A 43,459-nucleotide genomic window follows, 5' to 3' on the forward strand; every position below is an offset into this window, starting at 1 on the left:
GGCGAGAAGGCCGCGGCCCCGCAGCCGCGGGCGCTCGTGAGCGACGTCGTGATCGTGGGCTGCGGCGTGGCCGGGCTCTACTCGGCGCTCAACCTGCCGCGCGGCCTGCGCGTGACCATGATCTGCAAGGAGGACCTGGAGAGCTGCGACTCCATGCTCGCGCAGGGCGGCATCTGCGTGATGCGCGACCCCGACGACTACGACTCTTGGTTCGACGACACCATGCGCGCCGGCCACGGCGAGTGCCGCGCGCAGAGCGTGGACACCATGATCTGGTCGAGCCGCGACGTGATCCGCGACCTGGTGCGCCTGGGTGTCGACTTTGACCGCACGCCTGAGGGCGGCTTCGACTACACCCGCGAGGGCGCCCACTCGCGCCCGCGCATCCTCCACCACGCTGACGTCACGGGCAAGGAAATCACCACCAAGCTGCTCGCGCAGGTGCGCCGCCTTGCCAACGTGGAGATCCACGAGCACGTGTGCATGGACGACCTTCTCGTCGAGGGAGGCTCCTGCGTTGGCATTGTGGCGCACGACTCGCGCGGCCGGCGCCTTGAGCTGCGCGCACGCGACGTCATTCTCGCCACGGGCGGCGTCGGCGGCCTCTACGAGCGCTCGACAAACTTCCCCTGCCTCACGGGCGACGGGTGCCGCGTGGCGGCGGCACACGGCGTGACGCTCGACCACATGGACTACGTGCAGATTCATCCTACGTCGCTCTATACCGAGAAGCCCGGCCGCGCTTTTCTCATCTCCGAGAGCTGCCGCGGCGAGGGCGCCATCTTGCTCAACGCCGCAGGCGAGCGCTTCTGCGACGAGCTCCAGCCTCGCGACGTGGTGTCGAAGGCCATCTACGACCAGATGGAGCGCGAGGGCTCGCGCTACGTGCGCCTCTCGTTCGAGCGCGTTCCCGAGGACGTGATCTGCGGGCACTTCGCTCACATTTGGCAGCGCTGCCTCGAGGAGGGCTACGACATCCGCCGCGAGCCCATCCCCGTGGTGCCCGCGCAGCACTACCTCATGGGCGGCATCCACGTGGGCGCAAACTCCCAGACCACCCTGCCGCATCTCTACGCGGCGGGCGAGACAAGCTGCAACGGCGTGCACGGCGCCAACCGCCTGGCGAGCAACTCGCTTCTCGAGAGCCTCGTCTTCTCTCGGCTTGCCGCGCGCGACATCGTACGAGAAAGGCATGCCGCATGAACTCGGTGACACTTAAGCTGCAGGCAGAGCCGCTGATCCTCTCGGCGCTGCGCGAGGACATCACCAGCGAGGACGTAACCACGGCGTCGGTGATTGGCGAGAAGGCCACGGGCGAGGTACGCCTCATTGCCAAGGAGGACGGCGTCATCTGCGGGCTGGACGTGTTCGCACACACCTTCGAGCTGCTTGACCCCACGGCCACCTGCGAGTTCTCGGTTGAGGAGGGGGCCGACGTCACCGCCGGCCAGGACCTTGGCTGCGTACGCGCCCACGTGCGGGCGCTTCTCTCGGGTGAGCGGGTCGCGCTCAACTACCTGCAGCGTATGAGCGGCATTGCCACGGCGGCGCGCCGCATGTCCGCGCTCTTTGCCGGCACGCGCACGCGCCTGGTGGACACGCGCAAGACCTGCCCCAACATGCGCGTCTTCGAGAAGGAGGCTGTCCGCGTGGGCGGCGCGGGCAACCACCGCTACAACCTCTCTGACGGCGTGCTGCTCAAGGACAACCACATCGACGCCGCCGGCGGTGTTGCCAAGGCCGTTGCCGCCGCGCGCGCCTACGCGCCTTTCGTGCGCAAGATCGAGGTTGAGGTCGAGACGATCGAGCAGGTCAAAGAGGCCGTCGACGCTGGCGCCGACATCATCATGCTCGACAACATGGACCTGGACGCCATGCGCGAGGCCATCCGCGTGATCGACGGCGCGGCAGAGGTGGAGGTCTCGGGCAACGTCACGATGGAGCGCGCCGCCCGTCTCGCCGACCTGGGCGTGGACTACGTCTCTTCAGGCGCAATCACCCACTCCGCGCCCATCCTCGACCTCTCGCTCAAGCACCTCACCGTGACTTCGAATCCATGCTAGGCTGAGGAGCATGAGCGGAGAAGATCGCAGGGCAAAAATCGTAGCGCTCCTCGGCGATGCCGGGGAGCCCATTTCTGGTGGCCAGCTGGCGCGCGAGCTTGGCGTGAGCCGGCAGGTCATTGTGCAGGACGTGGCGCTTCTCAGGCGCAGCGGCGTCGAGCTGGAGTCCACGCACCGCGGCTACGTTCTGCGCAGGCACAGCTCGCCGCGGCGCATCTTCAAGGTGTACCACACCGAGGAGCAGATAGAAGACGAGCTCAACCTCATCGTTGACCTGGGTGGCACCGTGGAGGACGTGGTGGTGAACCACCGCACGTACGGGGTCATTTCCGTGCCGCTCAACGTCTCAAGCCGGCGCGACGTGGCGCGCTACCTGGCCGACATTGCGTCGAGTAGGTCGACGCCCCTCTCGCGCGTGACCTCCGGGTACCACTTCCACCACGTGAGCGCACCTTCTGAGGAGGCGCTGGACGAGATTGGCGCGGCGCTCGCGGCGCGCGGGTATCTCGTGGACCGCCTGCCGTACGAGACCGTGGAGTGACGCCTGGCTCGGGCGGCGGCGCGCGTCTCAGCACGGCCCTTGGTTGTGCCGCGTATTCTCGCCATTTAGGATTTTTCCGAACGTTTAGGGCACCCTAAACGGCGAAATCCTGCGGCATCGTAGGAGGTGCCGCGGAATCCGAACGGTTAAGTCGTCCTAAACGGCGAAATCCTGCGGCATTGGTGTGCGCTCTCTACCTTGTCCACGTTCTTCTCGCCCTACCGTGTCGGTCCTTTGTTGGCTTTGTTACAAGCTCCGCAATGATTGCGACCAGCTGGTTTCAGCGTCCTAATCTGGTTGAACGCACGCTCGCACTTGCGCGCGATACGGATGAGAGGGGAATACCAATGGAGAAGAAGGACATCGACTGGGGTAGCCTCGGTTTTGCCTACATGCATACCGACTACAGCTACGTCTCGAACTACAAGGACGGCGCCTGGGACGAGGGCACGCTCACGCCCGACCACACCGTCACGCTCTCCGAGTGCGCAGGGCTTCTCCACTACTGCCAGGAGGTCTTCGAGGGCCTCAAGGCCTACACCACCAGGAATGGCGATATCGTTTGCTTCCGCCCGGATCAGAACGCTGAGCGCATGTACAACTCCGCGAAGCGCATCTGCATGCCGCCGTTCCCCAAGGATCGCTTCGTGAAGGCCGTCGAGGAGGTCGTCAAGGCGAACGCTGCCTACGTCCCGCCCTTCGGCTCTGGCGCTACTCTCTACATCCGCCCACTCATGTTCGCGACCGGTGACGTCATTGGCGTGAAGCCTGCCGACGAGTACCAGTTCCGCATCCTCGTGACGCCCGTTGGTCCGTACTACAAGGGCGGCGTCAAGCCCGTCAAGCTGCAGGTCTCCAAGTTCGACCGCGCGGCACCCCATGGCACCGGCAACATCAAGGCCGGCCTCAACTACGCCATGAGCCTCTATCCCAGCGTCGAGGCGCACAGCAAGGGCTACGCGGACAACATGTTCCTCGATCCCAAGACCCGTACCTACGTCGAGGAGTCCGGCGGCGCCAACATCCTCTTCGTCAAGGAGGATGGCACCCTCGTTGTGCCGCAGTCCTTCACCGACTCCATCCTGCCTTCCGTGACGCGCCGCTCGCTGGTCGACGTGGCCGAGAAGATGCTGGGCATGAAGGTCGAACAGCGCCCCGTCAAGTTCCAGGAGATCCTGGACAACGAGTTCGTCGAGGCCGGTATGTGCGGCACCGCCGCGGTCATCTCGCCCGTGGGTGAGGTCGACAACGACGACGTCCACTACGTCTTCAAGAGCGGCATGGAGAACGTTGGTCCCGTCATGAAGAAGCTGCGCGAGACGCTCACCGGCATCCAGTCCGGCGAGATCGAGGACCAGTTTGGGTGGGTCCACAAGATCTGCTAGTCACCAGGTACATTTAGGCCGAAGGCCGGTTTCCTACGAGAAGTGCGCTGCGCGGAACTTCTCTACGGAAACCGGCCTTCGGCGTATCTGTGAGACAAAGGGACAGTCCCTTTGTCTCATAGGTGACTATCGATGTATCCACTTTTCCGTGCATGGTTCCAACTTCCTAGGCACTGAGGGGCGCGATTTCGATAGATAACGGCGTCTCTAGGCGCGAAAATGTCGGATTTGTTCCCGTTAGCGCTTGCGGGATTGAGTTGCCCGGTAAATTGATCCCGCAGCACAAAAAGTCCCCCGGCGACGAGAGCCGCCGGGGGACACTGGGCCGCACTAACAGTCCAACTTACTTCTTGGCCTTGCCCTGGTTGGCAACGGCGTTGATCTTTGCCTCGATGGTGGCGGGGTCGCCGATGTAGTGCTTGTCGAGGATGTTCCAGTCCTTGTCGAAGGTGTAAGAGCAAGGAACGCCCGTGGGGATGTTGACCTTGAGGATCTCTTCGGGGGTGAGGTGCTCAAGCTGCATCACGAGGGCGCGCAGCGAGTTGCCGTGGGCGGCGATAAGAACGCGCTTGCCGCTCTCGAGCTGCGGCTTGATCTCCTGCTCGAAGTACGGCCACGCACGGGCGATGGTGTCCTTCAGGCACTCGGTGTAGGGGAGGTCCTCCTGCGGCACGTCGCGGAACATGGCCTGGACGTGCGGGTCGCGCTCGTCGCCGGGCGTGAGCGCGGGCGGCTGGACGTCGAAGGAGCGGCGCCAGATGAGGACCTGCTCCTCACCGTGCTCCTCGGCGGCCTTGGCCTTGTTGAGGCCCTGGAGCGCGCCGTAGTGACGCTCGTTGAGGCGCCAGGTCTTGTGGACGGGCAGCCACGCGCGGTCCATCTCGTCAAGGACGATGTTCAGCGTGTGGATGGCGCGCTTGAGCAGCGAGGTGTAGCAGACGTCAAAGTCGAAGCCCTGCTCCTTCAGTGCCTTGCCGCCGGCAGCCGCCTCCGCGCGGCCGGTGTCGGTGAGGTCGACATCGGTCCAACCGGTGAAGAGGTTGAGCTTGTTCCACTCGGACTCGCCGTGACGAATGATCACGAGGTGCATGTTCTGGTCGTCAGCCATGGGCTTCCCTTCTCTTGGGCTTTTTCGTGCGCTTCCGCACACCTGTAGATAGTATGACGCAAAAGGGTATAGTTGACATAGGTTAACTTGAAGCTTGCATGAGGGAGGCACTCATGAATCCCCTTGATATTGTCATTGTCCTTGCGGTGGCCGCGGTGGTGGCCCTGTGCGTGCGCTCGATTGCCCGCGGCGAGACAAGCGAGTGCAGCACCTGCGGCGATGCCGGCTGCACGGCGCGCTACACCGGCGGGCACTGCCGTGCCGCCGACGACATGCTCCGCCGTGCCAACGAGGCGCTCGACAAGCCGGCGCACCACAGCGCTGGATAGGCATCCCAACGCTGGATAGTTCGCCAAAATCGGGCGGCTGTGGTTGCCCGAACGTGTCTCCCACGTCATAATTCCCTCCGATGGGAAGGTGGAAACAGGCACGAAATACGGTTGTGGGAACGTAGGTGTGATTGAGCAGTACCTGCGCCTGTGCCGTCGGGAGGAGACCCATGAGCACCGAGAAGGACATAGATTTCGTTCTGCGCACCGTTGAGGAGCGCGACATTCGATTCGTTCGCCTGTGGTTCACAGACGTGCTTGGCACGCTGAAGTCGTTCGCGATCTCGCCGGAGGAGCTCGAGGAGGCCTTCGAGGAGGGCATTGGCTTTGACGGCTCGTCGATTGACGGCTTTGCTCGCCTCGAGGAGTCGGACATGCTCGCCTTCCCCGATGCTGAGACGTTCCAGCTTCTGCCTTGGCGCCCCACCGAGAGCGGCGTGGCGCGCGTGTTCTGCAACATCTGCACGCCTTCGCGTGAGCCGTTCGCCGGCGACCCGCGCGGATGCCTCGAGCGCGTCTTCGAGCGCGCCGATCGCGAGGGCTACGTGTTCAACGTGGGTCCCAAGATCGAGTACTTCTACTTCGACAACGATGTGGACCCCGTGCCGCTTGACACCGCTGGCTACTTTGACCTCACGCCGAGCGACGTGGCAAACGACCTGCGCCGCCAGACCACACTCACGCTCGAGAAGATGTCCGTTCCCGTGCAGTACTCCTTCCATGGCGGCGGCCCGTCCCAGAACGTCATCGAGCTGCGCTTCACCGAGGCTGTGAGCTGCGCCGACAACATCATGTCCTCTCGCCTGGTCATCAAGCAGGAGGCCGCGGCCGAGGGGCTCTTCGCGTCGTTTATGCCCAAGCCTCTCTCGGATGCGCCGGGCTCCGCCATGTTCCTGTACCTCTCGCTCTTCGACCACGACGGCGAGAACCTCTTCTGGGCGCCCAAGACCGAGCACCCCGCGCACCTCTCCGAGCTGGCGCAGCACTTTGTAGCGGGCCTTCTCCGCTACGCGCCCGAGTTCACGCTGGTCACCAATCCCACGGTGAACTCGTACAAGCGCTTCATCACCTCCGGCGAGGTCCCCAACTACGCTACGTGGGGCCGCAAGAACCGTTCCGCGCTGGTACGCGTTCCTACGCACAAGCCCGGCAAGCACGTGGCAACGCGCGTCGAGCTGCGCAGCGCCGACAACACCGCCAACCCGTACCTTGCACTGGCCGTTACGCTGGCGGCGGGCCTCAAGGGCATCGAGGACGAGCTTGTGCTTCCCGAGGAGGCCACGGTCGACACCTTCTCGCAGAGCGAGCGCGAGCTTGCTGCCAAGGGCATCGAGCGCCTGCCGCGCACGCTGGGCGAGGCGGTCGATCGCTTCGAGGAATCCGAGCTCATGCGCGAGACGCTGGGCGAGCACATCTTCAACTACCTCGTAGAGAGCAAGCGTCGCGAGTGGGAGGAGTTCTGCACCACCGTCACCGACTGGGAGCGCGTCCACTACTACGGCGGCGTGTAGGCTGCGGCCTTCTCGTCGAGAGCTGTGTTGGATGCTGGGGCGTCCGCCGGAAAACCCGGTGGGCGCCTTTCTCATGAGACAAAGGGAGTTTCCCTTTGTCTCATTTTTGGCGCCGCGTTCTTGATCGCGGGCAGGCTTCTGCAGCTGGATCTTACGAGAAGGGCAATTCGGCTTCCCGGTATACCGCCGGGAGCTTCGACCCGTCCTCTCAGGACTTGGGCTTCCCTCCCTTCTCTCCTCCGTCGACGTCTTTGCCGTGGATTATTGCGCGTTATTCCTGAGAACTAATTGCTCAACTGGCCATATGCCACTACGGCGAGAAATAACGCGCAATAAATTCGGAGGATGGGGCGGGTTGCGTGGGTAGAGCGACAGTGCTGGCGGTGCGAGATGCGCCAGCTCTTGGGTCCTCTAATCACCTTCGTTCGGAGATTAGCTCCCTTTCTTAAAACGGCTTCGCGGCAACTGGGCAAACATCGGAGTCGTTTAAGAAATAGAGCTAAACTCTGCGGGCATGCGGCGCAAGTTTGAGGGCGGTGGCTGCCGGCGCCGGTCAGTAGGTGAGAGGGACGCGGCCACGCCTCACCCCGCACTTCCGGTTGGCAGCAGTTTTGGTTGAAACCCTTATGTGGCATTGCCAAGGCCGCACTTCGCTGACGTGCTGTTTATCAATACTCGAACTACTCGATACTCGGGGGTACCTCGAAAAACCGTATCCCAATCGTCAATGTCTGCCAACTCGACCACGCAGGACAAGTGGAGACTCGTCGCACCTGCCGCCCCACACGCCTGCCCAAAGACTCCACCTTATGCGCTTTGCTGCATAGGAATTCAATGACTCATACAGATAGTGCTCAAAATATTCCATAAACTGGCATAAAAATAGACAATGATGCATAAATTGTCGAAAAACAGCAGCTCACTCTTTGTCAATCTTGTTAAGAAACCGCGTTGCGCCGCCGTTCGCAGAGCCGTTGAGCCAAACTACTTGACCAACGGAGGGGTGGTATCAAGGCCGTAATGTTCCCCTCACGTCAGAGAGAAGAGCATCTCATGAAGCAGCTCGCGTCACTCACGCGCCGCGACTTTCTCGCGTGCGCAATGGCAGCCATGGGTACGGCGGCACTCGCCGGATGTGGCTCCGCGTCGTCCTCAACGGGCACCTCTAGCACCTCTACCAGCGCATCAACAATATCAGCCTCGCAGGACACCTACACCCTGGTGAAGGACGGGCAGCTCACCATTGCCTCCGACCTCGCCAATCCGCCGCTTGACTATACCGATACCTCGACAAACGAGCCCGCGGGCTTCGAGGTCGAGCTCATGCAGGCCATTGGCGAGAAGCTCGGCCTTACGAGCGTGTACCTCTCGCCCGTGAAGTTTGACACCATCATCCCCACCATCAAGCAGGGCGGCACGGCTGACGTGGGCGTCTCCAACTTCACCATCACCGATGAGCGCAAGCAGGAGATCGACTTCACCGACCCCTACCTTGACTCCAACCAGGGCCTTGTGACCGCAAAGACTGCCACCAAGACCACGCAGGACGACCTCAACTCTGCAGATGTCAAGGTGGCCGTGCAGGCCGGCACCACCGGCGAGTCCTGGGTCGAGGAGAACCTCCCCAACGCCACGCTGGTCTCGCTCGACGACCCGGTCGTGGCGCTCACGGGCGTCCAGTCCGGCCTCTACGACGCGGCCGTGGCTGATCTCCCCGTGGTCCAGTACCTCGTGAACAACTCCTTCACAGACTGCCAGGTCTCCATCGAGATTCCCACGGGCGAGCAGTACGGCATCGTCGTCTCTAAGGATAACCCCGCGCTCACGAGCGCGATTAACGACGCGCTGGCCCAGCTCGACGAGGACGGCACGCTAAAGGACCTCAAGACCAAGTGGTTTGGCTCAGACCTGTAACGGTCCGTGTCCACCGCCTGTAACGTAGTGCGGTAACAATGGGGGACAAGCACTGCCCGTCATCAGACGGGAGGGGAAGGAAGAAGGGAACACCATGAAGAATTCCATGAGCAGGCGTCAGTTCATCCTCGCCGCAGGCGCCCTTGCGGGCAGCGCGGTGCTCGCGGGTTGCGGTGGCAGCTCCACGAGCAGCTCAAGCACGTCTACCAGCACGGACTCGTCCTCGAGCAGCGCGTCCGCAAGCGACGACTCCTACACGCTCGTGAAGGACGGCACCCTGACCGTCGTGGCCGAGCTGGGCTTTGCCCCGTTCGAGTACATGAACGACCAGACTGGCGACCCCGAGGGCTTCGACGTCGACGTCATCAACGCCGTCGCAGAGAAGATGGGCCTCCAGTGCGAGTACCTGCCTAACCAGAAGTTCGATACCCTGGTGCCTCTCATCAAGCAGGGCGGAAAGGCCGACGTCTCCATCGCCGCCATCACGATTACCGACGTGCGCGAGGAGTCCGTCGACTTCTCCGAGCCTTACCTCGACTCCAACCAGGCTATCGTTGCCATCAAGGGTTCCACCGAGACCGAGGCGACCCTGAACGACGCCTCCAAGCAGGTTGTCTGCCAGGGTGGCACCACCGGTAACGATTGGATCACCGAGAACCTCCCCAACGCCACGTGCGTGCCCGTCGACGACGTCACGGCCGCCCTCACCGGCGTCCAGACCGGCCTCTACAACGCCATGGTCGTCGACCTCCCCGTTGCCAAGTACATGCTCACCAACTCCTTCTCCGACCTGGACATCATCGAGGAGATCGCCACGGGCGAGCAGTATGGCATCGCGATCTCTAAGGACAACCCCAACCTCACGAAGGCCGTCAACAAGGCGCTCGAGGACATGAAGAGCGACGGCACGATGGACTCCATCGAGACTAAGTGGTTCGGCTCGACCATCTAGCAGGCATCATCAGGCACGGAAACGACGGCGGGGCCACACGGCCCCGCTTTCCAGTCAGGAGCAATTACCTTGTCACACATGCATGAGAACGCCATGACGAGAGGGGAGAGCCACCACACGCGGTGCGTGCCCGCGCTTGCCCTCGCGCTTTCGGTTGCGCTCGTCCTTGTTGCCACCTTGGCGCTTCTCCCCGTGAGTGCGCTTGCCATGACCACCAACAAGGCCACGGCGCGCCCCAACGAGGACGGCGGCTCCGGCGTCATTGGCGCCATGGACACGCGTCTTACCTGGGAGGGAACGGTCGGCGACGACGAGGAGGTCTCCTCGATCACGCTGAGTCTCCCCGAGGGCGCGACCTTTGACCACGCGAGCACCCGCATCACCGTGCTCGATGGCCTCAACCGCACGAGCATCGACGGTACCGCCACCTCGTCGGGCAACTCGGTGGATGTGCAGTTCTCGGAGGGCATTCCCGCGGGCTCGCTCGTGCGCCTTGAGATTACGAACATGCAGTTCCCCGCCGACGGCGGCGACTACGTGGTCTCGGGCGGCTACACCACCGCGGACGGCCAGTCGCACGTGCTTGACGATTCCGCCGCCATCACGGTGATTGCCAACACGCCGCTCCAGGCGGCCGTGAGCTGGCTCGACGCGCAGCCCTGGGTTGCGGCGTGGAACTCCAACCCGTTCCTCGGCATGTTTTTCAAGCCCCAGCTGCTCCTGACCTCGTTTGCGTCGCTCTTCCCCGGCTGGCTCGTCTGCCTGGGCATCGTTCTTGCCTGCTACCCGTTTGCCATCGTGCTTGGCCTGGCCTTCGCTATGCTCAAGACCAGCCGCCACAAGGTGCTGCGCGCCATCGCCATCTGCTACATCAACCTTTTGCGCGGCACGCCGCTCTTCCTGCAGATCTACATCATGTTCTTTGGCCTGCCCATGGTTGGCATCAATATCGACAACAACGTCTTGGGCGTCATTGTGATGGCCGTGAACTCCTCGGCGTACCTGGCCGAGATCTTCCGCGCGGGCATCCAGTCCATCCCGCAGGGCCAGTACGAGGCAGCGGCCTCCCTGGGCATGAACGGCTTCCAGACCATGACCTCCATCATCCTGCCGCAGACCGTGCGCCGCGTCATCCCCACGGTTACCAGCGACTTCATCACGTCCTACAAGGACACGTCGCTGCTCTCCTCGGTGGGTGTCATGGAGCTCATGATGTTCTCGAAGAACCTCACCACCACGACGGGCAACATCACGCCGTACATGGCTGCGGCTATCTACTACCTCATCGTGACGCTGCCGCTCATCAAGGTTGTTGGCATCATCGAGAACAACATCGCCCGTTCCGAGCGCGGTGGCGGCCCCAGGCCCAAGCGCCGTGCCGTGGCCGGCGCATCTCAGCAGGCCTCTAAGGCCGAGGAGGAGCTTACCGCCTCTGCCGAGGTCTCCCACGTCGAGGCGGCTAAGCCTGCCGCCGACGTCTTTGCGGCCCTCTCGGCGCCGTTTGTCTCGCATCCCACCGTCGACCTTGGAGGTGTCGCAGATGGCGAGTAAGCACCGTCATTCGCATGGGGACGTGCCCGTCGTCCCCGATGCCCTCTCTGCCGAGGAGGCAGCAAACCTCGCCTTTGCCTCGGACCAGACCCTCACCAAGCACCACTTCACCGAGGGCGAGCACCCCATCGTGCGCATCGAGCACCTCAACAAGTCCTTCGACGAGACGAAGGTCCTGCGCGACGTCAACCTGGACGTGTGGCCGGGCGAGGTCGTCGTGGTGCTGGGACCGTCTGGCTCGGGCAAGTCGACGATGTTGCGCTGCATCAACCTGCTGGAGACGCCCACGGCCGGCCACATCCTGATCGAGGACCAGGAGATCACGGGGCAGAGCAAGACCGACGTCAACAAGCTGCGCCGCGAGGTTGGCATGGTTTTCCAGTCGTTCAACCTCTTCCCGCACCTCACCGCCAAGCAGAATGTGATGATCGGCCAGACCAAGGTCCTCAAGCGCTCCAAGGAGGACGCCGAGGCCGAGGCCATGAAGCAGCTCACGGCCGTTGGCCTGGCGGACCGCGCGGACTTCAAGCCGCCCCAGCTCTCCGGCGGCCAGCAGCAGCGCGTGGCCATCGCTCGCGCCGTGGCCATGCACCCCAACGTGCTGCTTTTCGACGAGCCCACGAGCGCCTTGGACCCGGAGTTGGTCCGTGGTGTCCTCGACGTCATCCGTGACCTTGCCGAGAACTCCGGCATGACCATGATCGTGGTCACGCACGAGATGGACTTTGCCCGCGAGGTCGCCGATCGCGTGGTCTTCATGGAGGACGGCGTGGTGGTCGAGCAGGGCGTGCCCGAGAAGGTCTTCGACCATCCCGAGAATGCGCGCACGGCCGAGTTTTTGGGTTCCATCGGCTAGCTGGTCGTGCGCGGAGGCTGTGCGGCCGCGTTCTTGCTTGTGTTTGAGGGACAAACTAGCCTCAAGCTGTCCCAAAGATATGTGCACAGTTTGTGAGTTGGGGGCGTCGCATCGGCTGCAGCCGCGTGCGGCGCCCCCTTCTAGCTGCGTCTCGTTTGGATTTTGTTGAGGCTCGCTAGCCACGTGCGCGGCTGTGCTACTCTGTTTTCTGGACTATGAACAAGCTGCAATAGCTTTGACCAACCGGCAGGGGGCTAGAGTGCATCACAAGAACATCCTGCTCATATCTGGTACCACGCGCCTGCACGACCGCATGCGCGAGCTTTCCCACGCTATCGACGTCTCCATTGCCCTTGCAAACGAGGAGACCTTCTCGCAGGCAGTTTCTTCTGGGCACGAGTTTGACCTCGTCATTCTCGACGCGGACGGCATGTCTCAGGACACCCTCAACGCCGTGGATTCCTTTGTCGCTGAGAATGGCTTTATTCCCATGCTGCTGGTGCAGGACCCGGACAAGCTCTCCACCATGCGCATGCCCACGCAGGGCAAGAACGACTTCATCCTCTCCACGGCCGGCGTCGACGAGCTTGAGGTTCGCTGCTCGCTTCTTCTGTGGCCGGGCGAGGAGAGCGCTCCCGCGGACATCGTGACCGTGGACAACATGACCATCAACCTGGCCACCTACCAGGTCTACATTGACGAGAAGCCCGTTGACCTTACACTCATGGAGTACTCGCTCCTGTCGTTTCTGGCCACGCACCCGTCGCGCGCCTACTCGCGCGAGACGCTGCTGCACCGCGTGTGGGGCTTCGAGTACTGCGGCGGCACGCGTACCGTCGACGTGCACATTCGTCGCGTGCGCTCCAAGGTTGGCCCGCAGGTCGCGGCGCACATCGTTACCATCCGCGGCGTGGGGTACCTCTTCCGCGTGTAGGCGTGGTTGCCTGGGGATAGATTGAGTTGCCAGGGGCTGCCAAAGGGCGGCCCCTTTTTTGTGCGAGCCCGCGTCCCACGGCGAGCCCGCGACTCGCTGAGCAGTAGCTTGTCTCGTCTCGAGTTATTGCGCGATTTTTCTAGTTAGAATTGCATTTAACCAGTTGACACTCTGTTCATAAAGAAATTTCGTGCAATAAATTGCCGAGAGGACCTACTGTCTGATGGGGGAACCTCGCAATTTGCCGAGAAGACCTGCCAGCTGGCGGGACCCGACACCTCGAGATGACGCTGCGAGGAGAGCCGGATTGCTCACCCCGCCTACCCCCAGCCGTTCTTTCTGCCCCCAGCTGTTCTTTAGCGGTATTTGAGAACCGGACTCGACATTTCCGCAGGTCGCTAGAATTGCCGTTCTCAAATACCGCTAAAGAATGCAAGGGGGGATGCCACAAGAAGGCAGAGAGACAAAGTTCCTTGCCACGAGGGACTTTCAGGAACACAAAAGACTTGTTGCGCAGGCGTGGCGATGCCGCGCCCCGCGCGGCACCCTTGTCGTATCGGGGTACATTCACAGACGTAAGCAGGACGGCCCGGTGGGCCGCCACAGATGAAGGGTGGGACGTTTCCATGGCAGACTATTCCACGGGCGAGCCTGGTGAGGGCATGGCCGGCGCCGGCTCGACCCCTCAGCAGAACCAGGGTGCCGAGCCAACGCAGGCCCAGCCCACGCAGAGCTACGACTACGCAAACTATGGTGGCAAGGGTGCAGCGTACTCGCCAAGCGCCGGCTACGTCAACGCTAGCCAGCAGGCTGGGTCGCAGCCGGGGCAGACGACGCAGCAGCCCCAGCCCGTGCAGCCCGCAGCGGGCGGCAACGGCGGCTCGGGCAACGGCGGAGATAAGCCGAGCAAGGACAAGAAGGGCGGCGTGAGCAAGCCCATCGTTGCGGGTGCCATTTCCGGCGTCGTGGCGACGCTCGTCGTGGTGCTCGTGCTAAGTCTCACGGGCTTCTTTGGCAAGTCCACCACAGCCACGGGCTCCAGCTCCTCCTCGGGCAGCTCTAGCTCCAGCAACGGCACCATCAACATCACGTCGAGCGATACCGACGCGTCGACGGCCGAGGCTGTGGCAGCAAAGGCCATGCCCTCCGTTGTTTCGGTGAACGTCACCACCGACAGCGGCGAGGGCCTTGGCTCCGGCGTCATCCTCGACACCGACGGCGACATTATCACGAACTACCACGTGATTGACGGTGCCACCTCCATCAGCGTGACCATCGACGGCAAGAGCTACGAGGCCAGCGTGGTTGGCTCCGATTCCTCCTCCGACCTCGCGGTCATCAAGGCCGACCTCAACGGCGACTCCGTGACGCCCATTGAGGTGGGCGACTCCTCCCAGCTCAACGTTGGTTCCTGGGTCATGACCATCGGCAGTCCGTTTGGCCTTGACCAGTCCGTCTCCGAGGGCATCGTCTCTGCGCTGTACCGCAACGAGCTCCTGCAGTCCAGCTCGGGCGACACCATCTACACCAACCTTATCCAGGTTGACGCTGCTATCAACCCCGGCAACTCCGGTGGCGCGCTCGTGAACGACCAGGGCCAGCTCGTGGGCATCTCCACGCTCTACTCGTCCTCGACTGAGTCCTTCGCGGGCATCGGCTTTGCCATTCCCGGCAACTACGCTGTCGAGATCGCCAACAAGATCATCAGCGGCGAGGAAGTCACGCATGCCTACATTGGTCTCTCGATGCAGACCGTGAACGCACAGAACGCTCGCTCCAACGGTCTCGCTGTGAACCAGGGCGCCTACGTGGCCGAGGTAGTCTCCGGCGGTCCTGCAGACCAGGCCGGTATCCAGAAGGGCGACATCATCGTTGCCATGGACGGCGAGGAGATTACCTCCGCCGACGGCATGGTCCTAGCGGTGCGCTCGCATGACATTGGCGACACCGTCACCGTAACCGTTGTGCGCGGCACCGAGACCAAGGACCTCACGGTGACGCTTGGCTCCGACGAGGCGCTGCAGGCCCAGCGCGAGCAGGAGAACTCCTCCTCTAACAGCACCACCGGGAACGGCATTGGCCTGAATGGCGATGGCACCGGCCTGAATGGCGACGGCACCGGCAACGGCACCACGCAGGACGAGCTCGAGCAGTGGATCGAGGAGCGCATGCAGCAGCGCCAGAACTCCACCGGCTCCTATACCACTGGCAGTGGGGCGAGCTACTCGACCGACGCCGAGACAACTACTCTTTCGGCGGAGGGTTGGGCAGCGTAGGTCGGCACCAACACAATGCAACGCCACACGCGGCGAGGGCCCTGGGTTCCCGCCGCGTTTTCCTGTCTCGCTTTGTGCGGTAGTACGGAGTCCCTTGAGGCTGCCATTGCAACCGTTGTTACCGGGCCGTAGGGAGAAATCCTTGGGTCCTGCGGAAACTTCTCCGCCAGTCCATGGGCCGGTAATAAGGGATGGCCAGGTGCCCCCGTTGTTGCCGGCCCGTTGAGCAGCGAGGGCATTTTGCCAGTTGGCGAGAGAAGCTTGCCACGCGCCGGTAACAAGAAACAAACCCCTTCCGCTCGTTGTTGCCGGCCCGTTGAGCAGCGCGAGCATTTGGCCAGTTGGTGCGCGCAAAGGAGAACGTGCCGGCAACAAGCTGCGGATCCTGCCATGCTGCTTTGTCTCGCTAAATAATGTCGCGCGGGCCGTGTACCCTTTATGCAGGAACATCGCCAAAGGAGGTCCCATGGCCGAGATAAAGTGTCCCAACTGCGGGAAGGTCTTCCAGGTGGACGAGGCGGGCTACGCGCAGATTCTGCAGCAGGTGCGTGACGCCGAGTTCAAGCGCCAGCTGGACGAGCAGCGCGCCCTTATGGAGCAGCGCGAGGCAGCCGCTGTCGAGGCGGCGCGCGCCAAGGCCGAGGAGGCGCTGAGAGCCGAGGTTGCAAAGCTCTCCTCGCAGCTTGAGCAGACACAGGCGTCGGCCAGGGTCCAGCAGGCAACCGCCGAGAAGAACGCGCAGGAGCGCCTTGCGCAGGTCCAGAACGAGGCCGCGCAGAAACTTGCTGAGACGCAGCAGGAGTCTGCAAGCCAACTTGCCGAGAGGGACGCGAGCATCGCGCGCCTCACCGAGCAGCTGCGCGCGCAGGAGGAGCGTGCCAAGGGTGCGCAAGAGCTTGCGGTGACGCGCGCCACCGCCGAGCGCGACCGTCGTGTGGTCGAGCTCGAGTCGCAGGTTCAGGAGGTCGCGGCCAAGAAGGACCAAGAGATCGCCGTGCTCAACCAGCGCCTGGTGGAGCAGGAGAAGTACAAGGACCAGGAGATCCGCGACCGCGACGACGAGATAGAGCGCATCAAGAACCAGCGCTCGCGCCTCTCGGTCAAGCTCATAGGTGAGACGCTCGAGCAGCACTGCGAGTCCGAGTTCAACAAGGTGCGCATGATGGCGTTCCCGCGTGCGGAGTTCCACAAGGACAACGATGTGGTCGACGGCAGCAAGGGCGACTACGTCTTTAGGGAGTGCGACGAGTCCGGCACCGAGATCGTCTCGATCATGTTTGATATGAAGAACGAGGACGACAACTCCGTCAACCGCAAGCGCAACGAGGACCACTTTGCCAAGCTCGATCGCGACCGTCGCAACAAGCACTGCGAGTATGCGGTACTGGTCTCCACGCTCGAGCCCGAGAGCGAGCTCTACAACGCGGGCATTGTGGACGTCTCGTATCGGTACCCCAAGATGTACGTGGTGCGTCCGCAGTTCTTCCTGCCCATCATCAGCCTCCTGAGGAATGCCGGCCTCAATGCCGTCTCGGCTCGTCGCGAGCTGGCCGAGGTGCGCCAGCAGAACCTCGACGTCACCAACTTCGAGGAGAAGCTCGAGAAGTTCAAGCTGGGCTTTGGGCGCAATTACGAGCAGGCCTCCAAGCGCTTCTCGGAGGCAATCGAGCAGATAGACCGCTCCATCGCGTCGCTGCAGAAGGTGAAGGAGAGCCTTACCAAGTCCGAGAATCAGCTGAGGCTTGCCAACGACAAGGCGGAGGACCTCACCATCAGGCGCCTTACTCGTGGCAACAAGACCATGAAGGCGGCGTTCGAGGAGGCGGCACAGGTGCGTGCGGAAAAGGTCGCGGCGGGGGAGGGCGCCAATCCCGCGGGGCACGACGAGGGCGACCCCGCCAACGCCGTCGAGCCGGACTCAGTGGAGTAGGACGGTTTGGGCCGTGCGGGAGTTGGGGACGCCGGCGGTACGTGCGCTACACATTCGGGTCCGAACATGTGACCCGTGCAGGTCGATACACAATCGGCGTCCGAATGTGTAGCGGTCGTAAACGCAACCTTCTCGTTTGACAAGTACCCCAAAGGGGTATATTCTCTCGTGTTGAAAGATGCCCCAGGGGAGTATTTCTCCCCAGCACGAACAGGAAGGAGCCAGCATGGAGACAACCGAGCACGCGTGCCCTGGGACAAATTCCGAGACGTGCGCCCACATGAAGCAGACGCCCCGCTCCGAGGAGCTCAAGCACGACGTCCCCTGCCGTATCAATCGTGCCATCGGGCAGCTCAACGGCGTCAAGTCCATGGTCGAGGAAGATCGCTACTGCGGTGACGTCCTGACGCAGCTCGCGGCGGTGGAGTCCGCGGTGAAGGCCGTGAGCCGCGAGATCATGCAGGACCACCTCGAGACCTGCGTGGTCGAGCGCATCCAGGCGGGCGACACCGAGGTCGTGGACGAGGTCATGCGCCTCTTCAAGAAGTTCATGTGAGTCTCGCGTAAGGCGAGGTCAGACAGCATTTCCCTGCTCCCAGGGACGCAACAGCGAAGGGAACCAAGCACTATGAAGCAAACGTTCGACATCACGGGCATGACCTGCGCGGCCTGCTCGGCACGGGTTGGCAAGGCCGCATCCGGCGTGCCTGGGGTGACAGAGGCCAACGTCAACCTGCTCAAGAACTCGATGGAACTCGATTACGACGGCAACCCCAAGACGGCGCAGGCTGTGGTCGCGGCCATCGAGAAGGAAGGCTATGGCGCGTCTCCGCGGCAGGAGGCAAGCGGCACCGCCCCGCACAGCTCGTTCGTCGACCCCAGGGAGGGCGCTCAGAAGGCGATCGATGCCAAGCAGAAGCAGCTTGTTTGGTCCATCGTTTTTGGTGTGCCCCTCTTCTACCTGGCCATGGGTCCCATGCTTGGCTGGCCGGAGGTTCCCGGTCTTGCCGGCATGCAGGGTATGATGGCCTCCGCGGTGACGCAACTCCTTCTCGCCACCTGCGTGCTCTTTGTCAACCGCAGCTACTTTGTCATGGGGTTCAAGACGCTGGCGCACCTCTCGCCCAACATGGACTCGCTCATCGCCATTGGGTCCGCGGCGAGCTATGCCTACAGCCTGGTGGGGGTCTACCAGATGGCGCTGGCACTTGGCGCCATGGACCTTGAGGGCGCCCACTACGCCATGATGCACTCGCTGTACTTTGACTCGGCCGGCACCATCCTTGTGCTCATCACGCTGGGCAAGTACTTCGAGGCCCGCGCCAAGGGCAAGACGACCTCTGCCATCAGCGCGCTCATGGACCTCGCGCCCAAGACGGCTCGCGTGCGCCGCGACGGCCAGGAGGTCGAGGTACCCACCGACGAGGTGCGCGTGGGAGACCTTGTGGTGGTGCGCGCCGGCGAGTCCGTGCCTGTCGACGGCGTCATTCGCGAGGGCTCTGCCTCGATCGACGAGTCCGCCATCACCGGCGAGCCGGTTCCTGCCGAGAAGGGCGTGGGCGACCGCGTGACCGGCGCCACCGTGAGCCAGCGCGGTTGGTTTGCCATGGAGGCCACGGCTGTTGGCGACGACACGGCGCTTGCGAGCATCATCCGCCTCGTGGACGAGGCCACCAGCTCCAAGGCACCCATCGAGCGCCAGGCCGACAAGATCGCCGGCGTCTTTGTTCCGGTGGTCATGGCGATAGCGGCCGTTACCTTCCTAGGCTGGATTGCCATCTTTGCCCCTGGTGACTTTGCAACCGCGTTCAACCATGCCGTCTCGGTGCTGGTCATCTCGTGCCCCTGCGCGCTTGGTCTTGCTACGCCCACGGCAATCATGGTAGGCACGGAGCGCGGCGCCAAGGTGGGAATCCTCATCAAGAGCGCCGAGGCCCTTGAGGGCGCCTGCGACCTGGACACCGTGGTGCTCGACAAGACCGGCACCATCACCGAGGGCAAGCCGCGCGTGACCGACGTGCGCCTGGCCGCCGGCGTGGACGAGAACGAGCTGGCACGCGTTGCCGCCGCGCTCGAGCGCAAGAGCGAGCATCCGCTGGCGCAGGCCGTCTGCGACTACGTGGACGAGGCACATGCAGGCGCTGATAAGGACGTGGACTCCGCAGGGTTCGAGCAGGTCGCTGGTGGTGGCGTGCGCGCCACAATCGACGGCGTGCCCGCTATCGCGGGCAACGCCCGTCTCATGGCGTCCGCTGGCGTGGACGTCTCGGCGCTCGCCCCGCAGGCGGACGAGCTTGCGGCCCAGGCAAAGACGCCGCTCTACCTTGCGCTTGATGGCCATGCGCTGGGACTTCTCGGCGTGGCAGACGTGGTGAAGGAGACCTCGGCCTCGGCCGTGGCACGCCTGCGCCGCATGGGCGTGCGCACCATCATGCTTACGGGCGACCAGGCCAAGACTGCCGAGGCCGTGGCACGCCAGGTGGGCGTCGACGAGGTCGTAGCCGGTGTGCTGCCCAGCCAGAAGGAGCAGAAGGTTCGCGAGCTGCAGGGGCAGGGCCACAAGGTGGCCATGGTGGGTGACGGCATCAACGACGCCCCTGCGCTCGCCCGCGCCGACGTGGGCATCGCCATTGGCGCTGGCACCGACGTTGCCATTAGCTCGGCAGACGTGGTGCTCATGCACTCCGACCCGGCAGACGTTGCCACCGCCATCGAGCTGAGCCACGCCACCATGCGCGACATCCGCCAGAACCTGTTCTGGGCGCTGTTCTACAACGCGATCTGCATCCCCGTTGCCATGGGCGTGCTCTCGCCTCTGGGCGTCACGCTCAACCCCATGGTGGGTGCGGCTGCAATGGGCTTCTCGTCCGTGTTCGTGGTATCGAACGCGCTCAGGCTCTTTGCCTGGAAGCCCAGCCAGGCCAGCGAGGACGATGTTGCGCCTGTTGACACCAAGGTAATTCCGGCCGTCGCGGAGCACGATGCCGTAGCCACGGCCGAGGTCAAGAATGCGACTGCCGCGGAGGCAGCCGCCAACGAGAGGAGCACAGCTATGGAGAAGAAGCTTAACGTCGAGGGCATGATGTGCGACCACTGCGTTGCTCACGTGACTAAGGCGCTCGAGGGCGTTCCGGGCGTGAGCTCGGTAAAGGTCTCGCTTGCGGACAAGGACGCCGTGGTCGAAGCTGCGCCCGAGGTCACCGATGAGGCCCTTGTCGCCGCCGTTAAGGACGCCGGCTACGAGGCAACGGTGGCGTAGCGCATCGCGTCGCCCGCACGTGGTGTTTCTCGGCAGGAAGTTCATGCCGTTCAAGGGTCTCGCTGGTATTCCGCCGCGAGGCCCTTATCCTTAAAACCAGATATGTCTAATTTGGCAGGCGCTCAGGATGCGCCTGCTGTCGGACGAACGGGGGCTGGCATGGCAAGGATTGGCGCGCTCGAGGCAGGCGGAACCAAGATGGTCCTCTCCGTTGGAACGCCCGAGGGAGAGGTTCTCGAGCGTGAGGAGATTCCCACCCAGGGTCCTCAAGACTGCGTCGACCGCATGGTGGAGTGGTTTGGCTCGCACAACGTCGACGCGCTCGGCATTGGTGCCTTTGGCCCCACCGGCGTGAACCCGTCGTCCTCCAGCTACGGCAAGATCCTGGAGACGCCCAAGACCGCGTGGCGCCACTTCGATTTCTTGAGCGCCTTCAAGCCGCTGGGCATCCCCATTGGCTACGACACCGACGTCAACGTTGCCTGCCTGGGCGAGGTCACGTACGGCTCGTGCAAGGGGCTCGACACCGTGGTCTACCTCACGGTTGGCACGGGCATTGGTGCGGGCGTCATGGTGAGCGGGCAGCTCCTGCACGGCATGCTGCACCCCGAGGCAGGCCACATCCTGCTTGAGATCCAGCCGGGCGACGAGGGCAACTGCGTGTGCCCGTACCACGACCGCTGCTTTGAGGGCCTGGCGGCCGGACCCTCAATCGAGCATCGCTGGGGCAAGAAGGGCTTCGAGCTTGCTGACCGCCCCGAGGTCTGGGACCTCGAGAGCACCTACCTGGCCGAGGGCATCTCCACCTACGTGCTGTGCTACTCGCCGCAGCGCATCGTGCTCGGCGGCGGCGTGATGAAGCAGACCCAGCTCTTCCCGCTGGTGCGCAAGAAGGTCCTCGAGAACCTGAACGGCTACCTCGTGACGCCCGAGCTGGCGGACATCGACTCCTACATCGTGGAGGCCGGCTGCAAGGGCGACCAGGGCGTCCTTGGCTGCATTGAGCTGGGCCGTCGCGCGCTGGAGGCCGCCCGCGCGTAGGGGCAGCGATCTTCTCGTTAGGACTTGCCGCAAGTTCTCCTGGGCTCGCCACGCATTCGGGTGCGATTGAGTGGCGAGCCCAGCTTGATATGCGTTCGGGCATCGAATGTGTATCCGCTTGCCACACGTTCGGGTGTCGAATCTGTGGCGTCCTGCGCGGGTCACACGTTCGGGTACGAACCTGTAGCGTGCAACGAATCTATAGCGCATCGCAGGCTTAGGGCGCCCGCGCCCTGCCCCCCGCATGCGTCTGTGCCCTTCTCGGCGCTGCCTCAATTCTGCTGGCTGTTTGCGCTACCCTTGCTTGGTGATTGCCGGGCACGAAAGGGGACAGCATGGCTGAGAAGACCAACAGGAACAACGCAGACGCGGCCGGAATGCAGGGCTCGCTCTTTGGCGATGTCGACGCGCCGTCCTTCTCGGCCCAAGAACCTGCGGAGAAGCCCGCCAGCCCCGCACGCACGGCGCGCGCCCGTGCCGCCGAGCTCAACCGCATCCTCAACCACGCGGCCTACGCCTACTACGCGCTTGACACGCCCGAGATGACGGATGCCCAGTTCGACCGCTACCTCCAGGAGCTTCTCGCCCTTGAGAAGGCCAACCCTGAGCTGGTCACGCCGGACTCCTACACCCAGCGCGTGGGCGGCTATGTTTCCGAGCAGTTCGAGCCCGTCCGCCACGCCAGCCGCATGTACTCCATCGATGACGCCATGAACCTGGACGAGCTTGACGAGTGGCTCGCCCGCACCGACGAGGCCCTGGGTTCCACGCCAGAGAATCCCGTGGCCTACACCTGCGAGCTCAAGATCGATGGCCTGGGCGTGGCCCTCACATACACGGACGCCCAGCTCGTGCGTGCTGCCACCCGCGGCGACGGCACGACGGGCGAGAACGTCACGGCCAACGTGCTCACGATCCACGACGTGCCCCGCGCGCTTGCGCCCGAGGGCCTCAAGCTTGTGGCCGACGCCGGCCTTGGCCGCTCCATCGAGGTGCGTGGCGAGGTCTACATGCCCAAGCACTCGTTCGTTCGCCTGAACGAGGCGGCGGACGCCGCAGGCCGCGAGCCCTTTGCCAACCCGAGAAACGCCGCCGCCGGCAGCCTGCGCCAGAAGGACCCCAAGATCACGGCCCACCGCGACCTCGAGACCTTCATCTATGCCGTGGCGGACGAGTCGCCGCTCTCGGTGACCAGCCAGTGGGAGTTCCTGCACTGGCTCTCCAGCTGCGGCTTCCACGTGAACCCAAATGCCCGCCGCTGCACCTGCGCGGCTGAGGTGCACGACTTCTGCGCCACCGCGCTCGCGCACCGAGAGGACCTCGACTACGACATCGACGGCGTGGTGGTGAAGGTCGACTCCTTTGCCAGCCAGACGGCGCTTGGCTTCACCGCCCGCGCGCCACGCTGGTCCATCGCGTTCAAGTTCCCGCCTGAGGAGAAGCGCACGGTCCTTCGCGACATCCGCATCCAGGTGGGCCGCACAGGCGTGCTCACCCCCGTCGCCGAGTTCGACCCCGTGAGCGTTGCGGGCTCGACCATCGCGCGCGCCACGCTCCACAACATCGACGAGATCCGTCGCAAGAACGTGCGTGTGGGCGACACCATCGTGGTGCACAAGGCCGGAGACGTGATTCCCGAGGTCGTGGGCCCCGTGCTCGAGTTGCGCCCCGCGGACTCCAAGGAGTTCCAGATGCCCACGCACTGTCCCAGCTGCGGGAGCCCCGTGGTGCGCGAGGAGGGCGAGGTTGCCTACCGCTGTGTCTCCATCGACTGCCCGGCGCAGGCCGTCGAGCGTCTCATCCACTGGGGAAGCCGCAACGCCATGGACATCGACGGACTGGGCGACGAGCTGGTGGGCCGCCTGGTTGAGAACGGCACCTTGACCGACGTCGCGGACTACTACGACAAGCTTACCGTTGACGCGCTTGCCGCCACGCCCACGGGCCGCGCCTACGAGACAAGCACCAAGGACCACACCGAGGGCGAGGACATTCTCGTTGGTCGTACCATTGCCGAGAAGGTCATGGAGCAGGTGAATGAGTCCCGCAGCCGTGGCCTTGCACGCGTCCTGTTTGGCCTGGGGATCCGGCACGTGGGCGCCAACGTGGCCACGGTGCTTGCGCGTCGCTTTGGCTCGCTCCAGGCGCTCATGGCCGCAAGCGAGGAGGACATCGCCACGATTGACGGCATTGGTCCCAAGATTGCGGCATCGGTGCGCGAGTTCTTCTCGGTGCCCGAGAATGTCCGCGTGCTGGAGCGCCTGCGCGAGGCGGGCGTTGTGCTTGAGGAGGAGATCACGGAGCCGGAGCGCCCGCAGACGCTTGCCGGCCTCACCTTTGTCCTCACGGGGACGCTCGAGCACTTCACGCGCGATGAGGCGGGCGCGCAGCTCAAGGCGCTGGGTGCCAAGGTCTCGGGCTCCGTGTCAAAGCGCACGAGCTTTGTGGTGGCTGGTGCCGCCGCTGGCTCCAAGCTCACTAAGGCTCAGTCGCTGGGCGTGCCCGTGCTGGACGAGGCCGCGCTCGAGCGCATTCTAGAGACGGGGGAGGCGCCGGAGGCGTAGGCCGTTCGGCGCGGATCCTGCGGGTTGCCAAAACTCCCCCTTGAGCGTCATGTTGACGCCCAAGGGGGAGTTTCCGACGAGATTCTGTATGTGAGGGCCCCTCGGGCGTCATTTCGGCGCCGAAGCATGCATTATCGCAGCAAGTGCGTACAAAACCGCTGCTCCGGCGTCATCTTGGCGCCCGAAGGGGAGTTTCCGACAGGATTGCGTACGAATGAACAGCTCCGGCGTCATTTTGACGCCGGAGTGCATGTTCTCGCAGCTATTACGTATGAAAGTTCCTCTCGGGCGCCGTTTTCTCGCCGGAGCGCAAGTTTCTGCAGGGATTGAATGGCCAGATTTCGTGGTCTCACACCAATTATTAAGTATCCCACCTTGGCAAAGCTTTTGCACGGCTGCGTCCGTCGCGGACGATAGGGGACCGTCTGCGGCACAGGTGCACCTCGAGGGGTTTAACGCCTCCCGGATTGGCTATAAAGACAGTGACTAAAGGGAGTCGCCCAGCAAGGACGACCGAGGTAGGAGGTGCATTCCGATGGGCAGTGACGAGAGTTCAACCAAGCGCCTGCCTTTGGATGCATGAATTCGCCCCAGAGGCGGTGGCAGATCCCTCGCAACGTCAAAGTCGATACGGTGGCACCGCGAATACGCTGATTAGACAGCGACGTGAATCACAAACAGGGCAGGCGCATCTATTCCTCCGGTCGGTGAAGAACCGACAACTCCAGACAGGTTCCTAATACCACGAGAGGAACGGAGAACGGGTTCGCACCAGGCGAACCATCATTGATAGCAGGTGCTTATCACCTTTGTCGCATCCCGCGTGGGAGCGACCTCCCTAAGGGGGAGAGTCCAAAGTATCACGTAGGTGGACGGGCGTCCGGAAGGGCGTCCGCCCTTTTGTGTGGCGGCTCAGCATGTCAACGACACTACAGCAAAGTCCGGACGGCCCCCTCTCTAGCCTGCGGTATCCTTGTTGGTCGCGACGGGCCCGCATGGGGCGAGCAGCGCCGCGCCCCAAGGAATGCGAGGTCACATGCTCAGGATCGGTCACGCCATACTGCACGTCTTTGACTTCGAGAGCGGCAGCACGTTCTTCTCCGAGCGCGAGCTCGACCTCGACAATCGCCAGACCCGCTCATACGTCACGCGCCGCCTGCGTCGCATCCGCTCGAGCGCCGAGAGTAAGCACGGCACCTTTGCCCCCGAGAGCAACTTTGCCTCGGGCCTCAAGGAGTACCTTGCCGGTCAGGTTCCGTTCGTGGACTTCTCCGTCCAGATAGCCCAGTGGTTCTGGGAGGAGCTGCGCCGCGCCGAGGATCTCGAGCAGTGCGATCTCCTCGTGGCGGACTTCACGGACACCGGAGAGATGCGTGCCTCCGAGAACGCCGACGAGGACAAGGTCGCCGACGCCTACGGGTCCGAGGGGACGCGCCTCTTTGCGGTGGTGCTTCTCCCCAGGAAGCAGGCGTTCATCCACGAGGTGGACGAGAACGGCAACGAGATTGCCCGCCAGGACGCCACGCTTCCCAACCCCACGCAGAAGGTCGACACCTACGTCCTTATCGATGCCGACACCCTCGCAATCGACTTTCACGACAAGGAGCGAAGCGTTGCCGGCGAGTCACGCCAGATCATCCCCGAGCTCTTCCTGCAATGCTCGCAGGAGGCGTCGAGCCATGAGGTCATCGACGAGGTCACGAGCATCGTGGAGGACCTCTCCGAGGAGTACGGCCTCACGCCGGCGGTCGAAGTGTCGCGCGCGAAGGCGGCGCTTGCCCGCCACGCGGACACCGACGAGGCCATCCAGCCCGCAGACGTTGGTCGCGAGGTCTTCGAGGACAACCCCGAGATGGCGCAGCGCTTCGAGGAGCGCACCCGCGAGCGCGACCTGCCGGAGGAGGTGCCGGTGCGCCGCGGCGCGGCCAACCGCCTCACGCGCACGCATCACATCCGCACCGACACGGGCGTTGAGATTGCATTCCCCTCGGAGCTCGCTGAGCGCCCAGGCTACATCGAGTTCTCCCACCAGGAGGACGGCAGCATTTCGATTGTGATCAGCAACGTGGCACGCATCGAGAACCGCTAGGGGAGGGCTCCGGCAGCCTCTCCGCTTTGTCACCCCAGCGGACCGTCGCCTTGCCGCTGGCCGTCTACCCCCATGTGTTTTTCGTCCGATGACGGCCGAACGAGTAGAATGGCATGCGTGACCTAAACGTAACCTAGCCGTACTCTCAGGAGGCCTCATGCATACTAGCGGCACCAGCAGCCGACGTGCGTCCAACGCACTCGCTCCCGCGCGTACCGTCACGCGCAGGGATGCCTTCAGACTGCTCATCGGCGCCGGCGCGCTTGCCTTTGCCAGCCCCGTCGCCGCCTTTGCCACCTCGCAGTCGGACATCGACGCCGCCCAGTCGGACGCCGATGCCGCCCAGGCGCAGCTTGACCAGATTGGCCAGGAGGTCTCGGACCTCTCTGCACAGCTTTCAGACACCGTTGGCCAGATCGACGATGTCTCGGCGCAGATCGACCAGACCCAGTCCGACATCGACGCCAAGCAAGCCGACATCGAGGCAAAGCAGGAAGACATCGATACCACGCAGAAGGAGATTGAGCAGAAACAGGAGGTTTTGGGCCAGCGCATGTCGGCGGCGTTCAAGTCCGGCAACGCCAGCACCATCGACCTGCTGCTCTCCTCGGCCTCCTTCGAGGAGCTTACGTCTAACATCTACTACCTCGACAAGGTGTCCGAGCAGGACAACGCCATGATCGAGGAGGTAAAGAGCCTGAAGGCCGACCTCGAGACCCAGAAAGCGCAGCTTGAGGACGACAAGGCCACGCTCGAGACCAAGCAGGCCGACCTCACCACCCAGAAGGACCAGCTCAACCAGCTCAAGAGCAGCCAGGAGTCCCAGCTTGCCGACGTCCAGGCTAAGCAGCAGGAGGCCCAGGACCTCGTCGACCAGCTCAACTCCAATGTCCAGACGCTCATCGACCAGCGCAACGCCGAGCTTCTCGCCGCCCAGGAGGAGGCCCGCCGCGTTGCGAGCTACAGCTCCTCCGGCAGCTCCTCGGGCGGCTCTGCCGGCGGCTCCGCAAACATCAGCTCCGGCACCTCCGGATCGCAGGCCGCTGTCATCTCCGCCGCGTATAGCACGGGCTCCACAGGTGCGGGCTTCTGCGCGGCGTGGGTCTCCAACGTCTTCGCAAACGCGGGCGTCGGCACGTTCTACGGCAACGCCTGCGACATGTACTGGGCATACTGCTCAAGCTCAGACAGGTCGTCCATCCAGGCGGGCATGATCATTGCCGTTCCCACCGAGCCCTACTCCGCAGCTGCGCGCATCTACGGCCACATTGGCATCTACGTGGGCAACGGGACAGTCCGCCACTGCGCGAGCGGCGTTGTCATGACGCAGAGCCTGGACTCCTGGATTAGCGAGTTTGGCGTCACCTCAACTCCGCGCTGGGGCTGGCTGGGCGGTGTCGCTCTTGCATAGGGCGGCTGGCGAGAGGGACGAGGTCACCTCGGTCCCACAGACCCCGGCGCAGGTGACGCTTGGCGTTGTCTCCGCAGTGATGGCCATCCTCGGCGGCGTTGTGCTGCTCGCGGGTGGCCTTGTTCTCTTTGCGGCCATTACGGGGCAGGTGGACGCCTCGGACTCTGGCCTTGCCATCGCTGGCGTAACGCTTTCCGGCTGGTCCCCCATGGGCCTTGCCATAGTGACGCTTGCTGCCGGCGCGCTTCTCTGTGCGACTGCCTGGCTGGGCTTTGCCGCCTCGCGCGACTCCGGTCGCGTGGGGCCGTACCGCTTTCTCTGCTACCTGGTTGGCCTGGTACTTCTCGTTGCCATCCTTTGGAGCTGGGGCTCGGGCACCATCCTCATCTTCAACCCCATCGTGCTCTCGACCACCATCACGTACGTGGTGGTGTGCTCTTCGCTTGCCGACCGCGTGCAGCGCGAGCACGACGAGGGCGTGTGCGGCGAGTCTTTCCTGCTCAGCGGCCACCAGCGTGCGCTCAGGCTCATCTCGCAGGTCATGATTGTGACTGCGGTTCTCAATGCCGTGATCACACTCATTGTGTGGTATGCCGTCTCGCAGATGGACCCCACAGCGCAGGTCACCCTTGCTGAGGCGCAGTACACCGCCGGTCGGCTCTCGAACATCGTGCTTGGTTGGGGCCTGGCATCTGCAGCGGTCAACCTCCTGGTGGGCCTTCTCGGCCTGCGCGGTGCCAACCAGCCCGAGAAGATCAGGCCCTTTCTGTGGGTCTCGGCCATCTCGTTTGCCTATGCGGCAGTGCAGCTGGTGCTGGGCATCGTGACGTCGGGCGGCATGGGAAGCGTGCAGTCCAGCTCCCTCACCGATGCCCTCTTCTATGGCGCCTGCACGTACCTGAGCGTAAAGATTCGCCGCCAGCCGCAAGACCGCGAGGGTCAGGCAACTGGCGGCGAGGCAGAAAACCAACCGTTTGGTGCTAACTAGGCCTCTGGCTGGGAAAGCTCCAGCTCCATGAGGCGCGCGATGCTCACGATGTAAATCTTGAGCGCGCGTCGCATGCTCTCCTCAGAGACAGCCTCGTCGGGACCGTGCTCCATGCCCACCCACGAGGGCTCCTTCGCGTACGGCTCATGCGGGCCAAAGGCGCAGGCGCGGCGGAAGTGGCGCGCATAGGTTCCGCCGCCAATGGTGAACGCCTTGCCCTCGCGGCCGGTGTACTCGGCGTAGGTCGCAAGCAGCGTCTTGATCTCGGGCGAGCCGGGGTCGATGTAGAAGGGCTCCACGTCGCGGCCTTCCTCGAAGGTCGCGTTGAAGCGCGTGGCAAAGCGCCTGAGCTCCACCGTGATGCGGCTGCCCGAGGTCGAGGTGGGATAGCGTGAGTCGATGGTCTGGACAAAGCGGTCTCCCTGGGTGCGCACGGTGCCACCAATGCAGGTGAGCTCGCCAAACTTATCATCGGCCGCGGCAATGCCCATGGGCTTGCCGTCGCTCGCGTGGCAGACCTCGTGCTCCAGGTGAAGCCAGCGCTTCTCGGCGTCCGTGAGGCCGGGAACGTTGGCAAGAAGGTAGTCGGCAAGCACGCAGATGGCGTTCACGGTGCCTGCGGGTAGGGAGGCGTGGCCGCCCTTGCCGTGCGCCGTTACGCGGGCAAGGCCAACGCCTGCGGCCTCGACGTCCACGTGCTCTGCGGCAGGGAGCTTCTCCGCGTCAACGCGCACAAAGGCCGTTGCCTGGCCGGGAATCGCATTGGAGACCGTGCCGCCGTCCAGCTTCTCGATCACGCCGCCCAGCATGGGCTCGGAGGTGAAGCTGCCGCCAAAGAGTCCCTTCTCGCCACAGATGAGGGGGAAGTCGGCGTCGGGCGAGAAGCAGAATGCAGGCTCCGGGCAGCACTCGAGGTAGTGCTCGAGGTCTGCCATCTCGGTCTCCTCGTTGTTACCAATGATGCAGCGCAGGGCGTAGGGGAGAGGCTCGCCGGTCTCCTTCACCTGGAGGGCAAAGAAGTGAGCAGCCCAGAGCGAGAGGACCAGCGGGCCCTTGTCGTCGAGGACGCCGCGGCCCATGAGGTAGCCCTCGCGGCGCGTCACGTCGAGCGCGGGAACGGTCCAGCCAAGGCCCACGGGGACGATGTCGGAGTGGGCGATGGTCGCCACGTACGGCGCACCCTCCTTGCCTGCGACTTCGCCGTAGCCAATGCAGCCGTCGAGGTCCGTTACGGCAAGGCCCAGGCGGCTTGCAATGCCCTCGGCCGCCACCAGGGCCTCGTTTGCCTTGGGGCCATAGGGCTTGCCCGGCTCAGCGGCCGAGAGGTCCTCGACCGACTCGATTCTCACGAGTGTGCGAATGTCTTCGACAACGTCCTCCCAGACCTCGTCTACGTATGCGTCGACCTTGGCCTTGAGCTGGTCGTCGTTGGTCTGTGCCATGCTTCCTCCCAATGGGTTGGTAAATCGTGCCCCACCATATTAGACGCTTGCCTTGCGGCGTGGCGGCGGGGTCGCTCATGGCGCCGCGCGCGCCGAGGAAAGTGGTGGCAAAATGGCAGGTGGCGCGTCGCGTGGCAGCTGCGTGGCGCTGGCGGCACGGTGCGACAAGAGGAGGTCCCATGGCTGGTGACGAGTGGTACAAGGATGTGGTGTTCTACCAGATTTGGCCGCGCAGCTTTGCCGACGGCGACGGGGACGGCATTGGTGACCTCTATGGCGTCTACGAGAAGCTCACCTACATAAAGTCGCTTGGCGTGGGTGGCATCTGGTTTTCTCCGCTGTACGTCTCGCCCAACGCCGACTATGGCTACGACATTGCTGACTACCGGCACATCTCGCCAGACTACGGTGACGAGAAGATCTTCCGCCGTGTGCTTAAGCGTGCCCACGAGCTGGGCCTTAAGGTCATCATGGACCTGGTGATAAACCATACCTCCATCGAGCACGAGTGGTTCCAGAAGGGTATCGACCCCGCAAGTCCGTACCACGACTACTACATCTGGCGCGACCCGGTTTCGGTTGGCGGCGTCCCCAACAACTGGCAGAGCATGTTCGGCGGCTCCGCATGGACGTATTGCGAGCAGAACGGCCAGTACTACCTGCACCTCTTCTCCGAGGGGCAGCCCGACCTCAACATGGACAACCCACGCGTGCGTGACGAGGTCAAAGACGTGATGCGCTACTGGCTTGACATGGGCGTCGACGGCTTCCGCGAGGACGTGATCACCCTTATCTCCAAGGCGGAGGGGCTGCCCAACGACCACGCGCCCCTCTCGCTTCCCAAGGGCAAGCAGTACTACGACTGCGGGCCACACCTTGCCGACTACCTTGGCGAATTCCGCCACGACGTGCTGGTGCAGCACGACTGCTTTGTGGTTGGCGAGGCTCCCTTCGTGGACGTGGAGAAGGCCCGCATGCTCACCGGCGGCCCGCGCGAGAGCCGCCTGCTCGACATGGTCTTTAGCTTCGAGCACATGGAGGCCGACTGCCTCTTCACGGAGTACATCCCGCTGCCGTTTAGCCCAAGGCGCTTCATGGGCGCGCTTTCGCGCTGGCAGGAAGGGCTGCACGGCGTGGGATGGAACGCGCTTTACCTCGAGAACCACGACCATCCGCGCGTGATCAGCCGCTACGGGAGCGAGCGCTACCGGCGCGAGAGCGGCTCGATGCTCGCCTGCGCCTACCTCTTCCTCGAGGGGACGCCCTTCATCTACCAGGGGCAGGAGATTGGCATGACCAACATCTTGCTGCCGTCCATCGAGGACTACCCAGACTGCATCGCGCAGGCGAACTATCGCTCCTACGTGGAGAAGATGGGGGAGGAGAAGGCCCTCGCGCGCGTTCGCCGCGCCACGCGCGACAACGCGCGCACGCCCATGCAGTGGGACGCCACCGAGAACGCCGGCTTTAGCACGCACAAGCCGTGGTTTGCCGTGAATCCCAACTACCGCCAGGTCAACGTTGCCGTCCAGGGCAACGACGAGAACTCGCTTCTCAACTTCTACCGCCGTGCCATCAAGCTTCGTACGCAGAGCGCTGCCGTGCGCTGGGGCGAGTACCACGAGTTCCTTCGTGCGAGCGGGAGCGTGTACGCGTACTCGCGCGAGTTCGCGGGCAACGACGAGCACGAGGCCGAGACGCTGCTGGTGATCTGCTGCTTTGGCAAGGGCGGACATCGCGTGGGGATCCCGGGAAAGTTCCGGGAGCGCAAGCGCGAGGTCCTTCTCGCCAACTACCCCGTGGAGGATGCCAACGCGGACTCGTTTGTCGCCCGGCCGTACGAGGCGAGGGTGTATAAGGTGCTGTAGAGCGTCGGCGCGGCGCGCGGCGGTGCAACGCGGACCGGATGCCCGGTCTGATGCGGAGCTCTGCCCCTTCGCGAGGCCTTCACGCCTCCCGGTTACAATGCCCTCTCCTGCTATCGATCCGTAAGGGAGGTCCCGGGCAATGAAGGTCGCCATGAGAAGGACCGTGCTCGTCGCCGTTATTTGCTTCGCCGTTGCGCTTGTAGTGAGCGTTGTGTTTCTCGCTTGGTTCAATGCCGACCCCGACACGAACATCACCGCTATTCTCGCCAGCCTGCCGCTGAGTTACCTGTATGCGGTCTCGTCTGGCCTTGCCGCGTTCTCCGCGGGCGCTTTGGTGGCGCTTGCTGTGGGGGCTCTCGCGCACCTGCGCATGCCCAACCTGCCGCGCATGGTCTTTGCCGCGCTTGGGTGGGTCATGCTGGGATTTCTGCTCCTCGCGCCCATCATCGCGACGCTTGCCTCAAGCTCGGCTGCCATCGTGTTTGCGCTGGTCGTGTACGCAGCGATCAAGGTTCCCGTGGTCTTTGCGGCCTTTGGCCTGCTGCTTGGCCTGGGCTTTGCCGAGAGGCGCGACGCCCAGCAGTAGCGCTGCCGGCAGCACTATCGTTCTTTAGCGGTATCTGAGAACGTCGATTTCCACGACCTGCGGAAACGTCGCGGCCGTTTCTCAGAAACCGCTAAAGAACGGAATGGCTCGGCCCGAGAAGGTCCTTCGCCTATACTTGCAGCCTCATTTCGAAGATACTAAGTAATTCTGGGAGTCATTTATTGCGCGAAATTTCTTGATGAGAACTTACTCCGCTGCGGAAACGCACTTCTCCCTAGGAATATCGCGCAATAATGGCGAGCAAAACGACCTGACAAGGCTGGCGACTGGCATAGTTGCCGGCTTCACTGCCGGCTGAAGGGTTTGGTGGTCCGCCAGAGGCCGAGAAGAGCTGAGCGCCGCTCCGAGAGGGGCGACGCTCCGGAGCCTACGCCTCGCGGATGAAGCGGACCACCTCGTCGACGGCGTGCGAGAGCCACATGGCCTCGCCCACCACGCGCGGTCCCTCGCCAAGTGTGACCAGCCGCGCGTTGGGGAACTCCTCTGCTGCTCGCCGCGCATCGTCAAAGGCGCGGTGGCTCCCGACCTCGCCGCGGCATACCAGCACCGGCCCGCGATAGCGGCGCATGTCTCCCCAGATGCCGTCCGCACTCTCGCCGGCGTCCGCCGCGCCTGCAACGGAAAAGTCAGGCGAGAGCAGCACCAGCCCGGACACGTCGCGGGGATGCCTTGCCGCGGCCATCGTCGCCACAAAGCCGCCGCGTCCGGCACCGGCGAGAAACACACGGCAGTTGTCGATAAGGTCTAGGCGCCCTACGGCATCGGAGGCGGCTTCCAGGTCTTCGAGCGCCCGGACCGCCGTCCCTGGTGCTGCGTCTTCGATTACGCAGCTAGCAACGCCATGCGCCGCAAGCTCCTCGAGTGGTAGCTTCACCGCCACGTCGTCCCCGCCGGCCCACATGATCACCGGCAGGGGTCCGGGGTCGTCTGGCGCAAGGAGGCGCGCACGCACCTCTCGCCCGTCTCGCTCGCAGCGAACGGGCAGCTCGTGCCAGCCGGCACCATCAAGGACCTCCTCGGCCTCGCGCTCCGCGCGCTTCTCTCCGTGCCTGAAGATGTCCATGTCCGTCTCGACCGCCCTTCTCGCTATCCGTTCGTCTTGCGCCTTGCGAGTGCGCCGTTCCTACGCGTCCGACCGCGCGAAGTGGTTCGCCATATGCATGCTGCGTTCGTAGAGCACCTTGGCGAGAAGTTCGTCGGTCTTCTCGCGCGCGTAGTCGGCCACCTGCTGGTTAGCCTCCTCGAGAAGGTCCTGCGCCGCTGCCGCATCAAGTCCCTGCTTGGCGACGAGCGCATCCGTTGCCGCCAGCACGCGCTCGCCCTCGGAGCCAAGGTCCTCCTGGTAGGCCTCAATCGCGGGCACGCACTCCGCGTAGTTGGCGTCGGCCATGGCGGCGATGAGGCGGTTTGCCCAGTAGAAGCTCTCGGTCGAGACGCGCTTGGGATCGGTCTGCTCGAGGTAGGCGGGCGTCTGGCTCACGTTGGCATAGAACGGTAGCAGCGCGTTGAACGGGTTGGAGCCAAAGGCCAGCCACTGCACGCAGCGCGTTGCCTCGGGGCCGTACGGGCGAGCCTGCAGCACCGCAAGCTGACTGTTGCGGTTGATGCCGATGGGACGGTAGTGCCCGCGCGTGGCCTCCGTGCCAAAGCTGCCGTAGGGGTCAAAGACGGTTCCCTGGTAGTGGAGCGAGAGGACGTACTTCACGTCCTCGACGGTCACCTTGCGCTCGGGAACGCTTGCCCAGGGGAGGTCATCGGACTCGGGGCCAAGCGGCGCCTCGGGGGAGTCCCAGTTCTGGGCGTGCGGGTTGAGAAAGCGCTGCATCGACCAGGCGCGCGGGGTGTTGTAGAGGTGGTCCTCGTCGGAGTGGCTGCCAAAGGCGTCACGCGGGTTGAAGACCTTGTTGTCCTCACCCTCGGCGCGAAGCGTGAGGTCAAGGTGGTGGGCGGCCATCCACTCGGCAAGGTCGGGCGAGCACATGTGCTCGGTCTGCTCGCCCAGGGCGTCTGCCAGGTCAAAGGAGTCAATCCCCAGCTGGTTGGGCATCGTGACGTAGCAGTTGTCTGGCACGCGCTTGGCAATCCAGTGATGGCCGCCCACGGTCTCCAGCCACCAGATCTCGTCTACGTCCGAGAGGGCAATGCCGTTCATCTCGTAGGTGCCGTAGCGCTCGAGGAGCTCGCCCAGGATGCGCACGCCGTCGCGAGCGGAGCGCGCGTAGGGCAGCACCAGCGTGACCATGTCCTCCTCGCCAATGCCGCCGGGCTGCTCGGACTCATAGTCGTCGCTGCCGGGCGTTCCTTTGGCGGGCCGATAGACGACCATGGGGTCCGCGCCCAGGACGCGTTCGTTGGACGTGAGGGTCTCGGTGGCACTCATGGCAACACCGCGTGCCGAGAAGCCCGCCTCCTCCCAGAGGCCCTGGGAGAGGTCTGCGTTGGGGACGGCTGTGTAGCGCACGCCGTCCTCGGCCGGCAGGGGCACCGTGAGGTGCGAGATCTTCGAGGTGTAGCTGGTGCGTCCCTCGGGGTCTACGACGCAGAAACGCTTGGGGTTGAACTCGCCGTTGGCGGAGTCCTCGTTTCTGGCGACGATGGTCGACCCGTCGTAGCTGGCCTTCTTGCCAACCAGGATGGTGGTGCAGGGCATGGTGCCTCCTTGGCTTGGTGTGGTGCCGACAGCGCGCGTCGGCGCGTACTCACATGCCATAGTATGCCCACTGGCCGCGTCACCTGCGTGCAGGCTTTCGCGCATGTTACGGAAGGCGCACGACTGGGCCATCTCCGCCGTGCGCTGGGCGCAACCCACGTCATACTGTGGGAGCACAAATCGCGGCCTTCCCGGTGACATTTCTCGCCAGATGTGCCGCCCGTGAGAAAGACGAGAGGAACTGTCTACCATGACCATGAACTTCAAGCGCCGTCTGCCCATCCCCATGGAGATTCGCGAGGAGATGCCCCTCTCCGCGGACATGGCGGCGAGAAAGCCCGCCTTTGACGCTGAGGTGGCGGCCATCATTCGCGGCGAGTCCCCGCGCCGCCTGCTTGTGATTGGCCCCTGCTCGGCCGACAGCGAGGACTCGGTCCTCGACTACGTGACGCGTCTCGCCAAGCTTGCCGACGAGGTGAAGGACAAGCTTCTCGTGGTGCCGCGCGTCTACACCAACAAGCCGCGCACGCGCGGCACCGGCTACAAGGGGCTTCTCCACAACCCCGACCCTGAGGCGCCGGCAGACCTCCTCGAGGGCGTGAAGGCCATCCGCCGCATGCACTTGCGCGTTGTGGAGGAGACCGGCATGTTCACGGCGGACGAGATGCTCTACCCCGCCAACTTCCAGTACCTCATCGACCTTCTCGCCTATGTGGCTGTGGGCGCGCGCTCGGTGGAGAACCAGGAGCACCGCCTGGTGGCGAGCGGCGTCCCCATGCCTGTGGGCATGAAGAACCCCACGGGCGGGTCCACTGCCGTGCTTCTCAACTCCATCTACGCCGCGCAGGCGCCCCAGACCTTCATCTTCCGCAACTGGGAGGTCGAGACCACCGGCAACCCGCTAGCGCACGCGGTGCTTCGCGGCTATGTGGGGCCGGACGGTGCGACGTATCCCAACTACCACTACGAGTACCTCGAGCGCCTGGCCGACAGGTATGATCCCGAGAAGTTCGAGTTTCCCGCCGTGGTCATCGACTGCAACCACGACAACTCCGGCAAGCGGCCGCTTGAGCAGGCACGCATCGTGGACGAGGTGCTGGATTCCGTGCGGCGCTCCGAGCGCATCGCGGGGCTCTTCCGCGGCTTCATGGTGGAGTCCTACCTGGTGGACGGCAACCAGCCCGTGGGTGGCGGCGTGTACGGGCAGTCCATCACCGACGCCTGTATTGGCTGGGAGGGCACGGAACGCCTGGTGCGCGACATGGCCGAGCGCCTTTAGGCGCGTGCGGCGGCGCGCGGCATGTCGCCGAAAACCTCCATTTGATGCGTTTTGCAACATTGACGGCCTTCCGGCGACAAATTATCGCCGGAAGGCTCTTTTTTGCGAGTTTTGCAACAGTATCGGCTCTCCGGCGACAATGCGTTGCCCAGCCGCTTTCAGCAAACCCCAACCTCGCCTTAAGCTCTTGTCGAGCGTTGCGTTCCCTCCGTGTGGCTTGGGCCACTTTGGGTCCCTTAAGACCTTTGCTTCAGTGGCGTTTAAGGCTCGCGTCCTACCTTGGAATTCAAGGTAGCTGAACGAGGAGGGGGCAGACATGAGTCTTACGAGAAGGCAGTTTCTCCAGGCAGGAGCCATCACGTGCGCATCGGCAGCGGCACTCGCGACAGTTGGGGCAGCGGATCGCGCCTCCGCAAGCGAGCAGGGCCGCACGCTCGAGTCCTTGTCGGACCCTGCGCCCGTCGCCGAGGGAACGTACGGCGCGCTCGTCTCGTCCATGGCCGTCATGAGTGACACGCACGTAGATGATGACGCCCCAGACTACGACAATAACTTCGAGAACGCCCTCGACGACGTCGTGCAAAATTGGGACGCCGTTGACTCCATCGTGCTCAACGGGGATATGACCAACAACGGATACCAATACCAGTACGACATCCTCGAGCGGCGCGCGCAGGCTGCGGGGCTCTCGTTCCCCGAGTCGTTTACCTGCGTGATGGGCAACCACGAGCAGATGGGTGACGGTACCCACACGCAGGAGAGCGTCGAGAGCCTCCATGCCAATTTCTTGGAGAGAACCAACTCCAGCTCGATCTACTTCGATCGCTACGTTGGTGGCACGCACGTGATTGCGCTTGGTCCGGACGAGTACGTCTCGCCCGATGACGTCACCTCAACCGACACCTTCAGGCTGAGCAGCACCCAGCTGTCATGGCTCTCTGGCCTTCTCGATGAGGACCAGGCTGCCGGTGTGCCGTCCTTTGTCTTCGTCCACGAGCCACTCAAGTACACCGTCACTGACTCTTACACGGGCGGCTGGGGCTACGAGAACTCCCTCGAGAACGACGGCGACCTGCGCTCCGTCATCTTTTCGCACACAGGTGCCATTCTCTTTAGCGGCCACACCCATTCCTACCCCGACGTCGTGCAACGTGGCAGCGGCAACCTCTTTGCGGGCACGGGCTCTGTGGCGTACGCATACGCGCAGGGCGAGACCTACCTCACCGACGATGGTAGCTACGACTCCTTTGGCTGGCTCGTGCGTCATCACGAGCAGGCCGTCGAGTTCTGCATGCGTGACTTCCTCAACCGCGAGTGGGTCGCGGGTTCGCACTACGTCTGCCAGCTGGGGTCGCACTAGGTGCGCATCCGTGCGCCGAGAAGGGATAGCAACGTCCGGCCACGCGCCACTTCCTTCCCGCTGATAGACCTAAAAGTCCCCCATCGCCCCGTAATGGTAAAATTAGACACAAATAATGGCGCTTTGGACCTGTTGGGGGGCATCCATGCGCAAAGAACTAGAGGAGAAGGCTCTCGCTCTTACGCGTGAGCTTCTCAAGCGCTTCTGGCAGCTCGACATCGAGTTTGTGCTGTCGCTTTGCACCAAGGACGTGATGTGGGTGGCGCCCGAGCAGAACCGCTACATGCGGGGCATCGACGCAATGCGGGCAGACCTCGAGGAGAACCTCCAGGAGCTCGTGCCTTGCCATCAGTCGCATCAGGAGTACACGGTTGTCCAAAATTGCGGGCGTGCGCTCTCAATCATCGGACGCTACCTTGTGACAACCGATGACGGCGCGCCCATCTTTGCCGAGGTGCAGCAGCACACGCAGATTACCTGGGAACTTATCGATGGCGAGTTGCGCATTCGCTCGCTCTATATCTCTCATCCCAGAAACGAGCTGCCCGTTGCGCCAGGGAGTCCTTCTGCAACGTCATCGGTCGAGCCGCCAAGCGCTATATCGACGAGCGTATTGCCGAGCAAACCGACCTCAGACGCGAGATGATATACGACCGCGAGGGAACGATGCACCTGGTGGCTCCCATGGACGTCATCCTCGTCGAGGCGGTGGGCAAGCGCGCCCGCATATGCCTTGCGTATGACACCTTCGAGGCGCGTGCATCATTCTCAGAGGTCACAGCCATATTTCCAGACCTCATGCGGGTGCACCGCAGCTACGCCGTTAACCTCGCGCGCATACACGCTGTCGACCAGGCGTCCATCATTATGGAAGGAGACGAGGCCGTTCCGCTTCCCAAGGCGCGGCGCGCCGAGGTCATGCAGCGGATTCGTGCCCTTGCCGACGGCGAGCTGGACTAGCGGCCTCTGCATGGGACGCCGACGGCGCCTCCGGCGAAGGCTTGCCGCTCTCGTCTACTTCTGGCGTAAACGCGCGCGAGAACACCCGCCCAAAGACGGCGGCCAAAAACTGGTTGAAGAGCGTCCCCGTCATCACGGGGAACATGGTGGCTGCGGGGAAGTACGTCTGCGCAATGACAGCGCCGGCCGAGATGTTTCGCAGCGCCGAGCAGAACGTGAGCGTCACAGCCTGCTCGCGCTCTAAGCCCATGAGGCGCGTTGCCGCAAAACCCCAAAGGTAGCCTGAGGACGCCATGGCCGCAATGAACACCATGACGCCGGCAAGCTCTGGCGTGAGGTTGAAGATGAAGTCGTGAAGGCTCGTCGAGTTGGTCGTGATGACGAGAATCACAAAGATGCGTGCCAGCGGCGCCAGGGCGGGGGAGAGTGTCGTCTTTACGCGCCCCTGCGTCGCCTGGTTGAGTGCCGTGGCGGCAAGCGCCGGCAGCGCAATCATCACGAGCATGTCAAAGAACATGCCGGCCACGTCCACCTGCACCGTGGCACCTACCAGGAGCCTCAGCGTGGCAGGGATGGTCACAGGCGATATGAGCGTCGAGATGAGAAGCGTCCCCAGCGCAAGCGACATGTCGCCAGCGTAGATGCCTATCCACATGGTGGAGGTCACGGCAATGGGCACCGAGTACTCCAGGACAATACCAGCAACAATGTTGGAATCCGAGAAGAGAAGGCCACCCAGCAGCCAGCCCACAACCGGCATGAGCACCTGCGAGATTGCGATGGCCACGAGCATGGGGGCGGGCCGTCTGAAGGTCCGCACCAAATTGGAGAAGTTGTTGCCCAGCGAGCCCTGGAAGGTCACGAGGGCAAACATGGGTGTGACCAGCGGCTTTAGCGGGATGAAGACGTTTGGTGCGCAGACGCCAAACACCAGGCAGAGAGGTACCAGAAACACCATGTTGTGGGCGATGATGTCGCCCAGGCGCCTCCATACTGCCATGCAGCCGTCCTCCTTGCCTGCGAAACCCGCCTGCCTTCCTGCAAAAACTCTGAACAGGCTAGGCCCTGTATGTTTCCTGGTTGCGTCGGGGCGGTGCACGGCGGCAATAATGCGCAAGAACAACATGCGTATAGGGGTGTTGCGGTATGTCCGGCGGTGTGCCTGACTTCCTCGGCTGGCTCGCGATTCTCGGCTGAAGCGCGCATGTCTCTCTCGGCTGGCGCCCGTGCATCTCTCGGCTGGCGTCCGATTCTCGCCAATTATTGCGCGCTATTTCTGGCGAGAAGATCGTTTTCCCAGTTGAGCCCCAGAATGTCCGGAAAAAACGTTCAATAATCCGGCCTCGGGGACAGCCCTGACGGACCAAATCAGGGGAGGACCACTATTTCGGTTCGCGGCGGTTTCAGCAGCGAGCCTCGGCTCCGGACTAGTCCTTCTCGTCCGTGCGATGCAGCAGCTTCTCCAGACGCTCGCGATTGATCCACACGTGCGCCAGTGCGCAGAGAAGGAAGAGCACGGCACCGCAGACGTGTGCGAAAAACGCCGGCGTTCCCACGGTATCGTCAAGGCTCAGGCCCTCAGCCATGCGCGCGTGCATCAGGCTGCCGCCGCTCACCAGCACGATGGCGAGAAACATTACCATCGCCAGGCCTAGGCAGCAGTCGATTCGTGCCTCCTTGTTCATTGCCTTGCAGGTCACGTGCCTGGTGGTCTGGACAATCTTCCTGTGGCTTACCACGCCGTGCGCCACCAGCAGCACCACAAACAGCAGGGCAACCAGGGCGTGTACGTGCGGCTCCGCGTGCCCCGTCATGTAGGTCCCCACAAGCAGAACCGCCAGTGCAATGTCGATGCCGAGCTTGAGCTTCTGGGTGTCCATGGGTGCCTCTCTGCTTGCCTGCGGCCGCCGTGTGGGACCGCGTCCGTCACATGTAAGCCAAGGCTAACAATTGGCAACGCGCATTGCCCCGTATGGCGCCGTCTACGAGAAAAGAGAAAATACCTGCAAAATGCCTTGGGGACGAGGCCGCCCGACTTTGGACTGGGCTGCCTCGTCCTTGTGCGCCGGTCTACTCCGCCCCTGGCTGGCCATCGGCAAGCTGCGCGCGAAGCGCCGCCACCAGGAACTCAGTTGCTCCCGCGCCCGCGCGGGAGTCGTAGTAGTCGCGGAACCTCTCGTCCGCAAGGTACATCTCGCCAAGCGCCAGGTGTGCCTGGGCGGAGTAGCGGCCCTTGCCCCAGTAGCCGCAGATCCAGCGTCGGTGCATCTCCACCAGCTTCCGTGCCGCGTCGCCAGCGGGGTCGCCCGTTGCCATGGCACCCTTGAGCTTCCGAATGATGCCCTGCTCAAGCTCGTGCATCTCGTCCCAGTCCTGCTCGCTCATTGCGCGCACGCGCTCGTTGGCGGCGTCCACCGCGTCATCGCCGTAGCGTTCGCGTGCCTCTGCGCCATAGGTGTTCTCGTTTGTCTCGATGGCCTGCTCCTTAAGGCCGCGGAAGCGCTCCTCGTTGGTCATGGTCTGCCGCCCCTTCATTGTCGCAATGGTCTTTTCCACCGTCTCTACCAGCGCCTCGAGCTCGCGCTGGCGTGCGCGCAGGGTCTTGAGGTGCTGCTTGAGGGCCTCCTCTGCGTTGTAGCCGGGGCTCTCCAGCAACCCTCTAATCTCGGAGAGCCCCATCCCGCACGCGCGAAACAGGAGCACCTGCTGAAGCCGCTCGACGTCCTTCTCGCCATAGCGCCGGTAGCCGTTCTCGCCGCGTGTGGGCGAGAGAAGCCCCAGGTCCTCGTAGTGGCGAAGCGCCCGCTCCGTCGCGCCGGACATGCTCGCCAGCTCTCCTATCGTGTATGTCTGGTCAGCTGGCTGCGCCTCTCTCATGGTTGTCTCCTCTCGCGCGTTGAGCAGACGATAAACCCTCACGCAGTGTGAAGGTCAAGGGCGCAACGTTGCGTCCCCGCGATCTTGGTCTCGACTGCGGCTCTGCTCGCATGAGACAAAGGGACAGTCCCTTTGTCTCATGCGCCTCTCCCAGGTGGTCAATTTGCGTAGGCCAACAATTCCGAGAAAGTGCGGCCTGCGTTGCCGCAATAATGAGTTGCTTCTAAAGGAAAAGGTGTGGCAATTCCCAGCCTACGGGCACGGACTTAAGGGGCTACGGCCCTCACATCACGCAAGACAGGAGAAATTAGTACATGGCCACAAGAGCAGAGATCATGGAGAAGCTCGGCGAGGTCCAGCACATGCTGAACATTGCTCGCCACAACCGCAAGGAGCAGGAGGAGGCCACCGATGCCAACGTCGCGCGCGTGCTTGCGCTCCTGCGTCTCAAGAGCGAGATTTCCGTCGAGGAGATGTCGACCGTCCTCGGCATTAGCGCAGATGCGCTCGGAACCACGCTTGGAAACATGGCTAACGATGACCTCGTCGTTGTTACCAAGGACGAGGATGACAACGTCCAGTCCGTCACCCTCGGCGAGAAGGGCCAGGAGGAGCAGCCCAAGCCGCGCGACCTCCAGAACGTTGCGCTGGACGGCTTCACGGACGACGAGGTAGACGTGCTTGCTTCGTTCCTCGACCGCATCGAGGCCGGCGTTGCAACAGAGATCGGCGAGGACTGGAAGGAGCGCGAGCAGGAGCGCCTCGCCAAGAAGCGCGACGATCGCGATGACCGCAAGTCCTTTGACCGTGGCGATCGTGGGGACCGTGGTGGTCGCGGCGGCTTCCGTGGCAACGATCGTGGTGGGTTCCGCGGTGGGAATGACCGTGGCGGCTTCCGTGGCAACGACCGTGGTGGGTTCCGCGGTGGGAATGACCGTGGCGGCTACCGCGGCAACGACCGCGGCGGGTACCGTGGTGGGAACGACCGTGGCGGCTATCGCGGCGGCAACGACCGTGGCGGCTACCGCGGCGGGAACGACCGTGGCGGCTACCGCGGCGGGAATGACCGTGGCGGCTATCGCGGCGGCAACGACCGCGGTGGCTACGGTCGCAGCTTCCGCAACGAGGACTAGTTACTTCTCGCGGGCGCTTCGCACTATATTTGTATGGCCGAAGGGGGCAACGGGTTTCCGCTGCCCCCTTTCTCTATGTAATGGCAATGTTGCTTATGGACAAGGCGGCTGCAGCGAGTTCCGCAGATTCCGAACGGCTAAGTGACCCTAGTTGGTGAGAAGGCGTGCCATCGCAGAAGTGCCGCGGATTTCGAATGGTTAAGTTGCGCCAAACGTTCGGAAAATGCCTGACCGGCGAAAACGCGCGGAAATGGGCGAGAGGAACCTGCCGGTGTGTCGCCGGAAGACGACATTTGGTTGCAATTCTCGCCAAAAGGGACGTTCCGGCGACTGCGCACTCTTCCAAGAGGGGGCTCGGCTTTACGAGAAGGCAACTCCTAAAGATGTGCATCGGTGACCCAAAGAGCGGAGAGGATGTTACCCAGACCCGTAACCTGCGATTACAGACCACTTATGTAGGAAACATGGAGGAAACAAACGAGACTTCCCAGACGGGTGTAAGGCGCGTATATTTCTACCTCGCGCGGCGCACGCCCCACACGGACGGACGCCGCGGGGCACCCTGAGAACCGGATACCGTG

Annotated in this window: 34 protein-coding genes (1 of these 34 running past the window's edge); 27 read left to right on the forward strand and 7 right to left on the reverse strand. The window is 63.5% G+C overall.

The features are described from left to right. The 4 genes from AUL39_RS08485 to AUL39_RS08500 form a co-directional block, all read left to right on the forward strand. Positions 1-1,203: the 3' portion of an L-aspartate oxidase gene (locus AUL39_RS08485; RefSeq protein WP_082667341.1), read on the forward strand. 39 nt of this gene lie to the left of the window's left edge; only the last 1,203 of its 1,242 coding nucleotides appear in the window; the start codon falls outside the window, past its left edge; its stop codon occupies positions 1,201-1,203. Next, entirely contained in the window at positions 1,200-2,063 is an 864-nt protein-coding gene (gene nadC, locus AUL39_RS08490; protein ID WP_059055268.1) for a carboxylating nicotinate-nucleotide diphosphorylase, read from the forward strand. The genes AUL39_RS08485 and nadC overlap by 4 nt, the downstream gene beginning before the upstream one ends. Positions 2,064-2,073: 10 nt before the next feature. Next, entirely contained in the window at positions 2,074-2,604 is a 531-nt protein-coding gene (locus AUL39_RS08495) for a transcription repressor NadR (protein ID WP_059055269.1), read from the forward strand. Positions 2,605-2,951: 347 nt separating this feature from the next. Then, positions 2,952-3,989, forward strand: a complete 1,038-nt coding sequence (locus AUL39_RS08500) for a branched-chain amino acid aminotransferase (protein ID WP_042088820.1) — start codon at positions 2,952-2,954, stop codon at positions 3,987-3,989. A gap of 343 nt (positions 3,990-4,332) precedes the next feature. Here AUL39_RS08500 and gpmA read toward each other — a convergent pair whose 3' ends face one another. After that, positions 4,333-5,097: a 2,3-diphosphoglycerate-dependent phosphoglycerate mutase gene (gene gpmA, locus AUL39_RS08505; RefSeq protein WP_059055271.1), complete on the reverse strand. Its 765-nt coding sequence runs from the start codon at positions 5,095-5,097 to the stop codon at positions 4,333-4,335. 113 nt (positions 5,098-5,210) lie between these two features. Between gpmA and AUL39_RS08510 the strand changes: the two genes are divergently transcribed. The 16 genes from AUL39_RS08510 to AUL39_RS08585 all read left to right on the forward strand — a co-directional run bounded on the left by AUL39_RS08510 (position 5,211) and on the right by AUL39_RS08585 (position 28,702). Further along, a complete protein-coding gene (locus AUL39_RS08510) occupies positions 5,211-5,426 on the forward strand; it encodes a hypothetical protein (protein WP_059055273.1) in 216 nt (71 codons plus the stop codon). Between the two features lie 170 nt (positions 5,427-5,596). Beyond that, a complete protein-coding gene (locus AUL39_RS08515) occupies positions 5,597-6,937 on the forward strand; it encodes a glutamine synthetase family protein (RefSeq protein ID WP_059055275.1) in 1,341 nt (446 codons plus the stop codon). A gap of 1,053 nt (positions 6,938-7,990) precedes the next feature. Further along, complete coding sequence (locus AUL39_RS08520) at positions 7,991-8,851, forward strand: amino acid ABC transporter substrate-binding protein (protein WP_235810810.1); 861 nt, start codon at positions 7,991-7,993, stop codon at positions 8,849-8,851. 94 nt (positions 8,852-8,945) lie between these two features. Further along, complete coding sequence (locus AUL39_RS08525) at positions 8,946-9,803, forward strand: ABC transporter substrate-binding protein (RefSeq protein WP_059055279.1); 858 nt, start codon at positions 8,946-8,948, stop codon at positions 9,801-9,803. Between the two features lie 93 nt (positions 9,804-9,896). After that, entirely contained in the window at positions 9,897-11,354 is a 1,458-nt protein-coding gene (locus AUL39_RS08530) for an amino acid ABC transporter permease (protein ID WP_235810811.1), read from the forward strand. Further along, a complete protein-coding gene (locus AUL39_RS08535; protein WP_082667342.1) occupies positions 11,344-12,210 on the forward strand; it encodes an amino acid ABC transporter ATP-binding protein in 867 nt (288 codons plus the stop codon). Before AUL39_RS08530 ends, AUL39_RS08535 begins: the two co-directional genes overlap by 11 nt. Before the next feature lie 259 nt (positions 12,211-12,469). Next, positions 12,470-13,144, forward strand: a complete 675-nt coding sequence (locus tag AUL39_RS08540; RefSeq protein ID WP_032110180.1) for a response regulator transcription factor — start codon at positions 12,470-12,472, stop codon at positions 13,142-13,144. Positions 13,145-13,770: 626 nt separating this feature from the next. Continuing rightward, a complete protein-coding gene (locus AUL39_RS08545) occupies positions 13,771-15,420 on the forward strand; it encodes a S1C family serine protease (RefSeq protein ID WP_059055282.1) in 1,650 nt (549 codons plus the stop codon). Positions 15,421-15,886: 466 nt separating this feature from the next. Further along, positions 15,887-17,350: a DUF2130 domain-containing protein gene (locus tag AUL39_RS08550; protein ID WP_070807599.1), complete on the forward strand. Its 1,464-nt coding sequence runs from the start codon at positions 15,887-15,889 to the stop codon at positions 17,348-17,350. 226 nt (positions 17,351-17,576) lie between these two features. Further along, positions 17,577-17,906 carry a metal-sensing transcriptional repressor gene (locus tag AUL39_RS08555; protein WP_059055284.1) on the forward strand — a complete coding sequence of 110 codons (330 nt, stop codon included), beginning with the start codon at positions 17,577-17,579 and terminating at the stop codon, positions 17,904-17,906. Positions 17,907-17,978: 72 nt separating this feature from the next. Further along, positions 17,979-20,609 (forward strand): heavy metal translocating P-type ATPase, encoded by a 2,631-nt coding sequence (locus AUL39_RS08560; RefSeq protein WP_059055287.1) that lies wholly within the window; start codon positions 17,979-17,981, stop codon positions 20,607-20,609. A 159-nt stretch (positions 20,610-20,768) separates the two neighbouring features. Further along, positions 20,769-21,650 (forward strand): ROK family protein, encoded by an 882-nt coding sequence (locus AUL39_RS08565; RefSeq protein WP_059055290.1) that lies wholly within the window; start codon positions 20,769-20,771, stop codon positions 21,648-21,650. 335 nt (positions 21,651-21,985) lie between these two features. Beyond that, the gene (gene ligA / locus AUL39_RS08570) at positions 21,986-24,214 is read left to right on the forward strand and encodes an NAD-dependent DNA ligase LigA (RefSeq protein WP_059055293.1); all 2,229 of its coding nucleotides are present in this window, start codon (positions 21,986-21,988) and stop codon (positions 24,212-24,214) included. A gap of 1,036 nt (positions 24,215-25,250) precedes the next feature. Continuing rightward, the gene (locus AUL39_RS08575) at positions 25,251-26,303 is read left to right on the forward strand and encodes a nucleoid-associated protein (RefSeq protein WP_059055295.1); all 1,053 of its coding nucleotides are present in this window, start codon (positions 25,251-25,253) and stop codon (positions 26,301-26,303) included. A gap of 157 nt (positions 26,304-26,460) precedes the next feature. Continuing rightward, on the forward strand, positions 26,461-27,714 hold the full coding sequence (locus AUL39_RS08580; RefSeq protein ID WP_059055296.1) for a coiled-coil domain-containing protein: 1,254 nt from the start codon (positions 26,461-26,463) through the stop codon (positions 27,712-27,714). Further along, positions 27,707-28,702 (forward strand): hypothetical protein, encoded by a 996-nt coding sequence (locus tag AUL39_RS08585; protein ID WP_160327062.1) that lies wholly within the window; start codon positions 27,707-27,709, stop codon positions 28,700-28,702. Before AUL39_RS08580 ends, AUL39_RS08585 begins: the two co-directional genes overlap by 8 nt. On the opposite strand, the gene AUL39_RS08590 is transcribed toward AUL39_RS08585, so the two are convergent. Then, on the reverse strand, positions 28,699-30,144 hold the full coding sequence (locus AUL39_RS08590; RefSeq protein ID WP_059055300.1) for a Sapep family Mn(2+)-dependent dipeptidase: 1,446 nt from the start codon (positions 30,142-30,144) through the stop codon (positions 28,699-28,701). The genes AUL39_RS08585 and AUL39_RS08590 overlap by 4 nt on opposite strands. 179 nt (positions 30,145-30,323) lie before the next feature. Here AUL39_RS08590 and AUL39_RS08595 point away from each other — a divergent pair, with 179 nt between their 5' ends. Both AUL39_RS08595 and AUL39_RS08600 read left to right on the forward strand, forming a co-directional pair. Further along, the gene (locus tag AUL39_RS08595; protein WP_059055303.1) at positions 30,324-32,012 is read left to right on the forward strand and encodes an alpha-glucosidase; all 1,689 of its coding nucleotides are present in this window, start codon (positions 30,324-30,326) and stop codon (positions 32,010-32,012) included. A gap of 139 nt (positions 32,013-32,151) precedes the next feature. Further along, positions 32,152-32,598, forward strand: a complete 447-nt coding sequence (locus AUL39_RS08600; protein WP_059055306.1) for a hypothetical protein — start codon at positions 32,152-32,154, stop codon at positions 32,596-32,598. Positions 32,599-32,986: 388 nt separating this feature from the next. Here AUL39_RS08600 and AUL39_RS08605 read toward each other — a convergent pair whose 3' ends face one another. Next, positions 32,987-33,682, reverse strand: a complete 696-nt coding sequence (locus AUL39_RS08605; RefSeq protein WP_059055308.1) for an alpha/beta hydrolase family protein — start codon at positions 33,680-33,682, stop codon at positions 32,987-32,989. 60 nt (positions 33,683-33,742) lie between these two features. After that, on the reverse strand, positions 33,743-35,269 hold the full coding sequence (locus AUL39_RS08610) for a C69 family dipeptidase (RefSeq protein ID WP_059055311.1): 1,527 nt from the start codon (positions 35,267-35,269) through the stop codon (positions 33,743-33,745). A gap of 241 nt (positions 35,270-35,510) precedes the next feature. Here AUL39_RS08610 and AUL39_RS08615 point away from each other — a divergent pair, with 241 nt between their 5' ends. The 4 genes from AUL39_RS08615 (at position 35,511) to AUL39_RS08630 (ending at position 38,868) form a co-directional block, all read left to right on the forward strand. After that, the gene (locus AUL39_RS08615) at positions 35,511-36,548 is read left to right on the forward strand and encodes a 3-deoxy-7-phosphoheptulonate synthase (protein ID WP_328586094.1); all 1,038 of its coding nucleotides are present in this window, start codon (positions 35,511-35,513) and stop codon (positions 36,546-36,548) included. Positions 36,549-36,864: 316 nt separating this feature from the next. After that, the gene (locus AUL39_RS08620) at positions 36,865-37,908 is read left to right on the forward strand and encodes a metallophosphoesterase family protein (RefSeq protein ID WP_059055314.1); all 1,044 of its coding nucleotides are present in this window, start codon (positions 36,865-36,867) and stop codon (positions 37,906-37,908) included. A gap of 145 nt (positions 37,909-38,053) precedes the next feature. Next, positions 38,054-38,554 carry a nuclear transport factor 2 family protein gene (locus AUL39_RS08625; protein WP_059055316.1) on the forward strand — a complete coding sequence of 167 codons (501 nt, stop codon included), beginning with the start codon at positions 38,054-38,056 and terminating at the stop codon, positions 38,552-38,554. Beyond that, the gene (locus AUL39_RS08630; RefSeq protein ID WP_059055319.1) at positions 38,551-38,868 is read left to right on the forward strand and encodes a LytTR family DNA-binding domain-containing protein; all 318 of its coding nucleotides are present in this window, start codon (positions 38,551-38,553) and stop codon (positions 38,866-38,868) included. The genes AUL39_RS08625 and AUL39_RS08630 overlap by 4 nt, the downstream gene beginning before the upstream one ends. On the opposite strand, the gene AUL39_RS08635 is transcribed toward AUL39_RS08630, so the two are convergent. The 3 genes from AUL39_RS08635 to AUL39_RS08645 form a co-directional block, all read right to left on the reverse strand. Further along, positions 38,825-39,868 carry a bile acid:sodium symporter family protein gene (locus AUL39_RS08635; RefSeq protein WP_070807600.1) on the reverse strand — a complete coding sequence of 348 codons (1,044 nt, stop codon included), beginning with the start codon at positions 39,866-39,868 and terminating at the stop codon, positions 38,825-38,827. The two genes, AUL39_RS08630 and AUL39_RS08635, sit on opposite strands and share 44 nt — an antisense overlap. Positions 39,869-40,295: 427 nt before the next feature. Next, entirely contained in the window at positions 40,296-40,748 is a 453-nt protein-coding gene (locus tag AUL39_RS08640; RefSeq protein WP_059055321.1) for a hypothetical protein, read from the reverse strand. Between the two features lie 190 nt (positions 40,749-40,938). Further along, positions 40,939-41,745 (reverse strand): MerR family transcriptional regulator, encoded by an 807-nt coding sequence (locus AUL39_RS08645; RefSeq protein ID WP_059055323.1) that lies wholly within the window; start codon positions 41,743-41,745, stop codon positions 40,939-40,941. 314 nt (positions 41,746-42,059) lie between these two features. Between AUL39_RS08645 and AUL39_RS11370 the strand changes: the two genes are divergently transcribed. Continuing rightward, on the forward strand, positions 42,060-42,878 hold the full coding sequence (locus AUL39_RS11370; protein WP_059055325.1) for a MarR family winged helix-turn-helix transcriptional regulator: 819 nt from the start codon (positions 42,060-42,062) through the stop codon (positions 42,876-42,878). Positions 42,879-43,459 lie beyond the last annotated feature (581 nt).

It is taken from the genome of Tractidigestivibacter scatoligenes, from assembly GCF_001494635.1.
Classification (GTDB): Bacteria; Actinomycetota; Coriobacteriia; order Coriobacteriales; family Atopobiaceae; genus Tractidigestivibacter; species Tractidigestivibacter scatoligenes.

What these genes read in the sequence shown, in the direction of transcription:
- nadC (WP_059055268.1), top strand. Translation starts at nt 1,200, where the DNA reads ATGAACTCGGTGACACTTAAGCTGCAGGCAGAGCCGCTGATCCTCTCG.
- AUL39_RS08495 (WP_059055269.1), top strand. Translation starts at nt 2,074, where the DNA reads ATGAGCGGAGAAGATCGCAGGGCAAAAATCGTAGCGCTCCTCGGCGAT.
- AUL39_RS08500 (WP_042088820.1), top strand. Translation starts at nt 2,952, where the DNA reads ATGGAGAAGAAGGACATCGACTGGGGTAGCCTCGGTTTTGCCTACATG.
- gpmA (WP_059055271.1), bottom strand. Translation starts at nt 5,097, where the DNA reads ATGGCTGACGACCAGAACATGCACCTCGTGATCATTCGTCACGGCGAG.
- AUL39_RS08510 (WP_059055273.1), top strand. Translation starts at nt 5,211, where the DNA reads ATGAATCCCCTTGATATTGTCATTGTCCTTGCGGTGGCCGCGGTGGTG.
- AUL39_RS08515 (WP_059055275.1), top strand. Translation starts at nt 5,597, where the DNA reads ATGAGCACCGAGAAGGACATAGATTTCGTTCTGCGCACCGTTGAGGAG.
- AUL39_RS08520 (WP_235810810.1), top strand. Translation starts at nt 7,991, where the DNA reads ATGAAGCAGCTCGCGTCACTCACGCGCCGCGACTTTCTCGCGTGCGCA.
- AUL39_RS08525 (WP_059055279.1), top strand. Translation starts at nt 8,946, where the DNA reads ATGAAGAATTCCATGAGCAGGCGTCAGTTCATCCTCGCCGCAGGCGCC.
- AUL39_RS08530 (WP_235810811.1), top strand. Translation starts at nt 9,897, where the DNA reads ATGACGAGAGGGGAGAGCCACCACACGCGGTGCGTGCCCGCGCTTGCC.
- AUL39_RS08535 (WP_082667342.1), top strand. Translation starts at nt 11,344, where the DNA reads ATGGCGAGTAAGCACCGTCATTCGCATGGGGACGTGCCCGTCGTCCCC.
- AUL39_RS08545 (WP_059055282.1), top strand. Translation starts at nt 13,771, where the DNA reads ATGGCAGACTATTCCACGGGCGAGCCTGGTGAGGGCATGGCCGGCGCC.
- AUL39_RS08550 (WP_070807599.1), top strand. Translation starts at nt 15,887, where the DNA reads ATGGCCGAGATAAAGTGTCCCAACTGCGGGAAGGTCTTCCAGGTGGAC.
- AUL39_RS08555 (WP_059055284.1), top strand. Translation starts at nt 17,577, where the DNA reads ATGGAGACAACCGAGCACGCGTGCCCTGGGACAAATTCCGAGACGTGC.
- AUL39_RS08560 (WP_059055287.1), top strand. Translation starts at nt 17,979, where the DNA reads ATGAAGCAAACGTTCGACATCACGGGCATGACCTGCGCGGCCTGCTCG.
- AUL39_RS08565 (WP_059055290.1), top strand. Translation starts at nt 20,769, where the DNA reads ATGGCAAGGATTGGCGCGCTCGAGGCAGGCGGAACCAAGATGGTCCTC.
- ligA (WP_059055293.1), top strand. Translation starts at nt 21,986, where the DNA reads ATGGCTGAGAAGACCAACAGGAACAACGCAGACGCGGCCGGAATGCAG.
- AUL39_RS08575 (WP_059055295.1), top strand. Translation starts at nt 25,251, where the DNA reads ATGCTCAGGATCGGTCACGCCATACTGCACGTCTTTGACTTCGAGAGC.
- AUL39_RS08580 (WP_059055296.1), top strand. Translation starts at nt 26,461, where the DNA reads ATGCATACTAGCGGCACCAGCAGCCGACGTGCGTCCAACGCACTCGCT.
- AUL39_RS08590 (WP_059055300.1), bottom strand. Translation starts at nt 30,144, where the DNA reads ATGGCACAGACCAACGACGACCAGCTCAAGGCCAAGGTCGACGCATAC.
- AUL39_RS08595 (WP_059055303.1), top strand. Translation starts at nt 30,324, where the DNA reads ATGGCTGGTGACGAGTGGTACAAGGATGTGGTGTTCTACCAGATTTGG.
- AUL39_RS08600 (WP_059055306.1), top strand. Translation starts at nt 32,152, where the DNA reads ATGAAGGTCGCCATGAGAAGGACCGTGCTCGTCGCCGTTATTTGCTTC.
- AUL39_RS08605 (WP_059055308.1), bottom strand. Translation starts at nt 33,682, where the DNA reads ATGGACATCTTCAGGCACGGAGAGAAGCGCGCGGAGCGCGAGGCCGAG.
- AUL39_RS08610 (WP_059055311.1), bottom strand. Translation starts at nt 35,269, where the DNA reads ATGCCCTGCACCACCATCCTGGTTGGCAAGAAGGCCAGCTACGACGGG.
- AUL39_RS08620 (WP_059055314.1), top strand. Translation starts at nt 36,865, where the DNA reads ATGAGTCTTACGAGAAGGCAGTTTCTCCAGGCAGGAGCCATCACGTGC.
- AUL39_RS08625 (WP_059055316.1), top strand. Translation starts at nt 38,054, where the DNA reads ATGCGCAAAGAACTAGAGGAGAAGGCTCTCGCTCTTACGCGTGAGCTT.
- AUL39_RS08630 (WP_059055319.1), top strand. Translation starts at nt 38,551, where the DNA reads ATGATATACGACCGCGAGGGAACGATGCACCTGGTGGCTCCCATGGAC.
- AUL39_RS08635 (WP_070807600.1), bottom strand. Translation starts at nt 39,868, where the DNA reads ATGGCAGTATGGAGGCGCCTGGGCGACATCATCGCCCACAACATGGTG.
- AUL39_RS08640 (WP_059055321.1), bottom strand. Translation starts at nt 40,748, where the DNA reads ATGGACACCCAGAAGCTCAAGCTCGGCATCGACATTGCACTGGCGGTT.
- AUL39_RS08645 (WP_059055323.1), bottom strand. Translation starts at nt 41,745, where the DNA reads ATGAGAGAGGCGCAGCCAGCTGACCAGACATACACGATAGGAGAGCTG.
- AUL39_RS11370 (WP_059055325.1), top strand. Translation starts at nt 42,060, where the DNA reads ATGGCCACAAGAGCAGAGATCATGGAGAAGCTCGGCGAGGTCCAGCAC.